The organism is Stenotrophomonas sp. YJH_SMC_127, from assembly GCF_059372445.1.
Genome location: NZ_JCAFVO010000001.1, coordinates 1 through 56,388, shown reverse-complemented (window position 1 = coordinate 56,388; position 56,388 = coordinate 1). Strand labels below are relative to the sequence as shown.

Annotated in this window: 53 protein-coding genes (1 of these 53 only partly in view); 33 read left to right on the top strand and 20 right to left on the bottom strand. The window is 67.0% G+C overall.

The features are described 5' to 3' along the window. From kynU to asnS, 7 genes are all read right to left on the bottom strand, one after another. Positions 1 to 935, bottom strand: partial view of a kynureninase gene (gene kynU, locus AC5QAB_RS00265; protein WP_100450312.1) — the 5' portion only. 340 nt of this gene lie to the left of the window's left edge; 935 of the gene's 1,275 nt are visible here — the first part of the coding sequence; it begins with the start codon at positions 933 to 935; the stop codon falls past the left edge of the window. A 205-nt stretch (positions 936 to 1,140) separates the two neighbouring features. After that, on the bottom strand, positions 1,141 to 1,662 hold the full coding sequence (locus AC5QAB_RS00260) for a 3-hydroxyanthranilate 3,4-dioxygenase (protein ID WP_041864228.1): 522 nt from the start codon (positions 1,660 to 1,662) through the stop codon (positions 1,141 to 1,143). 19 nt (positions 1,663 to 1,681) lie between these two features. After that, on the bottom strand, positions 1,682 to 2,344 hold the full coding sequence (gene can, locus AC5QAB_RS00255; RefSeq protein WP_010480460.1) for a carbonate dehydratase: 663 nt from the start codon (positions 2,342 to 2,344) through the stop codon (positions 1,682 to 1,684). 72 nt (positions 2,345 to 2,416) lie between these two features. Then, positions 2,417 to 3,055, bottom strand: a complete 639-nt coding sequence (locus AC5QAB_RS00250) for an FMN-binding negative transcriptional regulator (protein ID WP_049419404.1) — start codon at positions 3,053 to 3,055, stop codon at positions 2,417 to 2,419. Between the two features lie 7 nt (positions 3,056 to 3,062). Then, positions 3,063 to 3,377, bottom strand: coding sequence for a hypothetical protein (locus AC5QAB_RS00245; protein WP_006453002.1), 315 nt, complete (start codon positions 3,375 to 3,377; stop codon positions 3,063 to 3,065). A gap of 7 nt (positions 3,378 to 3,384) precedes the next feature. Then, positions 3,385 to 3,684: a hypothetical protein gene (locus AC5QAB_RS00240; RefSeq protein WP_005410232.1), complete on the bottom strand. Its 300-nt coding sequence runs from the start codon at positions 3,682 to 3,684 to the stop codon at positions 3,385 to 3,387. A 30-nt stretch (positions 3,685 to 3,714) separates the two neighbouring features. Then, positions 3,715 to 5,109, bottom strand: a complete 1,395-nt coding sequence (gene asnS, locus AC5QAB_RS00235) for an asparagine--tRNA ligase (RefSeq protein ID WP_197561571.1) — start codon at positions 5,107 to 5,109, stop codon at positions 3,715 to 3,717. Positions 5,110 to 5,237: 128 nt separating this feature from the next. On the opposite strand from asnS, the gene AC5QAB_RS00230 reads away from it, so the two are divergent. The 7 genes from AC5QAB_RS00230 to zipA all read left to right on the top strand — a co-directional run bounded on the left by AC5QAB_RS00230 (position 5,238) and on the right by zipA (position 12,181). After that, positions 5,238 to 5,576, top strand: a complete 339-nt coding sequence (locus AC5QAB_RS00230; protein ID WP_046431542.1) for a HesB/IscA family protein — start codon at positions 5,238 to 5,240, stop codon at positions 5,574 to 5,576. A 94-nt stretch (positions 5,577 to 5,670) separates the two neighbouring features. After that, entirely contained in the window at positions 5,671 to 6,213 is a 543-nt protein-coding gene (locus tag AC5QAB_RS00225) for a CbrC family protein (RefSeq protein ID WP_049408585.1), read from the top strand. A gap of 186 nt (positions 6,214 to 6,399) precedes the next feature. Next, complete coding sequence (gene rpsF / locus AC5QAB_RS00220; RefSeq protein ID WP_006452997.1) at positions 6,400 to 6,837, top strand: 30S ribosomal protein S6; 438 nt, start codon at positions 6,400 to 6,402, stop codon at positions 6,835 to 6,837. Between the two features lie 11 nt (positions 6,838 to 6,848). Further along, positions 6,849 to 7,079 carry a 30S ribosomal protein S18 gene (gene rpsR, locus AC5QAB_RS00215; protein WP_002804494.1) on the top strand — a complete coding sequence of 77 codons (231 nt, stop codon included), beginning with the start codon at positions 6,849 to 6,851 and terminating at the stop codon, positions 7,077 to 7,079. A 105-nt stretch (positions 7,080 to 7,184) separates the two neighbouring features. Then, positions 7,185 to 7,634 carry a 50S ribosomal protein L9 gene (gene rplI, locus AC5QAB_RS00210; protein ID WP_014647660.1) on the top strand — a complete coding sequence of 150 codons (450 nt, stop codon included), beginning with the start codon at positions 7,185 to 7,187 and terminating at the stop codon, positions 7,632 to 7,634. Between the two features lie 259 nt (positions 7,635 to 7,893). Next, on the top strand, positions 7,894 to 11,397 hold the full coding sequence (gene smc / locus AC5QAB_RS00205) for a chromosome segregation protein SMC (RefSeq protein WP_049408591.1): 3,504 nt from the start codon (positions 7,894 to 7,896) through the stop codon (positions 11,395 to 11,397). Positions 11,398 to 11,443: 46 nt separating this feature from the next. Continuing rightward, entirely contained in the window at positions 11,444 to 12,181 is a 738-nt protein-coding gene (zipA, locus tag AC5QAB_RS00200) for a cell division protein ZipA (RefSeq protein ID WP_014647658.1), read from the top strand. Between the two features lie 113 nt (positions 12,182 to 12,294). Here zipA and AC5QAB_RS00195 read toward each other — a convergent pair whose 3' ends face one another. Further along, positions 12,295 to 13,419 carry a pyridoxal phosphate-dependent aminotransferase gene (locus AC5QAB_RS00195; protein WP_197561570.1) on the bottom strand — a complete coding sequence of 375 codons (1,125 nt, stop codon included), beginning with the start codon at positions 13,417 to 13,419 and terminating at the stop codon, positions 12,295 to 12,297. A gap of 241 nt (positions 13,420 to 13,660) precedes the next feature. On the opposite strand from AC5QAB_RS00195, the gene ligA reads away from it, so the two are divergent. The 10 genes from ligA (at position 13,661) to AC5QAB_RS00145 (ending at position 28,149) form a co-directional block, all read left to right on the top strand. Continuing rightward, entirely contained in the window at positions 13,661 to 16,132 is a 2,472-nt protein-coding gene (ligA, locus tag AC5QAB_RS00190; protein WP_172412079.1) for an NAD-dependent DNA ligase LigA, read from the top strand. 48 nt (positions 16,133 to 16,180) lie between these two features. Further along, positions 16,181 to 16,666, top strand: a complete 486-nt coding sequence (locus AC5QAB_RS00185; protein ID WP_197561569.1) for a GNAT family N-acetyltransferase — start codon at positions 16,181 to 16,183, stop codon at positions 16,664 to 16,666. Next, positions 16,663 to 17,619, top strand: a complete 957-nt coding sequence (gene epmA, locus AC5QAB_RS00180; protein WP_014647654.1) for an EF-P lysine aminoacylase EpmA — start codon at positions 16,663 to 16,665, stop codon at positions 17,617 to 17,619. Before AC5QAB_RS00185 ends, epmA begins: the two co-directional genes overlap by 4 nt. Positions 17,620 to 17,757: 138 nt before the next feature. After that, positions 17,758 to 18,489, top strand: a complete 732-nt coding sequence (locus tag AC5QAB_RS00175) for a DUF3011 domain-containing protein (protein ID WP_014647653.1) — start codon at positions 17,758 to 17,760, stop codon at positions 18,487 to 18,489. A gap of 47 nt (positions 18,490 to 18,536) precedes the next feature. Continuing rightward, a complete protein-coding gene (gene mtnA / locus AC5QAB_RS00170; RefSeq protein WP_014647652.1) occupies positions 18,537 to 19,601 on the top strand; it encodes an S-methyl-5-thioribose-1-phosphate isomerase in 1,065 nt (354 codons plus the stop codon). Between the two features lie 297 nt (positions 19,602 to 19,898). After that, on the top strand, positions 19,899 to 22,598 hold the full coding sequence (gene gyrA / locus AC5QAB_RS00165) for a DNA gyrase subunit A (RefSeq protein ID WP_197561568.1): 2,700 nt from the start codon (positions 19,899 to 19,901) through the stop codon (positions 22,596 to 22,598). A gap of 131 nt (positions 22,599 to 22,729) precedes the next feature. Then, positions 22,730 to 25,258, top strand: a complete 2,529-nt coding sequence (locus tag AC5QAB_RS00160; RefSeq protein WP_069118332.1) for a membrane-bound PQQ-dependent dehydrogenase, glucose/quinate/shikimate family — start codon at positions 22,730 to 22,732, stop codon at positions 25,256 to 25,258. Between the two features lie 123 nt (positions 25,259 to 25,381). Further along, the gene (locus AC5QAB_RS00155; RefSeq protein WP_197561905.1) at positions 25,382 to 26,470 is read left to right on the top strand and encodes a lysozyme inhibitor LprI family protein; all 1,089 of its coding nucleotides are present in this window, start codon (positions 25,382 to 25,384) and stop codon (positions 26,468 to 26,470) included. Positions 26,471 to 26,517: 47 nt separating this feature from the next. Further along, entirely contained in the window at positions 26,518 to 27,750 is a 1,233-nt protein-coding gene (locus AC5QAB_RS00150) for a peptidoglycan-binding domain-containing protein (protein ID WP_495233090.1), read from the top strand. A 63-nt stretch (positions 27,751 to 27,813) separates the two neighbouring features. After that, entirely contained in the window at positions 27,814 to 28,149 is a 336-nt protein-coding gene (locus AC5QAB_RS00145) for a hypothetical protein (protein WP_495233089.1), read from the top strand. A 51-nt stretch (positions 28,150 to 28,200) separates the two neighbouring features. Here the strand turns inward: AC5QAB_RS00145 and AC5QAB_RS00140 are convergent, their stop codons facing one another. Next, positions 28,201 to 29,190, bottom strand: coding sequence for a zinc-dependent alcohol dehydrogenase family protein (locus AC5QAB_RS00140; protein ID WP_134966558.1), 990 nt, complete (start codon positions 29,188 to 29,190; stop codon positions 28,201 to 28,203). A 118-nt stretch (positions 29,191 to 29,308) separates the two neighbouring features. Here AC5QAB_RS00140 and AC5QAB_RS00135 point away from each other — a divergent pair, with 118 nt between their 5' ends. The 3 genes from AC5QAB_RS00135 (at position 29,309) to AC5QAB_RS00125 (ending at position 32,266) form a co-directional block, all read left to right on the top strand. Then, positions 29,309 to 30,214, top strand: coding sequence for a LysR family transcriptional regulator (locus tag AC5QAB_RS00135; protein WP_197561906.1), 906 nt, complete (start codon positions 29,309 to 29,311; stop codon positions 30,212 to 30,214). Positions 30,215 to 30,276: 62 nt separating this feature from the next. Then, positions 30,277 to 31,026, top strand: a complete 750-nt coding sequence (locus tag AC5QAB_RS00130) for a DUF4952 domain-containing protein (protein ID WP_262217564.1) — start codon at positions 30,277 to 30,279, stop codon at positions 31,024 to 31,026. Between the two features lie 64 nt (positions 31,027 to 31,090). Continuing rightward, positions 31,091 to 32,266: a serine hydrolase domain-containing protein gene (locus AC5QAB_RS00125; protein WP_262217565.1), complete on the top strand. Its 1,176-nt coding sequence runs from the start codon at positions 31,091 to 31,093 to the stop codon at positions 32,264 to 32,266. A 16-nt stretch (positions 32,267 to 32,282) separates the two neighbouring features. Here AC5QAB_RS00125 and AC5QAB_RS00120 read toward each other — a convergent pair whose 3' ends face one another. Together AC5QAB_RS00120 and AC5QAB_RS00115 are read right to left on the bottom strand one after the other, a co-directional pair. After that, positions 32,283 to 32,675, bottom strand: a complete 393-nt coding sequence (locus tag AC5QAB_RS00120; protein ID WP_014647643.1) for a DUF3037 domain-containing protein — start codon at positions 32,673 to 32,675, stop codon at positions 32,283 to 32,285. Next, positions 32,653 to 33,429, bottom strand: a complete 777-nt coding sequence (locus AC5QAB_RS00115; RefSeq protein ID WP_046431494.1) for a HipA family kinase — start codon at positions 33,427 to 33,429, stop codon at positions 32,653 to 32,655. Before AC5QAB_RS00115 ends, AC5QAB_RS00120 begins: the two co-directional genes overlap by 23 nt. Before the next feature lie 467 nt (positions 33,430 to 33,896). Here AC5QAB_RS00115 and AC5QAB_RS00110 point away from each other — a divergent pair, with 467 nt between their 5' ends. The 3 genes from AC5QAB_RS00110 to AC5QAB_RS00100 all read left to right on the top strand — a co-directional run bounded on the left by AC5QAB_RS00110 (position 33,897) and on the right by AC5QAB_RS00100 (position 37,376). After that, on the top strand, positions 33,897 to 34,226 hold the full coding sequence (locus AC5QAB_RS00110) for a hypothetical protein (protein WP_014647641.1): 330 nt from the start codon (positions 33,897 to 33,899) through the stop codon (positions 34,224 to 34,226). A gap of 168 nt (positions 34,227 to 34,394) precedes the next feature. After that, positions 34,395 to 36,857, top strand: a complete 2,463-nt coding sequence (locus tag AC5QAB_RS00105; protein WP_495233088.1) for a S9 family peptidase — start codon at positions 34,395 to 34,397, stop codon at positions 36,855 to 36,857. A 198-nt stretch (positions 36,858 to 37,055) separates the two neighbouring features. Then, the gene (locus AC5QAB_RS00100) at positions 37,056 to 37,376 is read left to right on the top strand and encodes a hypothetical protein (RefSeq protein ID WP_041863592.1); all 321 of its coding nucleotides are present in this window, start codon (positions 37,056 to 37,058) and stop codon (positions 37,374 to 37,376) included. 13 nt (positions 37,377 to 37,389) lie between these two features. On the opposite strand, the gene AC5QAB_RS00095 is transcribed toward AC5QAB_RS00100, so the two are convergent. After that, entirely contained in the window at positions 37,390 to 38,373 is a 984-nt protein-coding gene (locus AC5QAB_RS00095) for a hypothetical protein (RefSeq protein WP_164166430.1), read from the bottom strand. A gap of 138 nt (positions 38,374 to 38,511) precedes the next feature. Between AC5QAB_RS00095 and AC5QAB_RS00090 the strand changes: the two genes are divergently transcribed. From AC5QAB_RS00090 to AC5QAB_RS00080, 3 genes are all read left to right on the top strand, one after another. Continuing rightward, entirely contained in the window at positions 38,512 to 39,477 is a 966-nt protein-coding gene (locus AC5QAB_RS00090; protein ID WP_495233087.1) for a DUF2268 domain-containing putative Zn-dependent protease, read from the top strand. A 49-nt stretch (positions 39,478 to 39,526) separates the two neighbouring features. Beyond that, positions 39,527 to 40,309 carry an SGNH/GDSL hydrolase family protein gene (locus tag AC5QAB_RS00085; RefSeq protein ID WP_134965993.1) on the top strand — a complete coding sequence of 261 codons (783 nt, stop codon included), beginning with the start codon at positions 39,527 to 39,529 and terminating at the stop codon, positions 40,307 to 40,309. 141 nt (positions 40,310 to 40,450) lie between these two features. After that, positions 40,451 to 41,128, top strand: coding sequence for a hypothetical protein (locus AC5QAB_RS00080; protein ID WP_014647635.1), 678 nt, complete (start codon positions 40,451 to 40,453; stop codon positions 41,126 to 41,128). 3 nt (positions 41,129 to 41,131) lie between these two features. On the opposite strand, the gene AC5QAB_RS00075 is transcribed toward AC5QAB_RS00080, so the two are convergent. Continuing rightward, entirely contained in the window at positions 41,132 to 41,677 is a 546-nt protein-coding gene (locus AC5QAB_RS00075; protein WP_049397600.1) for a thioesterase family protein, read from the bottom strand. Positions 41,678 to 41,746: 69 nt separating this feature from the next. Between AC5QAB_RS00075 and AC5QAB_RS00070 the strand changes: the two genes are divergently transcribed. Continuing rightward, the gene (locus AC5QAB_RS00070; RefSeq protein WP_053495526.1) at positions 41,747 to 42,322 is read left to right on the top strand and encodes a TetR/AcrR family transcriptional regulator; all 576 of its coding nucleotides are present in this window, start codon (positions 41,747 to 41,749) and stop codon (positions 42,320 to 42,322) included. Positions 42,323 to 42,356: 34 nt separating this feature from the next. Here AC5QAB_RS00070 and AC5QAB_RS00065 read toward each other — a convergent pair whose 3' ends face one another. Further along, positions 42,357 to 42,680 (bottom strand): hypothetical protein, encoded by a 324-nt coding sequence (locus tag AC5QAB_RS00065; protein WP_014647632.1) that lies wholly within the window; start codon positions 42,678 to 42,680, stop codon positions 42,357 to 42,359. A gap of 572 nt (positions 42,681 to 43,252) precedes the next feature. Here AC5QAB_RS00065 and AC5QAB_RS00060 point away from each other — a divergent pair. Both AC5QAB_RS00060 and AC5QAB_RS00055 read left to right on the top strand, forming a co-directional pair. Beyond that, the gene (locus AC5QAB_RS00060) at positions 43,253 to 43,426 is read left to right on the top strand and encodes a hypothetical protein (protein WP_495233086.1); all 174 of its coding nucleotides are present in this window, start codon (positions 43,253 to 43,255) and stop codon (positions 43,424 to 43,426) included. A 142-nt stretch (positions 43,427 to 43,568) separates the two neighbouring features. Beyond that, a complete protein-coding gene (locus tag AC5QAB_RS00055) occupies positions 43,569 to 44,087 on the top strand; it encodes a hypothetical protein (protein WP_197562096.1) in 519 nt (172 codons plus the stop codon). 46 nt (positions 44,088 to 44,133) lie between these two features. Here AC5QAB_RS00055 and AC5QAB_RS00050 read toward each other — a convergent pair whose 3' ends face one another. The 6 genes from AC5QAB_RS00050 to hutI form a co-directional block, all read right to left on the bottom strand. Continuing rightward, the gene (locus AC5QAB_RS00050) at positions 44,134 to 46,242 is read right to left on the bottom strand and encodes a TonB-dependent receptor family protein (protein WP_495233085.1); all 2,109 of its coding nucleotides are present in this window, start codon (positions 46,240 to 46,242) and stop codon (positions 44,134 to 44,136) included. A 194-nt stretch (positions 46,243 to 46,436) separates the two neighbouring features. Next, positions 46,437 to 47,873 (bottom strand): serine hydrolase, encoded by a 1,437-nt coding sequence (locus AC5QAB_RS00045; protein WP_197562098.1) that lies wholly within the window; start codon positions 47,871 to 47,873, stop codon positions 46,437 to 46,439. A 148-nt stretch (positions 47,874 to 48,021) separates the two neighbouring features. Beyond that, entirely contained in the window at positions 48,022 to 49,689 is a 1,668-nt protein-coding gene (gene hutU / locus AC5QAB_RS00040) for a urocanate hydratase (protein ID WP_069118309.1), read from the bottom strand. Further along, positions 49,686 to 50,540, bottom strand: coding sequence for an N-formylglutamate deformylase (gene hutG / locus AC5QAB_RS00035; RefSeq protein ID WP_197562110.1), 855 nt, complete (start codon positions 50,538 to 50,540; stop codon positions 49,686 to 49,688). Before hutG ends, hutU begins: the two co-directional genes overlap by 4 nt. Next, a complete protein-coding gene (gene hutH / locus AC5QAB_RS00030; protein ID WP_495233084.1) occupies positions 50,537 to 52,078 on the bottom strand; it encodes a histidine ammonia-lyase in 1,542 nt (513 codons plus the stop codon). Before hutH ends, hutG begins: the two co-directional genes overlap by 4 nt. Continuing rightward, complete coding sequence (hutI, locus tag AC5QAB_RS00025; protein ID WP_049407859.1) at positions 52,075 to 53,298, bottom strand: imidazolonepropionase; 1,224 nt, start codon at positions 53,296 to 53,298, stop codon at positions 52,075 to 52,077. The genes hutH and hutI overlap by 4 nt, the downstream gene beginning before the upstream one ends. A gap of 67 nt (positions 53,299 to 53,365) precedes the next feature. Between hutI and AC5QAB_RS00020 the strand changes: the two genes are divergently transcribed. The 4 genes from AC5QAB_RS00020 to AC5QAB_RS00005 all read left to right on the top strand — a co-directional run bounded on the left by AC5QAB_RS00020 (position 53,366) and on the right by AC5QAB_RS00005 (position 56,171). Continuing rightward, on the top strand, positions 53,366 to 54,736 hold the full coding sequence (locus AC5QAB_RS00020; protein WP_197562109.1) for a formimidoylglutamate deiminase: 1,371 nt from the start codon (positions 53,366 to 53,368) through the stop codon (positions 54,734 to 54,736). 28 nt (positions 54,737 to 54,764) lie between these two features. Continuing rightward, entirely contained in the window at positions 54,765 to 55,493 is a 729-nt protein-coding gene (gene hutC / locus AC5QAB_RS00015; RefSeq protein WP_033835268.1) for a histidine utilization transcriptional repressor HutC, read from the top strand. A 94-nt stretch (positions 55,494 to 55,587) separates the two neighbouring features. Further along, positions 55,588 to 55,770 carry a type II toxin-antitoxin system HicA family toxin gene (locus AC5QAB_RS00010; RefSeq protein WP_080053039.1) on the top strand — a complete coding sequence of 61 codons (183 nt, stop codon included), beginning with the start codon at positions 55,588 to 55,590 and terminating at the stop codon, positions 55,768 to 55,770. Positions 55,771 to 55,778: 8 nt separating this feature from the next. Next, positions 55,779 to 56,171: a type II toxin-antitoxin system HicB family antitoxin gene (locus AC5QAB_RS00005; RefSeq protein ID WP_046431440.1), complete on the top strand. Its 393-nt coding sequence runs from the start codon at positions 55,779 to 55,781 to the stop codon at positions 56,169 to 56,171. Positions 56,172 to 56,388: the final 217 nt, after the last annotated feature.

The following is a 56,388-nucleotide window of genomic DNA, read 5'->3' as shown; positions in this document are numbered from 1 at the left end:
CGCAGCGGTGCCAGGCCGAGGATCGGTGGATTGCTCAGCTGCCAACCCTCGGCGCCGATGGCCGGGGTGAACTGCGGCGCCATCTGGAAGCGGGTGGCTTCCTCATGGCCCCACCAGCCAGCAAAGCGCGGCAGGGTGGTATCGCGGTGGTGGCGCTCGTGCACGAAGGCGCCAGCCACTGCGCCCGGGCCGCTGTTGAGGTACTTGTAATGGCACCACACGGCGAAATCGGGGGCCACGTCATGCAGGCGCAGCGGCAGGTTGCCGACCGAGTGCGCCAGGTCGAAGCCGATGCGTGCGCCCTGCAGGCGGGCGGCGCGGGTGATCGCATCGAGGTCGAAGGCCTGGCCGGTGCGGTACTGCACGCCAGGCCACAGCACGAGCGCCAGGCGCGGGCCGTGTTCGGTCATGGCGCGCTCGATGGCGTTCAGTGAAATCGTGCCGTTGGCTTCGTCCGGCTGCACTTCCACCAGGCACTCGGCCGGGTCGAAGCCATGGAAGCGGATCTGGGCTTCCACTGCGTGGCGATCGGTCGGGAACGCGCCGGCTTCCATCAGGATCACCGGGCGCTGCGTGGTCGGCCGGTAGAAGCTGACCATCATCAGGTGCAGGTTTACGCTCAGCGTGTTCATCGCCACCACTTCGCTGGGCAGCGCGCCAACCACGCGGGCCAGCTGCGCGCTCACCAGGCGGTGGTAGGACAGCCACTGCGTCGGGCCGGTGAAGTGGCCTTCCACCGCCAGTTCGCCCCACTGCTTCATCACTTCCTGCACCGCTGCCTGCGCGCCGCGCGGCTGCAGGCCCAGCGAGTTGCCCACGAAGTAGGTCTGCTCGCCGCCCTCATGGCGCGGAATCAGGAATTCATTGCGCAGCGGGCGCAGCGGATCGGCGGCGTCCAGGGCGATGGCGTGGGTGCGGCTGAGCAGGTCGGACATGGTCGGGCAACAGGCTGCAACGGGACCGCCAGTGTAGCGCCTGGGGCATGGCCCGGTAGCAGCCGGCCCGGCACCAGCGCCGTGTGATCCGGTAGTCGCCAACCTTGGTTGGCGCACGTACAAGAAAGCGCCCACCAAGGTGGGCATCTACCAGGGCGGGAGCGAGCAAGCGCCCACCAAGGTGGGCGACTACCGTTCGAGGGGCTCAGCCCACCGCTGGCACCGGCAGCGGATCCACGTGCCCGCACTGGCTGCAGGTACGCAGCTCCAGGCTGGCGTGGTAGCGCGCAAACACCTTGGGCAGGTCGGTCTCGATGTTCTGCAGCGGGAAGAACTCTTCGTGCAGCTTGTGGTTGCAGCGCTCGCAGTGCCAGATCACGCCGTCCATCTCGTGCGGCAGGCGCTTGCGCTCGACCACCAGGCCGATGCCACCGGGCGGGCGCCGCGGCGAGTGCGGAACCTTTGCCGGCAGCAGGAAGATCTCGCCGGCGCGGATCGGGATGTCGCGCACCGCGCCGTCTTCCTGCACCTTCAGCACCATCTCGCCTTCGAGCTGGTAGAACCACTCGGGGCCTTCGTCGTAGTGATAGTCGGTGCGCGAATTCGGCCCGCCGACCACCATCACGATGAAATCGCCGTTGTCGATCATCTTGTTGCCCACCGGCGGCTTCAGCAGGTGGCGGTTCTCTTCGATCCAGGCGTGCAGGTTGATCGGCGAAGCGAGCATGATGGTCATCCGTAAGGGCTCAGTCGCGCTTGCCCTTGCGCGGGATGTAGGACAGGGCCTTTTCATATGCAGGCTGCAGCTCTTCCTGCGAACCGACGTCGATGCCCATCTCGCGCACGCGTCCGTCCTTCAGGCTGTAGACCCAGCCATGCACCATCAGCTTCTGGCCGCGGGCCCACGCATCCTGCACGATGGTCGAGCGGCACAGGTTGGCCACCTGCTCGATCACGTTCAGTTCGCACAGGCGCGCGTGCTTGAGCTCATCGGTCTCGATCGCATCGAGGATGCCAGTGTGCTTCTGCATCACGTCACCGACGTGGCGCAGCCAGTTGTCGGCCAGGCCGACGCGGGTGTTGTGCAGGCAGGCATGCACACCGCCGCAGCCGTAGTGGCCAACGATCAGGATGTGCTTCACCTTCAGCTGGTCCACCGCGTACTGCACCACGCTCAGGCAGTTCAGGTCGGTGTGCGCGACCACGTTGGCGACGTTGCGGTGCACGAACACTTCGCCCGGGGCCATGCCGATGATCTGGTTGGCCGGCACGCGCGAATCGGAGCAGCCGATCCACAGGTATTCCGGGTGCTGCTGCTTGGCCAGCTGGTGGAAGAACTCGGGGTCTTCCTTCTCGATCCGGTCGGCCCAGTCGCGGTTGTTCTGCAGCAGCTTGTGGATGTCTTTCATGTTCGGGTCCCTGGCGTCGGGTGGGGGCGCGCCGCAGCCGTCCGGCTGCGTCGTCGCGGGAATCTGCGGCGTTCAGTCGCTGCGGGCGGCCTGTTCGCGGTGCCAGCGCATCCACTGCGCCAACTCGGTGGAAGAGGGGGTGTCCAGCTGTTCCAGTGCCGCGATCACGGCGCGCTGGTTCGCGTCGGGATGGTTCTGGCTCAGCTTGAGCTTCATCTGCACATGTTCGACCTGGAAACGGAAGCCGACGATGGCGCGCAGCTCCGGGCCATGTTCGGCACGCGTGGCATCGAACTGCCAGGCCTTGCCGACGCTGGCTTCGAAGCGGTCGCTGATCGCGCCGACCAGCTCCGCCAGCGCACCGGCATCGTCGAAGGTCTGCAGCTGGCCACGCAGCTCGGCAGCAGCGTAGTTCCAGGTCGGTACCCGCGCGGCGGGCTCCTTGTCCGGATACCAGCTGGCGGAGACGTAACCGTGCGGTCCATCGACCAGCACCTTGGCCGCGCCGCTGTGGCGCGACTGCGGGTTGGCGCGGGCCCAGTGGCCGCGCAGTTCGATCTGGTCGCCGTCACGCCGGTACAGCACCGGCATCCGGGTCAGCTCCGGCAGGCCATCGCTGCCGGGGGTGAGCACGGTAACGAACGGGTCGCGCGCCAGCAGGCGGTCCAGCCAGAGCAGGTCGGTCTCGGCGAAGGCGCGCGGGGTGAACATGCAGGGGTCAGGCGCGCCCGCCGAGTGACTGGATCATGCGGCCACGCAGGCCCTCGTCGCTGTCGGCCTGCGGCGGCTGCACTTCGTGCAGGCTGAAGCCGCGCACCAGTGCGTCCTCCTCGTCCAGGCCGTCGTACTCGACGAACTCGGCGTCGAACAACTGCGAACGGGCGGTGTCTTCGCTGTCGTAGCTCAGCGTGTTGCCATCGCTGTCGAGCACTTCGGCAGTGCCGGCCGGGCGAACGCGCAGGCGCGCCCAGATGAGGGTGTTGCCGAGGCTGGCCAGCCACCAGCTGTCGCGCGAGGCGGTGATGTCATTCATGAGCGTATTACCAGAGCGAGGCCAGCCAGAGCAGGGCGGCCATGCCCAGTCCGGCCAGCAGGGTCAGCAGCGATACCCAGGCCGGTGTCGCCAGCCCGGACAGCGAGCGGTCCGGTTGCTGCCGATAGTCGCGTCGCAGCAGCCAGGCCAGGGCATCGGGCTTGAGGAAGGCGCCGCTGCCGAAGCGCGCGGCGAGCGCCGGATGGCGGTCGCGCACGTGCACCAGGGTCAGCGGCCAGAAGATCACGAAGGCACTGAACCCGGCCACTGCAACGCCGACGAAACAGAGGGCGAAGAACAGGGTCATGGGGGCGGTACCTCCGTGGTCGTGTGGGGCTTAGAAGTCCGCGCTGCCCGGCGCGCGCGGGTACGGGATCGCATCGCGGATGTTGGACAGCCCGCAGACGTACACCACCAGGCGTTCGAAGCCCAGGCCGAAGCCGGCGTGCGGCACCGAACCATAGCGGCGGAAATCGCGGTACCAGCTGTAGTGCTCGCGATCCAGGCCGAACTGGGCCATGCGCGCGTCCAGCACGTCCAGGCGCTCTTCGCGCTGGCTGCCGCCGATGATCTCGCCGATGCCCGGGGCCAGCACGTCCATCGCGGCAACGGTCCTGCCGTCGTCGTTCAGGCGCATGTAGAAGGCCTTGATGTGCTCCGGATAGTTGGTCACCACCACCGGGTGGCCGACGTGTTCCTCGGTCAGCCAGCGCTCGTGCTCGGTCTGCAGGTCCAGGCCCCATTCGACCGGGAAGTCGAACTTCCTGCCGGACTTCTGCAGCAGGCTGACCGCGTCGGTGTAGTCGATGCGCTCGAACGGTGCGTTGATGAAGTCTTCCAGCTTGGTGATCGCGTTCTTGTCCACGCGCTCGGCAATGAAGGCCAGGTCGTCGCTGCGTTCGTTCAGCACTGCGCGGAACAGGTACTTCAGGAACTCTTCGGCCAGGCGCGCGTCTTCGGCCAGGTCGGCGAAGGCGATTTCCGGCTCGATCATCCAGAACTCCGCCAGGTGGCGGGTGGTGTGGCTGTTCTCGGCGCGGAAGGTCGGGCCGAAGGTGTAGACCTTGCTCAGCGCCAGGCAGTAAGCCTCGACGTTCAGCTGGCCGGACACGGTCAGGAAGGTTTCCTTGCCGAAGAAGTCGCGGCTGAAATCGATCGCGCCCTTCTCGTCACGCGGCAGGTTCACCATGTCCAGGGTGGACACACGGAACATCTGCCCGGCGCCTTCGGCGTCGGAGGTGGTGATGATCGGGGTGCTGATCCAGTTGAAGCCGTTCTCGTGGAAGAAGCGGTGCACGGCCTGGGCCAGGCAGTTGCGGATGCGGGTGACCGCGCCGAACAGGTTGGTGCGCGGACGCAGGTGCGCCACTTCGCGCAGGAACTCCGGCGACATCGGCTTGGGCTGGATCGGGTAGGTGAGCGGGTCTTCGACCCAGCCGACCACGTCCAGCGTGCTGGCCTGGATCTCGAACGACTGGCCCTTGCCCTGCGACTTCACCAGCGTGCCGGTGGCGATGACCGAGCAGCCGCTGGTCAGGCGCTTGATCTCATCGAAGTTGGCCAGGCTGTCGCCGGCCACGACCTGGATCGGGGCGAAGCAGGAGCCGTCGCTCACATTCACGAAGGCCAGATTCGCTGAACCGCGCACCGTGCGCACCCATCCGCGTACCGTGACTTCGCCGCCTTCCGGGATCTTCCCGGCAAGCGCATGTTCAACGCTGACCACCGTCATGACTTGAATCCTCTGCTGATCGACTCGATCTGTGAACACGGGAGTTTACCGGTTGCAGCGTTCTGCTTGCGAGGCATTTTTCGTGGCAACGGCTCCTTATAATGTCCCCGTACCTCTGGAGTAGCCCCATGGCCGTCAGCCTGACCCCCATTGCCTTCGAGCGCGTGCAGCGCTTCGTCGCCCAGACCCCCGGCGCGCTGGGCCTGCGTTTCGGCGTGACCAAGACCGGCTGCTCCGGCTGGGGCCACGTGACCGACCTGGCCCGCGAAGAGCGCGAGGGCGACACGGTGTTCGAGCAGGAGGGCGTGAAGATCTACGTCGACGCCAAGAGCCTGGCGCTGGTGGACGGCACCGTGATCGACTTCGGCAAGCATGGCCTGAGCGAGACCTTCACGTTCAGCAACCCGAACGCCACCGCCGAGTGTGGCTGCGGCGAGAGCTTCACCACCGACGCCGACAAGGCCTGAGGGCCGGCCACCGGGCATGGCCCGGCGCTGACCAGGCGTGCTCTGGTGGGCGCCGACCTTGGTCGGCACGCTGGGCTCGGCAGGGACCCCACGGATGGAACGACCGCTTTTCACCTATCACCCCAACGCCTACGACCTCTCCTTCGAAGAGGTCGAGGGGATCTGCGACTGCTGCGGCCAGGCGCGCGCACTGCGCTATCGCGGACCGTTCTATACCCGCCTGCGCCCGGATTACCTGTGCCCCTGGTGTATCGCCAATGGCAGGGCTGCGGCCAGTTACGAGGGCGAGTTCACCGGCTGGAGCGATATCGAGGGGGTATCCCCGGATCCGGCTGATCCGCCGCCGACCATCGCCCGTGAGCTGCTGCTGGAGATCTGCGAGCGCACCCCGGGCTACTCCTCCTGGCAGCAATCGGTCTGGTTGAGCCATTGCGAACGGCCCTGCGCCTTCCTCGGCTACGCCGGCAGCGACGATCTGCTGCCGATCCTCGACCAGGTCCGGCCGGACGTGGCGGCGGTCAATCCGCGCGACGCCGACTGGGTGCTGGAGCATCTGAGCCGGGACGGGATGATGGTCGGCTGCCTGTTCCAATGCCTGGAATGCGGCCAGCATCGTCTTCACGTCGATCTGGAATGAGCACGTGCCGGACATGGGCCGGCGCTCCCGTTCAGGTTGCCCGGTTTGCGCCCGGTTGCCCGGTGGCGCCGCTTGCCGCATAATGCGCGGCTTCCTGCCTTCCCGGCGGGAATCCTTGCCCCACCGCGGTCTCAACGGCGGGGGGCTGTCCGGCCGCAAGGCCACATCCGAAAGGTAGAAAAAAACATGAGTCGTCATTACGAAATCGTGTTCATGGTCCACCCGGACCAGAGCGAGCAGGTCCCGGCCATGATCGAGCGCTACAAGTCGCTGGTCGAGAACGGCAACGGCACCATCCACCGTCTGGAAGACTGGGGCCGCCGCCAGCTGGCGTACCCGATCCAGAACCTGGTGAAGGCCCACTACGTGCTGATGAACATCGAAGCCGACCAGGCCGTTCTGAACGAACTGACCGAAAGCTTCCGCTTCAACGACGCCGTGCTGCGCAACCTGGTCATCAAGCGTGACGAGGCTGACACCGAGCAGTCGCTGATCATGAAGAGCAAGGACGAGAAGGGTGACAAGCCGGAGCGCGGTGAGCGCCGTCGTCGTGACGACGAAGAAGGCGAGTCCACCACCACCGCTGACAACGAAGCCGGCGACGACGCCGCTTCCGCCGCCTAAGGAGCCTTCCCATGTCCAAGTTCTTCCGTCGCCGCAAGTTCTGCAAGTTCACGGCTGAAGGTGTGAAGGAGATCGACTACAAGGATCTCAACACCCTGCGCCAGTACCTGACCGAGAACGGCAAGATCGTGCCGAGCCGCGTCACCGGTACCAAGTCGAAGTACCAGCGCCAGCTGGCGACCGCCGTCAAGCGCGCCCGCTTCCTGGCCCTGATCCCGTACACCGACAACCACGACGTCTGATGCCCGGCGGGGCGGCCTGGTGCCGCCCCCGCTGTGCCAGCTATTCGGACAGCCTTTGTTGCGGGGCATCGCCTCGCTAACGAATAACTCATCTGGAGCAATACCATGCAGCTGATCCTCCTGCAGAAAGTCACCAACCTCGGCAACCTGGGCGACCTGGTCGACGTGAAGCCGGGCTACGGCCGTAACTTCCTCGTGCCGCAGGGCAAGGCCGTGCCGGCCACCGAGAGCAACAAGGCCGAGTTCGAAGCCAAGCGCGCCGAATACGAAGCCAAGGCCCAGGCCATCCACGCCGACGCTGACGCCCGCAAGGCCAAGCTGGACGGCGCGAGCGTGACCATCCCGGCCAACGCTTCGACCGAAGGCAAGCTGTACGGCTCGGTCGGCGCCCGCGAAATCGCCGATGCCTTCACCGCTGCCGGCCTGCCGGTCAGCAAGAGCGAAGTCATCCTGGGCGAAGGCGCCTTCCGCAACATCGGCGAGTACGACGTGCTGATCCACCTGCACGCCGACGTCGAGACCACCGTCAAGGTCGTCGTCGTCGCCGAAGCCTGATCCCACGCCGCAAGGCCTGGCATCACCGCAGAACGGGCGCCCGCAAGGGTGCCCGTTTTGTTTTATGGCTCCGTTTCGTGGCGTGCGGCCACGTCCGGCCGACGGGGTGGGGCTGGACAATGTTCCACGCCCATTCGTAGAACACGGCCACATCGGTATACTCAGGGCGTCACACCCGTTCCACGGGCATCGATCCCAGCAGGATCAATGACTTGGAGGGTAAACGCAGGCCGCTTGCCGGCCCCAGTCCGGAACCCCTATGCGTCTTTCCACGATCAAGCTGTCCGGCTTCAAGTCGTTCGTCGATCCGACCACCCTGCACCTGCCGACCAACATGACCGGCGTGGTGGGCCCCAATGGCTGCGGCAAGTCGAACATCATCGATGCCGTGCGCTGGGTCATGGGCGAGAGTTCGGCCAGCCGCCTGCGTGGCGACTCGCTGACCGACGTGATCTTCTCCGGGTCCAATGCCCGCAAGCCGGTCTCGCAGGCTACCGTCGAGCTGATCTTCGACAACTCCGACCACACGATCTCCGGCGAATACGCCTCGTTCAACGAAATCTCGGTCAAGCGCACGGTCAGCCGCGACGGCACCAGCAACTATTACCTGAACGGCACCAAGTGCCGCCGTCGCGACATCACCGACCTGTTCCTCGGCACCGGCCTGGGCCCGCGCAGCTACTCGATCATCGAGCAGGGCATGATCAGCCAGATCATCGAGGCGCGCCCGGAAGACCTGCGCGTGTACCTGGAAGAGGCAGCCGGCATCTCCAAGTACAAGGAGCGCCGCAAGGAGACCGAGACCCGCATCCGCCACACCCGCGAGAACCTGGACCGGCTGGGCGACCTGCGCGACGAGATCAGCAAGCAGCTCGAACACCTCAAGCGCCAGGCCAGGCAGGCCGAGCAGTACCAGGCCCTGCAGGAAGAGCGCCGGGTCAAGGATGCCGAGTGGAAGGCGCTGGAATTCCGTGGTCTCGACGGTCGCCTGTCGAAGCTGCGCGAAGGCCTGTCGCAGGAAGAGACCAAGCTGCAGCAGCTGATCGCCGACCAGCGTGATGCCGAGGCCCGCATCGAGACCTCGCGCGCGCGGCGCGAAGAGGCCGCCGACGCGCTCAACACCGCGCAGGCCGCGGTCTACCAGGTCGGCAGCACGCTGGCGCGCCTGGAACAGCAGATCCAGCACCAGCGCGAGCTGTCGCAGCGCCTGCACAAGGCGCGCGATGAAACCCAGCAGGCCCTGGCCGAACTGGGCCAGCACATCAGCGGCGACGAGGCCAAACTGAGGGTGCTGCGCGAGGCAGTGGAGGCCGCCACCCCGCAGCTGGAGGCGCTGCAGGAAGAGAACGAGATCAAGCAGGAAAGCCTGCGCGAGGCCGAAGACCGGCTGGCCAGTTGGCAGCAGCGCTGGGAGCAGCACACCTCGCAGAGTTCGGAGGCGTCGCGCGCCGGTGATGTCGAGCGCACGCGTGTGGACTACCTGGACAAGCAGATCCTCGACGCCGACCGGCGTCGCGAGGCCCTGGCCGCCGAGCGCGCCGGGCTGGACGTGGACGCGCTGGAAGAAGCCTTCGAGCAGCTGCACCTGCAGCACGACACGCAGAAGGCCGCGCTGGATGAACTGAGCGAAGACGTCGAGCTGCGCAAGCAGGGCGTGGCGGCCGTGCAGGAACAGCAGCGCAATGGCCAGAACGAACTGGCCGAACTGCGCAAGCAGGCCAACGGCCTGCGCGGTCGCCTGGCCTCGCTGGAAACCCTGCAGCAGGCCGCGCTGGGCCAGGAGCAGGGCGCGGCCGTCGCGTGGCTGAAGGCGCGCGGGCTGGATTCGGCGGCACGTGTCGGCGAACGCCTGGACGTCGATGCCGGTTGGGAAAACGCGGTGGAAAGTGCGCTCGGCCAGCTGATCGAAGGCGTGCTGGTCGATGACCCGGGCAGCCTGGTCAACGCCCTCGGCGAACTCGGCGACGGCCACATTGCGCTGGTCGCCAGCGCGGATGCCGAGGTCAAGGCTGCACCGACGTCGCTGGCCGCACGCGTGCGTGGCCCGGCGGCGATCCGTCGCCTGCTGGCGCACCTGCATGGTGCCAAGGACCTGTCCGAGGCGAAGGCCCTGCAGGCCAGCCTTCCGGAAGGCGATTCGATCATCACCCAGAGCGGCGAGCGCCTGGGCCAGGGCTGGCTGCGCGTGTCGCGCTCCGGTGCAGCCCAGCAGGGCGCGCTGCTGCGCGAACGCGAGATCAACGAGCTGCGCGAGCAGATCGAGCAGCTGCAGGACCGCGAGGCCGAGCTGGAAGAACAGCTGGCCGGTTTCCGTGAGCAACTGCAGGCCGCCGAACAGCAGCGCGAGGACGCGCAGCGCGCGCTGTACCAGGCCCACCGCGCGGTGTCCGAGCTGGCCGGCCAGCTGCAGGGGCAGCAGGGCAAGGTAGAGGCTGCACGCACGCGCATCGACCGCATCGAAGGCGAGCTGAAGCAACTGCAGGAAACGATTGAAGCCAACAACGCGCAGGCGCGCGAAGCGCGCTCGCGGTTGGAGAACGCGGTCAGCAGCATGGGTGACCTGGAGTCGACCCGGCAGCGGCTGGAGGGCGAGCGCCGCCAGCTGACCGAGGCGCGCGACCTGGCCCGCGATGCTGCCCGTGCAGTGCGCGAGCGCTCGCATTCGCTGGCCCTGACCCTGGAATCGCAGCGTGCGCAGCTGGCCTCGTTGAGCCAGGCGCTTGAGCGCATGGGCACCCAGCGTGGGCAGTTGGATTCGCGACTGGGCGAGCTGCACTCGCAGCTGGACGAAGGTGATTCGCCGGTCGAAGCGCTGCAGGCCGAACACCAGAACGCGCTGGAAGAGCGCGTGCGCGCCGATCGCGTGCTGACCGAGGCGCGGACGCTGCTGGACGGCATCGACGCCGAGCTGCGCAATTACGAGCAGACCCGTCACCAGCGTGACGAACAGGCGCTGGCCCAGCGCGAGCGTATTTCGCAGCGCAAGCTGGACCAGCAGGCACTGGTGCTCAGCGCGGACACCCTGCAGGCGGCGGTGGAAAAGGCCGGCTTCGTGCTGCAGGACGTGCTCAACGCACTCCCCGAGGATGCGCGCCTGGGCGACTGGGAGCAGGCCGTGCATCAGATCGACGCACGCATGCGCCGGCTGGAGCCGGTCAACCTTGCGGCCATCCACGAGTACGGCGAGGCTTCGCAGCGCTCGGATTACCTGGATTCGCAGCACACCGACCTGACTACGGCGCTGGAAACCCTCGAGGATGCCATCCGCAAGATCGACCGCGAGACCCGCGGCCGTTTCAAGGACACCTTCGACCGCGTCAATGCTGGCGTGCAGGCGCTGTACCCGCGCCTGTTCGGTGGCGGCCACGCCTACCTGGAGCTGACCGGTGAAGACCTGCTCGACACCGGTGTGACCATCATGGCGCGCCCGCCGGGCAAGCGCGTGTCCAGCATCTCGCTGCTGTCCGGCGGCGAGAAGGCGATGACGGCAGTGGCGCTGGTGTTCGCCATCTTCCAGCTGAACCCCGCGCCATTCTGCCTGCTGGACGAGGTGGACGCGCCGCTGGACGAAGCCAACGTCGGCCGGCTGGCCAACATGGTCAAGGAAATGAGCGAGAAGGTGCAGTTCCTGTTCGTCAGCCACAACAAGGCGACGATGGAGGCCGCGCACCAGCTCTCGGGCGTGACCATGCGCGAACCGGGCGTCAGCCGCCTGGTCAGCGTGGACCTGGAAGAAGCCGCGCGATTGGCGGGCGCGGCCTGACGTGCCATCCTAGTTACCTGAATGAACTAGCCGGAGAACCTATCGAATGTCCGACACGGCACTGTTGCGCATCGGCATCCTGGCCGCCGGCCTGCTGTTGATCGCCGCGATCTTCCTGTTTGGCCGTCCGAAGAAGAAGCCCCAGGGACGCCGCGTGGAAAGCGCGGAACCGGCCAGCGGCGAGCGCCGCGAACCGGTATTGGGCGAGGACGGCGTTGTCGTGGCCGATGGCCGCGTCGAACCGGGCATGGGCACGGAAGGCGAACAGGCCGAACTCGGCCTGGGCGATACCGACCCGGGCGCCAGCGATCTCGGCAAGCGAGCCACCCAGGATTTCGACAAGATCGTTTCGCTGTTCGTGGCCGCCCGTGCCGGTGAGCAGCTGCGCGGCGAAGACATCGTGGTAGCCGCGGAGAAGACCGGCCTGGTGTTCGGCCACATGAACGTGTTCCACCGTCTGGTGGAAGGCCATCCCGAGCGCGGGCCGATCTTCTCGATGGCCAGCATCATGAAGCCAGGCAGCTTCGACATGGCCAACATCCGTGCCATGGAAACCCCGGCCATCGCCTTCTTCCTGACCCTGCCGGCGCCGCTGACCGCGCTGGATGCCTGGGAGAAGATGCTGCCGACGGTGCAGCGCATGGCCGAACTGCTGGATGGCGTGGTGCTGGATGACAGCCGCAACGCCCTGGGTCGCCAGCGCATCGCGCACATCCGTGACGAGCTGCGCGCCTACGACCGCCAGCACCAGGCGCCGCCGCTGACCAAGACCCCGCGCTGGTGAGCGCCATGGCGTGCCGACCAACGGTCGGCACCCACCCCGACCAACGGTCGGCACCCACCCCGACCAACAGTCGGCACCCACAACAGTAGATCCACGCCATGCGTGGATGGGGGCTACGCCGGTACGCCGGCCACCTTGGCAAACGCGCGGCGGAACGCGGCCATCTCGTCCTCGCTGCCGACGGTCACGCGCACGTGCTGCGGCCAGATAGGCCAGCTGCGCCCGATCACCACACCGTTGTCGGCCATCGCCTTGGCGAACGTGCTGCCGTCGCGTTGCACGTCGACCACGAAGCAGTTCGCTTCCGACGGCAGGCAGCTGAAACCACGCTTGCCCAGCCATGCGATGGTGGCCTGGCGCACCTTGGCGTTCTGCAGGCGACGCTGCGGAATCAGCTGCGGATCCTGCAGGCTGGCCAGCGCCGCCGCCAGCGCGGGCACCGGTAGCGGGTTGTCGCCGGGGCTGGCCAGCTCGCGCAGACGCTCGGGATGTGCGGCCACCAGGCCCAGGCGCAGGCCGGCCATGCCGTACAGCTTGGAGAAGGTACGCAGCACGATCAGATCGTCGCGCTGCGCCACCTGCGCGATCAGGCTGGGCTGCTCGCTGTATTGCAGGTAGGCCTCGTCGACCAGCACGCGGGTGGAGGCAGGCTTGTGGGCCAGCAGCCAGGCGAGCTCATCCGGTGGGCTGATCGAACCGGTCGGGTTGTTCGGATTGCACACGTACAGCAGCCCGGTCGGGCGCGCATGCGCGGCTGCGACCATCGCACGCAGGTCATGTGCGCCGTCATTGCGCAGCGGCACCTTCTGCACGTGTGCACCATGTGCGGCAGCGACCTCGCCCAGGGTCTCGAAGGTGGGGTCGGCCACCACCAGTCCCGCCTGCGGGCCGGTCCACAACGTGGCGGCGCGGTTCAACGGTTCGCTGGAGCCCGGATAGAGGCGCACATGGTCGGCCGGGATATGGGCCTGCTCGATGAAGGCATCGCGCACCTGTGCCGCCAGGGCGAAGCGGTAGCGGCCGCAGCTGGCGATGCTGTCGCGCGCCGCCTGCTGGGCAGCGGGGGAGGGGCCGTAGGGGCATTCGTTGAAGTTCAGTAGTACCGCGCCTTCGGCGGGGGCCGCACCGATGGCGGCCGCGGATTGGGCCTGGCCACGCAGGGGCAGGCCGCTGCCGGCGACGGCAAGGCTGGCACCGGCCAGCTGCAGGAAGCGTCTACGGGAGGCAGGCAGGGTCATGGGCAGGATTCCGATGGGGGCCGTCGCACGCTAGCGCCGGCGTGGGCGGGCGGCAAGCTGCTTTTTGTGGCGTCGAGCCATGCAGATGTGCCAACCAAGGTTGGCACCTACCGGAATGAGAGAGAAGGTTGGCACCGGAGCGGGGAGCGCCCGTCGAGCACGCTCGACGCTGCAAAGGAGGGGCGTTACAGGGCCTGACGGCCGGGCGCGGTAGAATCCCCGGCCATCCCAGAACCACCGGATCCCGATGAGCCCCAGCCCCGCCGAACGCGCCGAAGATCTCCGCCGGCAGATCGCCCAGGCCAACCGCGCCTACCACGAGCTGGACGCGCCGGAGATCCCCGACGTCGACTACGACCGGATGGTGCGCGAGCTGGAAGCGTTGGAGCGCGAGCACCCGGAACTGGCCCGTGCCGACAGCCCGACCCAACAGGTCGGTGCACGCCCGTCCGGCCGCTTCCCCGAAGTGCGCCATGCGGTGCCGATGCTGTCGCTGTCCAATGCCTTCAGCGATGAGGAAGTGGCCGACTTCGTGCGCCGCATCGATGAGCGCCTGGGCCGCCGCAGCCTGCAGTTCTCGGCCGAACCGAAGATGGATGGCCTGGCGATCAGCCTGCGCTACGAGGACGGTCATTTCGTACTCGGCGCAACCCGCGGTGATGGCAGTACCGGCGAGGACGTGACCGCCAACCTGCGTGAAATCGGCGATGTTCCCAAGCGCCTGCACGGCAAGGACTGGCCGGACGTGCTGGAGGTGCGTGGCGAGGTGTACATGGCCCGCGCCGACTTCGAGGCCTACAACGAACGTGCGCGCCAGCAGGGCGGCAAGGTGCTGGCCAACCCGCGCAACGCGGCAGCGGGTTCACTGCGCCAGCTCGATCCGAAGATCAGTGCGCAGCGCCGGCTGAGTTTCTTCGCCTACGGCACCGGTGAAGTGCAGGGCGGCGAGCTGCCGGACACCCATTCGGGCACGCTGGCCCAGCTCGGCGCCTGGGGCTTCCCGGTCAGCGGGTTGTGCAAGGTGGTGCAAGGCGCCGACGGCCTGCTCGGCTACTACCGTGACATCGGCGAGCGTCGCGATGGCCTGCCGTTCGACATCGATGGGGTGGTCTACAAGCTGGATGACCGCGCCGGCCAGCAGGCCATGGGTTTTGTCTCGCGTGCGCCGCGCTGGGCCATCGCGCACAAGTTCCCGGCACAGGAACAGAGCACCACGGTGGAGGCGATCGAGATCCAGATCGGCCGCACCGGTGCCGCCACGCCGGTCGCGCGGCTGGCACCGGTGGCTGTGGCCGGCGTGATCGTGTCCAATGCCACGTTGCACAATGCCGATCAGATCGCGCGTCTCGATGTGCGTGTCGGTGACAGCGTGATCGTGCGGCGTGCTGGCGACGTGATTCCGGAAGTGGTCAGCGTCATCCTCGACCGCCGTCCACAGGGCACCTCGCCCTGGCAGATGCCGACGCGCTGCCCGGTGTGCGGCTCGGAAATCGTGCGCGAGGAAGGTGCAGCTGCGTGGCGCTGTTCGGGCGAACTGTCCTGCCCTGCGCAGCGCAAGGAGGCCATTGCCCATTTCGCTTCGCGCCGTGCGATGGATATCGACGGCCTCGGCGACAAGTACATCGAAACCCTGGTCGACGCCGGCATCGTCAGGAGCGTGGCCGATCTGTACCGGCTCAACCGTGACCAGCTGTTGCACCTGAAGCTGGTGCTGGATGCCGAGGACCCTTCCGCACTGGCCGCCGCGCTGAAGCTGCACCTGCCGGCAGAAGGCAGCGGCGCGGTGCTCAATGCGGTGCTCAAGCTGGATGGCAACGATCCGGCGTGGCGCGCGCAGGCGCTGGCACAGCCGGCCAGCTTCGAATGGAACACGAAGAAGATCGCCACCAAATGGGCCGACAACCTGATCGCGGCAATCGACGCCAGTCGCGCAGCCACGCTGGAGCGCCTGCTGTTCGCGCTTGGCATCGAGCACGTCGGCGAGAGCACGGCCAAGGCGCTGGCGCAGTGGTTCGGTGACCTGGAACTGATCCGCCACCTGCCATGGCCGTTGTTCAAGCGCGTGCCGGACATCGGTGGCGAAGTGGCGCGTTCTCTCGGCCATTTCTTCGAGCAGCAGGGCAACCAGCAGGCCATCGACGACCTGCTGCAGGTCGGGCAGGTGCGCATCAGTGATGTGCACGCGCCCAGTGCCAAGCTGCGCGAAGGCCTGGATCTGGCGCAACTGCTGGTCGAATCGGAAATCCCCGGCATCACCCGCCTGCGTGCGGAGAAGCTGGTGGCTGCCTTGCCGGGTGCCCAGGCGGTGCTGGATGCCGAGCATGGCCAGTTCGTCAACGCCGGCCTGCCGGACGACACTGCGCGCGGTCTGGCCGACTGGCTCGATGCCGATGGCCATGGCGCGATGCTGCTGGCAGCCGAGAAGGCGATGCAGCAGATCCTGGCCAAGGCGCCGGCGCTGGCCGAGATCGTGGCCGGCCCGCTGGATGGGCAGACCGTGGTGCTGACCGGCACCCTGGCCCAGCTCACCCGCGATGCCGCCAAGGAACGCCTGGAAGCGCTGGGTGCCAAGGTCTCCGGCAGTGTGTCGAAGAAGACCAGCTTCGTGGTCGCCGGTACCGAGGCCGGCTCCAAGCTGGACAAGGCGCAATCGCTGGGCGTGCCGGTGTGGGACGAAGACCGCCTGCTGGCCTACCTCGCCGAACACGAATGATGACCCGCCGGGTGCCTGGCGCCCGGCATGAAAGACAAAGGAACACCGATGCAGACCGCCCCGCTGGATTTCCGCCTGGCCACCCGTGCCGACGAAGAACTGTTGATCGCGTTGATGCGCGAGTTCTACGCCGAAGACAGGATCGACTTCGATGACGCGCGCGTGCGTCGCGGCGTGGACGCGCTGCTGGCCGATCCGCGCAATGGCGAAGTGCTGCTGTGGCTGGACGAGGCGGGCGAGGTGGTCGGCTACGCGGTGATCGCGATGGGCTTCAGCCTGGAGCAGGGCGGCCACTTCATGCTGCTGGACGAGCTGTACCTGAGTCATCGCGGGCGCGGTCGTGGTCGCGGCAAGCAGGCGCTGGCCATCTGTGAACAGCGCGCTCGCGGGCGTGGTGTCAGCCGCCTGCGCCTGGAGGTGAACCACCACAACGAACTGGCCCGCCGCCTGTACCTGGCCAGCGGCTACATCGACGACACCCGCGATCTGCTGACCCTGCCGCTCGACCATCCGCGCCCGGAGGGCATCCTGTGAGCGAGGCCCTGCTGCGCGCGCTGCAGCAGCGCGCCACGCTCAATGCGCTGGTGCGCCGCTTCTTCGCCGAGCGCGATGTGCTGGAGGTGGAAACGCCGATCCTGTCGGTGGCAGGCAACACCGAGCCGAACATCGACAGCTTCCATACCGATTTCACCGGCCATGTCGATGCCGGTGGCCGTCGTCGCTGGCTGCGCACTTCGCCGGAATATCCGCTCAAGCGCCTGCTGGCGGCCGGTGTGGGCGACTGCTACGAACTGGGCCGGGTGTTTCGCAACGGCGAGGCCGGCGGCCGCCACAACCCGGAATTCACCATGCTGGAGTGGTATCGGGTCGGCTGGGACCACCACCGGTTGATGGAGGAAACCGCCGAGTTGGTCGGCCAGGCGCTGGCCCTGGTCGGACGCCGTGCAACGCTGCGTGTGTTGAGTTACCGCGAGCTGTTCCAGCAGCACGTGGGCCTGGATCCGTTCGAGGCCGATGAAGCCGCGCTGCGTGTTGCACTTGGCGACGTGCACATCGACCCGGTCGGGTTGACCCGTGATGACTGGCTGGACCTGTTGATGACCCACCACATCCAGCCGCAGTTCGATGACGCGGTGATGACCGTGGTGCATGACTGGCCGGCCAGCCAGGCCGCGCTGGCCCGCATCCGTCCGGGCACGCCGCCGCTGGCCGAGCGTTTCGAGCTGTACCTGGGTGCAGTGGAGCTGGCCAACGGCTATCACGAACTGAACGACGCCCACGAGCAGCGCGCTCGGTTCCAGCGGGACCAGCAGCGCCGCCACGAACGTGGACAGGTGCAGCCGGCCGTGGACGAGGCACTGTTGTCGGCGTTGCCGTCGATGCCTGCCTGTGCCGGCGTGGCGGTGGGTGTCGATCGCCTGTTGATGGCGATGAACCGCACGCCACGCATCGCCGATGTGCTGGCCTACGACTTCGCCCACGCGTGATCCCCGCGTGTTGCTGAACATCGCAGGCTGAACGAAACGCGGGTTCGGTGCGCTTGCGTCGGTAAGCACGATGATGCTCTTATCACGGCCAATGCCGGACACTGGCATCCAGTTCATCCATTCCTGCTGGGGAAGGCTTTGGTCAAGTGGTTCGCGGTTGTCGCTGCACCGGTGTACTCCATTGCGCTCTGGGGTGCCTGGCTGCCGTCGCCGGCGTCGGCCCAGCAGGTGGGCTACGACGATGAAGTGGTGACCTGCGAATCACGCGACATGGGTTGGGTGCACTGCGATATCGAGGTTGCCAACGGCGTCGACCTGGTGCGCCAGCTGTCCAGCAACAGCTGCATCCGCGGCAGCGAGTGGGGCACTGACCGCAGTGGTGTGTGGGTCACCCTGGGCTGCCGTGCCGAGTTCCGCGCCCGGCGCGCAGCGGGCGCGGCGCCGCCGGCTGACAGCTCGGGCAAGCGCCTGGTGCGCCGTGTGGTGCGCTGCGAGTCCAATGGCCGTCCGCAGAGTTGCCCGGTACGACTCGATGGCGCGCCGGTGCGCCTGCTGCGCCAGTTGTCGGTGTTGCCGTGCCGCGAAGGGCAGGGCTGGGGCTACAAGCGCAATGAAGTCTGGACCAGCCGTGGCTGCCAGGGTGACTTCGAAGTGGCCGATGACGATGGCCGCTTCGTCGACATGCCGCGCCGCCTGACCTGCGAATCGAAGTCGAAGAAGCGGCGTTTCTGCGGTGCCAGCATCTCGGTTGGCGCCGTGGTCTCCGAGCAGCTGTCCAGCACGCCCTGCGAGGAAGGCAGCACCTGGGGCTGGAGCCGCAACGGGATCTGGGTGGACGGCGGCTGCCGCGCCGAATTCTCGGTGAATTGAGCCCGGGCAGGCTCCAACCCTGCGGGGCGTGGCCCTACAATGGGCCCATGAACACTGCCTCTGACATCGACTACGCCCGTTACGACCACATCCGCCCGATCCTGTGGACCGGCGATGCCCTGCAACTGCTGGACCAGCGCAAGCTGCCGTTCGTGGTCGAGCACGTGGTCTGCCATGACAGCGACGAGGTTGCCAGCGCGATCCACGCATTGACCGTGCGTGGCGCGCCGGCGATCGGCATTGCCGCTGCCTGGGGTGTCGTGCTGGCTGCACGCGAGGTGCAGGCCGCCGATGGTGCGCACGCCCTGCAGCAGCTGGAACCGGCCCTGCAGCGCCTCAATGCATCGCGCCCGACTGCGGTCAACCTGGCCTGGGCGCTGGCGCGCATGCGCCGTTGCCTGAACGCCGCCGGCGCCGACTGGAAGGCGTTGCTGGAATCGGAAGCGCAGGCCATCGCCGAGGAAGACCTGGCCGCCAACCGCCACATGGGTGCACTGGGCGCGGGCCTGATCGAGGCTGGCAGCGGCGTGCTGACCCACTGCAATACCGGCTCGCTGGCCACTGCGGGGTTCGGTACCGCGCTGGGCGTGATCCGCGCCGGCATGGCCCAGCACCGCATCGCCCGCGTGTTCGCCGGCGAAACCCGGCCGTGGCTGCAGGGGGCACGCCTGACCGTGTGGGAACTGCAGCAGGACGGCATCGATGCCACCCTGATCGCCGATTCGGCTGCCTCGCACCTGATGAAGACCGGCGCCGTGCAATGGGTGATCGTGGGCGCGGACCGCATCTGCGCCAATGGCGATACCGCCAACAAGATCGGCACCTACCAGCTGGCCATCGCCGCCCGCCACCACGGCGTCAAGTTCATGGTGGTCGCACCGTCCTCGACCGTGGACATGGAGACCGTGGACGGCAGCCAGATCGAGATCGAGCAGCGCGACCCGGGTGAGCTGTACGGCGTGGGGGGTACCCGTACCGTCGCCGAGGGCATTGCTGCCTGGAACCCGGTGTTCGACGTCACCCCGGGCGAGCTGATCGACGCCATCGTGACCGAGCGCGGGGTCATCCTGAACCCGACCGCCGGGAACATGCGCACCGCCTTCGGCGGCTGAGGCGGGCAGGAAGGTCCCGGGGTCGGATCCCTTTTCGCAGGAAAGGGCTCTGACCCCAGGCAGGCCTCATCCACGCACGGCGTGGATCTACTGATTTCGCGCAGCCGAGCATGGGCTCGGCTCTACAGGGGCGGTATGGGGCCCTAAGTTCCTGATTTGTGCCGGTAAAATCCCCGTAAAGGGAGGCGGAAAACGGCCTGTTGTGGTAGTATCCACAGGTTGAATCGAGGTTCCGGCGCGACCCCCTCCCGCAGAGGGCTGCGCCGGACTGGACCGCTACCAGACAACGGAACCCGAATGGCAGAAACCGCCAAGGAAATCATCCAGGTCAACCTGGAAGACGAGATGCGCAAGAGCTACCTCGATTACGCCATGAGCGTGATCGTGGGCCGCGCGCTGCCGGATGCGCGCGACGGCCTCAAGCCGGTGCATCGCCGCGTGCTGTACGCGATGAACGAACTCAACGCGCACAGCAACAAGCCCTACTTCAAGTCGGCGCGTATCGTCGGTGACGTCATCGGTAAGTACCACCCGCATGGCGATCAGTCGGTGTACGACACGCTGGTGCGCTTGGCACAGCCGTTCTCGCTGCGCTACATGCTGGTCGACGGCCAGGGTAACTTCGGTTCGATCGACGGCGACTCCGCTGCAGCAATGCGATACACCGAGGCGCGCATGTCGCGCCTGGCGCATGAGCTGATGGCGGACATCGACAAGGAAACCGTCGATTTCCAGCCCAACTACGATGAGAAGGAACTGGAGCCGACGGTCATGCCGACCCGGTTCCCGAACCTGCTGGTCAATGGTTCGGCTGGCATCGCGGTGGGCATGGCGACCAACATTCCGCCGCACAACCTGAGCGAATCGATCAACGCCTGCATCGCGCTGATCGACAACCCGGACATCGATGTCGACGGCCTGATGGAATACATCCCGGGCCCGGATTTCCCGACTGCCGGCATCATCAACGGCACTGCCGGCATCGTCGCCGGCTACCGCACCGGCCGTGGCCGCGTGCGCATCCGTGCCAAGGCCGATATCGAAGTGGCCGACAACGGCCGCGAATCGATCATCGTCACTGAAATTCCTTACCAGGTGAACAAGGCGCGTCTGATCGAGAAGATCGCCGAGCTGGTCAAGGAAAAGAAGATCGAAGGCATCAGCGAGCTGCGCGATGAGTCCGACAAGGACGGCATGCGCATCTACATCGAGATCAAGCGCGGTGAATCTGCCGAGGTTGTGCTGAACAACCTGTACCAGCAGACGCAGATGGAATCGGTGTTCGGCATCAACATGGTGGCGCTGGTCGATGGCCGCCCGCAGTTGATGAACCTCAAGCAGATGCTGGAGGCGTTCGTCCGCCACCGTCGCGAAGTGGTCACCCGCCGCACCGTGTTCGAGCTGCGCAAGGCGCGCGCCCGTGCCCACGTGCTGGAAGGCCTGACCGTTGCGTTGGCCAACATCGACGAGATGATCGAACTGATCAAGACCTCGCCGAACCCGAACGAAGCCCGCGAGCGCATGCTGGCCCGCGTGTGGGAGCCGGGCCTGGTCGGTGCGATGCTGGGTGCGGCCGGTGCCGAGGCCTCCCGTCCGGAAGACCTGCCCAAGGGCGTGGGCCTGATCGAGGGCGGCTACCAGCTGACCGAGATCCAGGCCACGCAGATCCTGGAGATGCGGCTGCACCGCCTGACCGGGCTGGAGCAGGACCGCCTGACCGACGAGTACAAGCAGCTGCTGGAAGTGATCGCCGGGCTGATCCACATCCTGGAAGATCCCGACCGCCTGCTGCAGGTGATCCGCGAGGAGCTGGTCAACGTCAAGGCCGAATTCGGCGACGAACGTCGTACCGAAATCCGCCACAGCGAAGAGGACCTGGACATCCTCGACCTGATCGCGCCGGAAGACGTGGTGGTTACCGTGTCGCATGCCGGTTACGTGAAGCGGCAGCCGGTGAGCGTGTACCGCGCACAGCGCCGTGGTGGCCGTGGCCGCAGCGCGGCGGCGACCAAGGAAGAGGATTTCATCGAACAGCTGTGGCTGGTCAACACGCACGACACGCTGCTGACCTTCACCAGCTCGGGCAAGGTGTTCTGGCTGCCGGTCTACCAGCTGCCCGAAGCCGGTTCCAACGCCCGCGGCCGTCCGATCATCAACTGGATCCCGCTGGAGCCGGGCGAACGCGTGCAGGCCGTGCTGCCGGTGCGCGAGTACGCCGATGGCCAGTTCGTGTTCTTCGCCACCAAGAACGGTACGGTCAAGAAGACCCCGCTGAGCGAGTTCGCCTTCCGCCTCGCCCGCGGCAAGATCGCGATCAACCTGGACGAGGGCGATGCGCTGGTCGGTGTCGGCCTGACCGATGGCGAGCGTGACATCCTGCTGTTCGCCTCCAACGGCAAGACCGTGCGCTTCGGTGAGGACAAGGTCCGCTCGATGGGCCGTACTGCCACCGGCGTGCGCGGCATCAAGATGCCGGCCGGCGAGGAAGTGGTCAGCCTGATCGTGGCCGAAAGTGCCGGTGGCAGCGAGGACGAGAACGAGGACGACAGCGGTGTCGAGGAAGCCGCTGCCAATGGCGACGCGGTGATCGACGGCGCCGACGACGCCAGCGTTCAGTACATCCTTACCGCCACCGAGAACGGCTACGGCAAGCGCACCCCGCTGCCGGACTACCCGCGCAAGGGCCGTGGTACGCAGGGCGTGATCGGCATCCAGACCACCGAGCGCAACGGCAAGCTGGTCGCCGCAGTGCTGATGGGCTCCAGCGACGAAGTCCTGCTGATCTCCGATGGTGGCACCCTGGTGCGTACGCGTGGCTCGGAAATCAGCCGCGTCGGCCGCAACACCCAGGGCGTGACCCTGATCCGCCTGTCCAAGGACGAGAAGCTGCAGGCGGTGGAGCGCATGGATGCCTCGATCGACGAGGACGAGGATGAGGTGGCAGTGCCTGCCTCTGCCCCGGCGGCTTCCAGCAGCGAGGACGCCGCACAGGAGTGATCCTGCCGCAAGGTTGAGCTACGCGACGACGCCGGCCCTGTGCCGGCGTCGTCGTATCCGGATGCCGCACATACGCGCGCGCTTCACGTCGGCGGTGGGATAACGGCGCATGCTGCCCCCGGAGATCGACGATGTCCGCCACGCCGCCGTCCGCTCCTGCTCCCGTCCGCGCCTCCCGGCATCCTCTCGTTACCGTGCTGTCGCTGCTGCTGGTCCTGCTCGGCCTGGTCATCGGCGGGCTCGGCGCATGGCTGCTCAGCCTGGGCGGCTCGGCGTACTACGCCATCGCCGGGGCCGGCCTGCTGGCCAGTGGCCTCCTGTTGTTCGGCAATCGCCGCAGCGGCGCGCTGCTGTATGCGCTGGTGTTCGCCGGTACGCTGTTGTGGACCTGGTGGGAGTCGGGCAGCGACTACTGGCGCTGGGTACCGCGGCTCGGCCTGGTGACCGCGCTTGGCATCGTGCTGGCGCTGCTGGCGCCCACCCTCCACCAACCGGTTTCCAGGCGCCTGTCGCGCAGCGTGGCCGGCGTGCTGATGCTGGTGTTCGTCGCTGCCTTCGGATTGGCGTTCGCGCCGCACGGCGAAGTGGACGGGCACCAGCCGTTCCCGGAAGGCGCGGCCAGCGTCGGGCTGGAACCGACCCGCGACACCACCGGTCTGCAGCCGGCCGACCAGCCTGCCGAAGGGGACTGGCCGGCGTGGGGGCGCAGCAATGCCGCCACCCGCTATTCGCCGCTGCAGCAGATCACCCCGGCCAACGTGGCCACGCTGCAGCTGGCCTGGCAGTTCCGCACCGGCGATATGCCGAAGAAGCGCTGGGGTGCGGAAACCACGCCACTGAAGATCGGCGACCGTCTGTACCTGTGCACCGCCCGCAACCGCCTGATCGCACTGGATGCGGCCAGCGGCAAGGAAGTGTGGCGGTTCGATCCGAAGGTAAAGGACGCTTCGATTCCATACACCGCCGCCTGCCGTGGCGTGAGTTATTACGAGCAACCGGCCACGCCGATCCTCGCCGATGCCGCATTGGCCGATGCCGCTGCTGATCTGGCGTTGCCGGAACCGCCGCCCAGTGCCACCCGCAGCGCTGCACCGGGCAGTCGTCCGGCATGCTGGGCGCGCATCATCGAGGGCACGCTGGACGGGCGCATCATCGCGGTGGATGCCGACAGTGGCCGCCCCTGTGCGAATTTCGGCAACAACGGCCAGGTCGACATCACTCTGGGCATGGGCGAGGTGCCACCGGGCTATGTGTCGATCACCTCGCCACCGGCCATCGTGCGCGGGGTGATCGTCACCGGCCACCAGGTGCTGGATGGTCAGCGCCGCGACGCGCCATCGGGGGTGATCCAGGCCTACGATGCGATCACCGGCAAGCTGCGCTGGGCGTGGGACATGGACCAGCCCGAACGCAGCGGCCTGCCGCCGCATGAGCAGACCTACACGCGCGGCACGCCGAACATGTGGACCACCGCGACCGGTGATGAGGCGCTGGGGCTGGTCTATCTGCCGCTGGGCAATTCCGCTGGCGATTACTGGAGTGGCTCACGCACGGAAAACCAGAACCGCTATGCGACGTCGCTGGTGGCGATCGATGTGGCCACCGGCAAGCCGGCCTGGCATTTCCAGGCGGTGCGCAAGGATGTGTGGGACTACGACCTGGGTTCGCAGGCCAGCCTGATCGATTACCCGACGGCGGCTGGCAAGGTGCCGGCGCTCCTGCTGCCGACCAAGCAGGGTGATCTCTACATCCTTGACCGCCGCAACGGCCAGCTGCTGACCGCCGCCGAAGAGCGCAGGGTGCCGGTCGGCGGTGTCGAACCGGAACAACGCTCACCCACGCAGCTGTTCTCGCTGTATCACACGCTGCGCCGGCAGCATGACCTGACCGAGCGCGACATGTGGGGCATCACCCCGGTCGACCAGCTGATCTGCCGCATCCAGTTCCGCAAGGCGTACTACGAAGGCTTCTACACCCCGCCGAGCAGTGATCGCCATTCCATCGAATATCCCGGCTACAACGGCGGTTCGGATTGGGGAAGTGTGTCCATCGATACACGCCGCGGCGTGATCGTGGCCAACTACAACGACATGCCCAACTACAACCGGCTGGTGCCACGCGCCGAGGCCGACAGGCTGGGCTGGCTGCCACGCGAGAAGGTCCGGTTCGACAAGGGCGGCGCCGAAGGCGCGGGCGACCCACAGGTGGGCACGCCCTACGCCATCCAGGTAAACGCCGGTTGGCGCCTGCCGTTCACTGGTCTGCTGTGCAAGCAGCCACCCTATGGCGGCATCCGGGCCATCGACCTGCGCACCGGCAAGCTGCTGTGGGACCGTCCGTTCGGCAGTGCGCGCGGCAACGGACCATTCGGCATCCGTTCCGGCCTGCCCATCGAGATCGGCACGCCGAACAATGGCGGTTCGGTAGTCACCGCCAGCGGCCTGATCTTCATCGCCGCCGCCACCGACGACCTGCTGCGCGCCATCGACCTGAAGACCGGCAAGGAGCTGTGGCATGCCAAGCTGCCCGCGGGTGGCCAGGCCAATCCGATGGTGTACGCGCAGGGCGGGCGCCAGTACGTGGTGATCATGGCTGGCGGCCACCATTTCATGGAAACCCCGAACGGCGATTACGTGATGGCCTACGCGCTGCCGAAATAGCGCTGCCGGCCTGAATGCGACCTGCGGGCTGTGACCGCTGTCGCTGAAGTTGCGCTGGCGACCGGGCAGCATCCATCATCGGAACAGGACGGGGCCGGCCAACGCCCCCAGGGAAGGAAACGCATGCTGAACTCCGAACGCCTGCCGGGGCGTGCCACCCGGCTGCTGGCAGGACTGCTTCTGCTTGGCCCTTGCCTGTGGGCAAGCGCGCAGGCGTCGCCCCAGCCCGCCGCACGCAAGGTGCCCAGCGGTGCCGAACTGATCGCAGGCGATGCGCGCTCTCTGAGCCCCGCTCATGCGCCTTGCATGGCGGCCGCAGGCACCGCGCTGGACGCCCGTCGCCGTTGTGCCGACGCTGAACTCAAGGTGCACGACGATGCACTCAATGCCGCCTACAGCGCGGCGCGCTCCACACTGACCGCCAGTGATCAGCAGGTGCTGCGCGATCTGCAGCGGCAATGGCTGCGCCAGCGCGACAACCGGTGCCCGGAAGGCAGCACGGCCGTTGCCCAGCTGGATTCACAGCAGTGCCGCACGCACATGACCCTGCTGCGTGCCCGCCAGTTGCAGGGCGGCGGTGCGGCGGCGCTGGTGGCGGAAGCCAAGGCGGCCCCGGCGCCGGCGCAGGCCGCTGTGCATGCCGCCGATGCCGCGCCCGACAAGCAGGGCAGGATCGTCCTGCGGCCCGGCGAGGGCAGGCTCACACCGGCACTGCAGGTGGTCTTCCAGGTGACCGATTGCAGCGGCACCGACAACGTGACGACCTGCCAGGTGCGGAGCATGGGCGTGACCCGTGGTGGGCGCAACGTCGTGGTCACGGACGTGCAGCCGCGCCTGACCCGCGCCGGCACCGGTGCCCAGGGTGCGACCGCCGTGCTGCTGACCGTTTCGGATTTCAATGGTGATGGCGTGCCGGACCTGCAGGTGTGGCAGGACAACAGCGGTGTCTACAACGTTCCGGTGCATGCGTTCTACCTGTTCGATGCCAAGCGCAACCGCTATGTGCGTGCCAAGGCGTTGGAAGCGGCCATCGGTGGGCGCGACATCGACCATATCGACAATGGGCGGTTCGTGCTGCGCGCGAAGGTCAGCCCGTGCGAGCGCGAGGACAAGGTCATCCAGCTGCGCGGAACCGACACGCGCACGCTGCTGCAGCGCCGCTATGACACCTGCAGGGGCGAGGCCCCGACTGAACCGGACCTGCTGAAGTAGGTCTTCCCCCGACGAATGGATGCGTTCCGGAACTGGAGAGCTGAAGGATGAGCGAAGGCTATGGAAAAGGTGGGTCGGGCTTCGGCCTGACCCGGGACCAGTCGGTCGAGATGATCGTGCGTACCTGCATCGACAACGGCATTACCGACCATCGGCAGATTGCCTATGTGCTGGCCACGGCGCAGCACGAATCGCGTGATTTCGCCGCGCCGGAGGAAGACTGGGGCAGGAAGCAGGCGGTGGACCTGCGCTACTTCGGCGGCGAGGAGTATTTCGGCCGGGGCTTTGCCCACCTCACCCACGTCAACAACTACGAGCGGCTGGGCGAGGCGCTGGGGATGGGCCGCGAGCTGGTCGAGCATCCGGAACGGGCTGCCCGGGCAGACATCGCCACCAAGGTGCTGGTGGTGGGGATGCGCGACGGCCTGTTCGGTGCGCGGCTGTCCGACAACGTCAACGCCAACCATGCCGACTACCGGCAGGCGCGGGCCTCGGTCAATGGCGGTGAGCTGAACAACGGCAGTCCCTATCCAGACGCCATCGCCGCACGGGCCACTGAATGGGAATCCCAGGTTGCCGGCGTGGTCCAGCGTGTGCAGCAACCAGGCTTCCAGATGCCGGTGCCGACCCCCCAGGCGCCCGGCGGGGCGATGGACCTGCACCGGGGTGACGCCAACCAGCACGTGCTGGAAGCGCAGCAGTACCTGCAGCGCTTGGACGTCCGCAACAACGCCAATGCCGCGATCAAGCCCGACGGTGATTTCGGCGCCTCCACCGAGCAGGCCGTGCGCCGCTTCCAGACCGAGCGGGGTATCAGCCCGGCCAATGGCCGCATCGACGCTGCGCTGCTGGAACGCATGCGCAGCGACACGCTGGCGGTCGATCCGGACTTCAGGCGCCGGACGGTGACCGACCTGACCGGCCCGCTGGCCGACGGCAACCTGGGCCCCGGTGAGAAGGGCGAGCCGGTGTTCGAAATGCGCCGGCAGCTGGAGGCGTTGGGGTACCTGACCGAACCGAACCCACGTGCCGAGCGCGATGCGCGCACGTTTGATGCCGGCATGCAGGCGGCCATGCGCAACTTCCAGCAGGACTATGGCCTGCCGCTGCGCCCCGGCGGCGTCATCGACACGGATGCGCGCCGGCAGTTGAACGATGCCGCCGTCGCTCGCGAGCATGCGCCGACCACCGAGTTCGACCGCGCGGAGAACTGGCCGCCGCAGCGTCCGCCCTATACGCGGGCGGAGTTCCAGCCGGAGCAGGTGCAGGCGCGGCAGTAGGCAGCGGCGAATGCACCGGTCGCTGGTCCGGCCGCGCCGGAGCCCGCACCGCAGCCCAATGGCATGGAATCGCTGTCGCCCAGGGACGCCGCGCTGTTCGAGCGCATCCGCCAGGGGGTACCTGGCACCATCGGCGACGAGCACGTCATGCAGGCAGTGCTGGAGTCCAAGCGCAACGGCATCGATGATGCCGCGCGCGTCGACCGGGTGATGATGGCCGGAGATCGCCTGTGGGTTGCCGGGTTGATTCCCGGTGAGCGCGCCAGTGTGGATACGGCACAACCCGCGCGCTCGATGGAGGAAACGGTGAATGATCTGGCCGGTGACAACCGGCAGCGCGAGCACCAGCTCACCCTCGAAAGCCGCCAGCATGAGAACCGCGGGCCTTCAATGGCCTGAGCCTGCGGCAGCGACGTGCCCGCAGTGGGTCCGTCGCTGCCGGCAGGGTGTTTACAGCGTCACCACCACTTTGCCGATCTGTTCGTTCGATTCCAGGTAGCGGTGGGCGTCCTGGATCTGTGCGAAGGGGAACACCTTCGCGATCTTCGGCGCCAGCGTGCCCTTGTCCAGGCCATCGACGATGAACGCCTTGGCACGTGCCAGCGCGGCATCGTCGGAGACGATTTCCGAGTACAGGTAGCCCTTCAGCGTCAGCGACTTGCCCAGCACGTTGAACAACGGGAACGGGGTGGGTTCGCTGCTCAGCGCGCCGTATTCCAGCAGGATGCCGCCACGGGCCATTGCCTCGGTCAGCGGCACGAACTGCGGGCCACCGATCGGGTCGAACACCACGCGGGCGCCGGCACCGCCGGTGATGCGCGCCACTTCGGCTGCCAGGTCCTGTTCCTGGGTGGCGATGACATGGGCGGCACCGGCATCGAGCAAGGCCTGGCGCTTGCCCGGGCCACGGGTCACCGCAATCGGCGTGGCACCCACTGCATTGGCGATCTGGATCGCGGCCAGGCCGACGCTGCTGCTGGCAGCGGTGATGATGACGGAATCCCCGGCGGCCAGCTGCGCCTGCTCCAACAGTGCGCCCCAGGCGGTGACGTACTGCATCCACACCGCAGCCGCCGTTTCGAAGCCCAGCGCCTGCGGGTGCTTGACCACCAGTCGCGCCGGCACGTTGGCCAGCTCGCCGTAGGTGCCCCAGCGGGCGATGTCCAGCGGCGGCACCACGCTCACCGCATCGCCAGCAGCGAATCCGCTCACCGCACTGCCGACCGCCTCGACCATGCCGGCCGCTTCATAGCCCAGCCGGCTGGGGAACTGCGCCTCCTGCAGATAGGCGCCGTTGCGGAACATCACCTCGGCACGGTTCAGGCCGATGGCCTTGACCCGGATCTGGACCTCGTCGGCGGCGGGGGCGGGAACATCAATGTCGTCGATGCGCAGCACATCGGCGCTGCCATATTCGTGGATGCGGACAACCTGGCTCATGGGGGACTCCTGGGCAAGGCCGGCGCAGGGCCGGCGGAAAGGTGGAGGCTACTGTGCGCGTGGCCTGCCTCCAGAATAAGGGGTAATCTGGCGTTTCATTGAAAACCAATTGTTTGCAATGGACCTGATCGCTCCCCTGCGGACCTTCGTCAAAGTGGCCGAGGTTGGCTCCTTCGCCGCTGCCGCCGACGCGCTGGACCTGTCGCCGCAGCTGGTCGGCAAACACGTGCAGTCGCTGGAACAACACCTGGGCGTGCGCCTGCTCAACCGCACCACGCGCAAGCAGAGCCTGACCGACTTCGGCCAGGCCTATCTGGCCCGTGCGCGGGTGATCCTGGAGGAGGTGGAAGGCGCCGAGCAGCTGGCCGAAGTGGCGCGCGGGCGGCCGATGGGGCGCCTGCGCGTCAGCGCACCGGTCACCTTCGGCGTGCATGCACTGGGGCCGGCGGTGGTGGCCTACCTGCAGCAGTACGCGGACGTGCAGGTTGATCTGAACCTGTCCAACAGCCTGGTGGACATCGTCGAGGACGGCTTTGATCTGGTGTTCCGCACCGGTGATCTGGCCGACAGTGGGCTGGTGGCGCGACGGCTGGGGCCGTATCCGCTGGTGCTGTGTGCATCGCCGGCGTACCTCGCATCGCGCCCGGCCATTGTCCATCCGGCCGATCTGAGTCGGCACGAGTGCCTGGGCTTCGCCCATTCGATCATCCGCACGCGCTGGAGCTTCCACGATGCTGACGGCAGCGTGCTGACCGTGCCGGTGTCCAGCCGCTTCATGGTCAACCAGGCCGAGCCGCTGCTGACCGCGGCAGTCGGAGGGCTGGGGTTGATCCTGCAGCCCTATGAAATGCTTGCTGCCGCGCTGGCGCGTGGTGAACTGGTGGAAGTGCTGCCGGACTACGTGCCGGTGTCGACGTGGATCAACCTGGTGTACCCGCGCGACCGCCAGCTGACGCCCAAGCTGCGCAGTTTCCTGGACTTCTGCGTGGCACGCTTCAGCGAGCAGACGATGGCACGGCGATAGCACGGCATCGGTTGGCATTCCTGTGACTGCCTGCGAAGGATCGCCCTGAGACGATTGGCCGGTTGCCGCTGCGTAGCGCGCGCTTGCTGCTGGGGCTGGCGGCATTGCTGTTCGCCGCCAACGTGCTTGCGCAACAGACGCCTGCGCTGGCGTTGGTCGAGTGGGAGGTGCAGGGACGCGCGGATGGCCTGGCGCGACCGGATATCGAATGCCAGGATTTCCTGCAGGCGATGGGCCGGAAGCCCGCGGGACTTGAATATGGCGGCTGCAGCCAGGACGACGCGTCCTGCATCAAACCCATGCAGGCCCACTACCGCGTTCCAGGTGCCCAGGCAGTGAAGGTGGAAGCCTATCTGCGCGAGACCTTTGGCATGCCTGCATTGCGCTACGCCTGTTGCGGCTGGAGCAATGGCGCGCCGTACTACTGGCGCGACGTCCCGGATGCGGTGAGGTACCAGATCGGCATGGGCGTGGAATCGCTGCCGCATGAGCGGGGCGATTGGCATCGCATCGAGGCGTTCATCGTCACGGTTGAGGTGCTGCGGCAGGGTCCCTGGCATGGATGCAGCGGGCGGTTCCATGATCTAGGATGCGCCCAGGGATACCCGCAAAGGAACTGCCATGAAGGCTGTTGGATGCCTGCTGCTCTGCAAAGTACTGGCCTGTTCGGTGCTGATGACGCTTTGGGCTGTTCCGGCAGTGGGCGCCCCCTCCAGCGTGCGTGCACATCCGCGTGCGCAGGACGCCATCGGAGACTGGCTTGCGGCCTTCAATGCGGGCAGCCTCGAGGGGTTGCAGGCATTCGCCGATAGATACGCGAAGAAGCAAGGCAGTGGTCCCAAGGACTATCTCGAATTCCGCGAAAGCACAGGCCCCTTGCGCGTACTCGAATCAACCGAGAGTGCGCCCGGCCAAGCGAAGCTGCTGGTGATGGGCCAGATGAACGAACGCGCGATGTGGGTGACCGCCGTCATGGACCCGGCCAATCCGTCGCACCTGATGCAGTTCCAGATCGAGGGCACTGAAACGCCGGACAAGCACAAGCCGGCACGGGTTGCATTGCCGGCCCTGATGGCCGACGTCACAGCAAGGCTGGAGGCGCTGCGGGCACAGGACGCGCTGTCGGGCGCGTTGCAGGTGGCACAGAATGGGAAGGTGCTGCTGGACTGGCGCGGTGGTGATGCCGATCGCAGCACTGGAATTGCAGTGGGCGTGGAGACGCAGTTCCGCCTTGCGTCCTCCAACAAGATGTTCACCGCCGTGGCCATCCTGCAGCTGGTGCAGGATGGCAGGCTCAGTCTCGATGACACGATCGGCAAGCACTTGTCGGACTATCCGAACAAGGCTGTCGCCAGCAGCGTGACCGTGCGCGAGTTGCTGTCACACACCAGTGGCCTGGGGGACTTCTTTGGCGATGGTTTCGAACAGTATTCCGCGTCCCTGAAGACGCTGGATGACTACGTGCAGCGGTTCGCCAGGGATGCGCCGCGTTTCACGCCCGGCAGCCAGGACAGCTACTCCAACTATGGCTTCATCGTATTGGGACGCATCATCGAGGCGGTATCGGGGCAGTCGTACTACGCATATGTGGAGGAGCACATCCTGCACCCGGTGGGCATGACCGGCACCGGCTTCGAGCCGGAAACAGCGAGCGTTCCAAAGCGTGCCGTCGCTTACACGAAGCACGATGGGCAATGGGTCCGTGAAACGAAGTCGCTGCCCTGGCGCGGCATGTCGGCCGGTGGTGGCTACAGCACAGTGGCCGATATGGTGAAATTCGCCGAGGCACTGCAAGGCGGGAAGCTGGTTTCACCTGCATTGCTGCAGCAGGCCACTACGGCGCAGAACCACAAGGGCTGGTATGGCTTTGGTTTCGTGGTGCAGGGCGAGGGCAGGGAGCATCAGTACGGCCACGAAGGCGGTGCGCCCGGATCGAACAGTGCCATCGTGGTGCTGCCGGCGCAGGGCTATGTGATCGTTGGCCTGGCCAATGTCGATCCGGATGCGATCGGTAATGTGGTCAACTACATCGCGCGAAGGTTGCCACTGTGAACGCGGCAGGTGCCGTTCATTCCGGTACCCGCACCATCTTCGTCATCAAGTGTTCCACCACACCCGCCGGGTCCGCAGTGCGGCCGACATGCGTGCTCGACATCTGTACAACCGAGCTGCGCTTGGCGGTGAGGAAATGAAAGCGGGCGCGCGCGGGCAGCTTTGCGATGGGTCCGGCGCTGGCGTCGCCACGGCAGATGGCCACGATTGCATCCAGCCATGGCTGCAGCGCGTCCTGGTCCAGCGCCGGTGCGAAGGCACGCAGGCGCTCAGGATCGATTTCGATGGCCGCCTCCAGATGGCGCGCGCCCGGGCAGGAGACGATCACCCCGACGTTGATGAATTCCTCGCGTTCCACCCGCGGCACGACGCGGATGACCGCATAGTCATACGTGTGCAGCGTGGGCACGGATGGCCTCCTGCACGAACACTGCACGCACTTTCAGGCGGTGCTTGAGATAGTCGATATAGCCCTGGCGATAGGCCTGTGGGCTGTCGAACGCCGGTTCGTCCACCAGCCAGCTGTCCGGCACCAAGCCAACGATGCGCTCGATTTCGGCATCGGTCAGGCACGCAGCCAGTTCTGCGTCCACCTCGGCAATGCGGCTGGCGAACGACAGCAGCACGTGGTCGCGGATCAGCACGAACGGCTTCTCGCAGGCATCGCCGGCGCTGGCCCAGTCGTGGTGGAAGTACATGGCCGCACCGTGGTCGATCAGGTACAGCTTGCGATGCCATACCATCAGGTTGGGGTTGCGGGTGGTGCGATCGACGTTGCTGGTGAATGCATCGAACCAGACGATGCGCGAGGCCAGCTCGGCATCCACCGGCATCGCGGCCGGGTCGTAATTGATCGCACCGGGCAGATAGTCCAGGCCCAGGTTCAGGCCCTCGCTGGCGCGGATCAGCTCCTGGATCTCCGGGTCGGGCTCGGTGCGGGCGAACTCGCGGTCCAGCTCGACGAACAGGATTTCCGGAATCGGCAGGCCCAGCGTGCGTGCCATCTCGCCGGCGATCAGCTCGGCGATCAACGCCTTCGGGCCTTGGCCGGCTCCACGGAATTTCAGCACGGCCATGCCGTCGTCGTCGGTCTCGACCACGGCGGGCAGGGAGCCGCCTTCCCGTAACGGGGTGATGTAGCGGAGGGCATGTACGGTGCGCATGGAGGCATTCTAGCGTCCTGCCAGGGCAGGCGTGCCGCAGCAGAGCGGGGCGCCAGCTTAATGAACGGGTACCGCGCGAACCGCTTGTCGCAGGTCGCCTGCAATCTTCACTTGTTCCTTCCGCGTGGAGTGGCAGCATTCGTTCCAACGGAGCAACGCACCCGCGTGTGACCTTCAACAGGAGGCGCTCATGCCGCTACAGTGCAGCTGTCACGCTTCACCGTGTATGCAACGCAACGCGTGGTGTTGATCTTGACCTGACACGGTCACGCCATCGGCGCAGATGGCCATCCGCCGCAGTTCCAGCCAAGTTCCAGACACCTTTCACCCATCGCACCCCCGCGTTGCCCGGTCGGGCCTGCGATCCAGCTACTTGCGCCCCGAGAGAGATTCCTGCGTTGCCGTCGACGCTGGCAGCGTGGGACCGCCGAACCCACGCTATCCCCACAGGCTTTGGAGGTGCACCGATGAACGACGAATTCAATGCCATGCTGCCCCCACTGGATGATGCCAAGGCCGAGGAAATGATCGGCAAGGTCGTGCTGGTGGGTGTCACCCGCTATGGTGGCGACGGCCAAGTGCAGGGTCTGGAGCAGTACGCGGGCACCGTGCTGCGCATCAGCGCCGACGAAGGCGTGGTGCTGGCCGACGAAGACGATGGCCATGAGCGCTACCTGCCGCCCATGCTCGACCAGTACCAGCGGGCCGAGCCAGGCGAATACCGCATGCGGAACAGTGGCATGATCGTGGTCGACCCCGATTACCTGACCGCCTGGGACCTGCACGCCCAGCAGTGACGACAGACCACGCCTGGCAGATGCCGGTCCATCGCCAGCCTCTCCGGGCGTGTCCCACTTTGCCCCATCCGGCCTCTAGCCCTTCCGGCCCATTCACCCCATCCCCTGCGGTGCTAGATTCGGGTCCATGCCCGATTCCGGGTACCCATTCACACCCAGGGGATAAGGATGCTGATCCGTCGAACCTCTCTGGCGGCGGCTGTTGCCGTTGCCACCGTCGGCCTGTTGGCCGCTGGCCCGGCCTTGGCCGACTACGCCAAGCCGCCGGAACACCTGCTCAAGGTGCTGAAGGCACCGCCACCGCCGGCGCCGAACGTGGCCCCGGGCGGCCAGCGCCTGCTGCTGACCACCGCGCAGACCTACCCCTCGATCAGCCGCGTGGCCCAGCCCTACCTGAAGCTGGCCGGCGTGCGGCTGGAGCCGAAGAACCGCAGCCGCCATGACACGCCGGGTGGCTACGGCATTCCGGCCTGCGTGGCCGACTTCACCCTGGTCGACATCGGCAGTGGCAAGGAGACCAAGGTCAACCTGCCGCAGGGCTGCGCCACCGGCGCGCTGTGGTCGGCCGATGGCAGCCACTTCGCCTTCCAGAATGCGGTCGATACCAGCGTGCAGCTGTGGGTGGGCGATGCGTCCACCGGCCAGGTGAAGCAGGTGCCGAACGTGCAGTTGAACCCCATCTTCGGCAACACCGTGCAGTGGCTGGGCGGCAGCCAGAACCTGCTGGTGAAGCTGGTCCCGGCCAACCAGGGCCCGGCGCCGTCCAACGGTGGCGTGCCGACCGGCCCGGATGCGCAGGAGTCGCTGGGCAGCAGTGGCGAGAGCAGCACCTATGAGGCCCGCGACACGCTGACCAGCGTGCACGACGAAAAGCTGTTCGCTTACTACGGTGCCTCGCAGTTGGCCGTGGTAGATACCGCCGCAGGCAGCGTGCGCCCGGTCGGGCAGCCGGCACTGTTCAACGAAGTCAGCGCCGCGCCCGATGGCGTGCACGTGCTGACTGAATCGATCAAGGCACCGTATTCGCACGCGGTGACCTACCAGCGTTTCGCCAACGACGTGGCCGTGCTGGATATCAGCAGTGGCCGCAGCACGCCGATCGCCAGCCTGCCGCTGGCCGACCGCGTGCCGGTGCACGGCGTGCCGGAAGGCCCGCGCGGTTTCGACTGGCGCGCCACCGATCCGGCTACCCTGGTCTACGCCGAAGCGCTGGACAAGGGCGACTGGAAGGTCAACGTGCCGCATCGCGATCGCGTGCTGATGCTGAAGGCGCCGTTCAACGGCAAGCCGACCGAAATCACCCGCACCGCGCAGCGCTTCGAAGGCTTCGCGTGGACCACCGATCCGGCCGTGGCCTTCCAGTACGAGAACGACGAGAATCGTCACTGGATGCAGACCCGCATCGTGGATGTGGACCAGCCGAAGAAGGAAGGCCGCCTGCTGTGGGACATGTCCAGCGATGAGCTGTACGGCAACCCTGGCAATCTGGTCTTCACCCGCCTGCCGAATGGCGCGCAGGTGGTGCGCCGTGAGGGCAACCATGTGTTCCTCAGCGGCCGCGGTGCCTCGCCGCAGGGCGACCGTCCGTTCCTCGACCGCCTCGACCTGGCCACGTTGAAGAGCGAGCGCCTGTTCCGCAGCAGTGCAGACGCCTACGAACAGTTCCTCGGTTTCAGCAACACGCCGGGCCGCTACCTGACATGGCATCAGTCGGTGATCGATCCGCCGAATGCCTTCGTCCGCCAGCAGGGTGAGGCGGTGGCTGATGCGAAGGCCGGCGAGGCGCAGTTCGCGTCCACCGCGACCGCACTGACCAAGCTGGTCGACCCGACACCGGAAGTGCGCCAGATCAAGAAGCAGCTGGTGACCTACAAGCGCGCCGACGGCGTGGACCTGTCGTTCACCCTGTACACGCCGCCGGGCTACAAGGAAGGCCAGCGCGTGCCGGCGATCCTGTACGCCTATCCGGCCGACTTCGCCAACGCCGCGCAGGCGGGGCAGGTGTCCGGTTCGCAGCAGACCTTCACCCGCCTGCAGCCGTACCGCCTGATGCTGCTGGCCGGCTACGCGATCATCGACAACGCCTCGTTCCCGATCGTGGGCGATCCGAAGAACGCCTACGACACCTACCTGGAGCAGCTGGAAGCCGACGCCAAGGCGGCGGTGGACAAGGCCGTGGACATGGGCGTGGTTGACCGCAACCGCATCGGCGTGACCGGCCACAGCCACGGCGGCCTGATGACCGCCAACCTGATCGCGCACACCAAGCTGTTCAAGGCCGGTGTGGCGACCAGCGGTTCGTACAACAAGACCTTTACCCCGTTCGGCTTCCAGAACGAGCGTCGCTCGGTGTGGCAGGCGCAGGACGTGTACCTGAAGGCCTCGCCGTTCTTCTATGCCGACAAGATCAAGCTGCCGCTGCTGCTGGTCCACGGCGAGGACGACGCCAACCCGGGCACCGAGCCGTTCCAGTCGCGCAAGCTGTACCAGGCGATCCGCGGTAACGGCGGCACCACCCGGCTGGTGATGCTGCCGAACGAGCCGCACTGGTACACCGCGCTGGAATCGAACGAACAGTTGGTGGCGGAAATGCTGAACTGGTTCGATACCTACGTGAAGAACGCCAAGTGAAGGAACAGGAAGGCCGCCTCAGAGCGGCCTTCCTGCATCCTGTAGAGCCGAGCCCATGCTCGGCTGCCGCTGGCCTGTAAACAGATTGAGGTGCTCTGCAATCAACTGTGGAGACACGGTAACGGCGTGTTACCGGCACATTCGCACGCCACGCAAATGATCTAGGCTGAACCTGATAGCTTGTTTCAGGTCACTGCGATGAAAGCCATTCTCCTTGCTGCAACGTTGTCGTTGGCCCTGGTTTCAACGGCCCATGCCCAGTCGTTTCCTGCTGAGCTGACGCAATTGGGCATCGTCGCCGGCATGCCCTATGCCAAGGCCAAGCGCCTGCTGGATGCGGCAGGCTGGCAGGCGAGTCCGGCACAGGGCGCCCCCGAGTCACTTGAGGGCTTTCCTGAAGTCGGGTGCCAGAAGGGCGGAAAGCAGTGCGCGACAACCTTCGAGAAGGGCGGGCAGCAGATCGCGGTGCAGTTGGGCACTACCTTGGCAGGGCAGCCGTTCGTGCAGGGCGCTGATTGAGCGTCTGCCACTCTCACGCCAGCGGTAGGCGATCCTGCGCGCGTGACAGCCGGTCATGCAGGTCACGCACATGCTCGGCCTTGGCATGCACCCGGGTGGTATCACCGAAGCTGCGCAGGTAGGCGCAGGCGGCGAAGCCGGCACTCTTCTTTTCGTAATCGGCAATCCAGGCCAACCGGTCCGGGTTGTTGGCCTGTTCGGCTGACCACGCAGCCACCGGTGGCCTGATGCGATAACGCAGACCGACGCGCCACGGCTTCGGTGTCAGTCGCGCACGGAAGCAATGCTGCAGCCGGCACATGCGCGCGTACAGGGTGTCGGTGCCCAGTGCCTTGAAGAATGCCTGGAGCTGCTCGTCCTCGGGTGAGAACGTGGCATGCATCGCCAGCACGCGCAGCCCCGCCGGGGTGCGGTAGACGCGCAGATGCCAATCGGGATGCTGCTCGCTGAAGGCGTCCACGCGCTTCAGCGCAAGCCCTTCAGCACCGCCGGCAGCGGCCAGGCGCTGCTTCCGCCGCATCAGCAGTGCCGCGTTGACCAGCAGCACTGCCGCCACGCCCAGTACCAGGCCCACCAGCCAATGCCAGAGCAGGGTGCCGATGACGGCGCCGGCAAGCAGCACGACCGCCGCGACGATGGCCGGTATCACACATCCAGCCGGTGGCTGCGCATGGTCGATGTCGGCGAACAGCACGTCGGGGCTGTTGAGGCACAGCGCGCCATAGCTGTTGCGGGTGATGATGACATCGCCATCGCGCTGTACGATCTGCTCGCGGATCGGCACGCCCTCCACACCGTAGTTGCTGCGCACTTCGCGACGCGGCAGCACCTGCCCGGCGATGATGGCGTTGAGGGCTTCATGGGCACGTGCGTCGGCGTGGGCCTGGGCTTGGGCAGGCCCCTCGTCGGACCAGCCGAAGCGGCGCACGACCATCGGCCGGCCACGGAAACGGGCCTGCAGGCGGGCTTCGGCCCAGTACGCGGGAACGATCATCATCGTGCGGTGCTCCATCATCCATGGCAGGTGCCTGAGTGAGTCTGGCACAGCCCCGAAGGGCCTGCATGTGCCCGCTGCGGTGGCCGGGGCGGAGTGGTAGATTGCGCGCTTCGCATGCACTCCACCAAGGACGGAGCGATGTCCAGTTTCCTGCGTTGCCTGCTTGCCCTGGCCTGTGCCGGGGCGGTCGGCGTGGCGTCGGCGGGAACCCCGCCGGGGTCGCAGATCCTCACCACCGATGCCAGCCGCTTCTACGCGCTCTACGACAGCACCGGCGGCAAGCCCAGCATCGCCCAGCTGGCCGGTTACCTGGCCGAAGGCAGTCCGGGCCTGGGTGAACTGGCGAAGGCGCGCCGGGTCACGCCCGAGCGTATGGCCGAGGCCATTGCCAGCCAGCCCGGGGTGTATGCGCAGGGACGCGGTTGCCTTGCAGAGCTGCCGGCGGTGAAGCAGCGCCTGGTGCAGGTGTTCGGCAACCTGCAGGCGATCTATCCGCAGGCCGCGTTTCCGCCGGTGACCATCGCGGTCGGCCGCGGCCGACCGGTCGGGTTGACCTCCAAGAGCGGGGTGATCATCGGCCTGGAAGCGCTGTGCGCAGCCGATTTCATGAATCCCAATGTGCAGGACCGCTTCGTGCACGTGATCGCGCACGAGTACGTGCACATCCAGCAGACCGGCCTGACCGACGTCGAGCCGGGCGACCCGCATGCGACGGTGCTGCGTGTTTCACTGGGCGAAGGCATCGCCGAGTTCATCGGCGAGCTGATTTCCGGCAATGTCGGCAACGGTCGCCACGCGGCCTGGACCCGTGGCCGGGAAGTGCATATCGAAAGCGCCTTCGCACTGGATGTGGACAGCACCGATCTGTCGCCGTGGCTGTACAACTACAAGCCCGGTTCGCAGGAACCCTATGATCTGGGCTACTGGGTGGGCTATCGCATCGGCAAGGCCTATTACCTGCAGGCCAAGGACAAGCGTGACGCGGTGCGTGCGCTGATCCAGCAGGACAACCCGAAGGCGATCCTGGCCGCCAGTGGCTGGACGCCAGGCATGTGGATGCCGGCCAAGGTGACCGGCGTGGCGGCGCGGTCGGCGGCACGCTGAGCGCGGGGCCGCGCGCTAGACTGGCGCAGACATTCAACGGAGAGACCCCATGCGTTCCTTGTCCGCTGGCCTGGCCGCGGTTGCCCTCGGTAGCGCGATGAGCGCCCATGGGATGGCGGCCGACGTGCCCGCCATCAACCCGTTGTTGGTGGAACCTGTCGAGCGACTGCGCCCGGACGAGGTGCGCTTCATGCAGCAGCGCCTGGCCGATTGGCCGGAACTGCAGCGTTACCGCGATGCCAACGCGCGACTGCCTGCCGCCGTACCGGGGCAACCACGCGTGGTGCTCTTCGGTGACTCGATCACCGAAGGCTGGGGCGGGGAGGGCAGCGCGACGTTCTTTCCCGGCAAGGGTTGGCTCAATCGCGGGATCAGCGGCCAGACCACGGCGCAGATGCTGGTGCGTTTCCCGCAGGACGTGCTGGCACTCAAGCCGCAGGTGGTGGTGATCCTGGCTGGCACCAACGACATCGCCGGCAACACCGGCCCGTCCACGCAGGCGATGATCGAAGACAACCTGCACGCGATGGTGGACCTGGCTCGTGCACATGGCATTGCCGTGGTGCTGGCATCGGTGCTGCCGGTCAGCGATTACCCGTGGTTGCCGGGCACGGCACCTGCGCCCAAGGTGCGCGCATTGAACGCGGCATTGAAGCGCTATGCCGATGCGAAGCAGCTGGTCTATCTGGACTACTACACGCCGATGGCCAATGCCGCCGGAGGGCTGGATCCGCAGCTGGCCGACGACGGCGTGCATCCCACCGCGAAGGGCTATGCGGTGATGGCGCCGTTGGCCGAGGCGGCGGTCAAGCGCGCAATGGCGCTGGAGTAGGCACAGTACCCGCACTGCACAGGATCCAGCCCGCCAAGGTACAGTGGCGCCGAAGCTGGCCACGCCGCGTGGCCGCCAGGGACGATGGGGTGGGAGATGCGGAAGGGAATCCAGGGATGGCTTTGCCGCAGTGGCGCAACGATGGCCTTGCTGCTGGCCGCCGTGCCGGCGTTCAGTGCAGACACGGCGGTGCCTTCGCCGCTGACGCGTGAACCGGTGGGCGGCGTTTCATTGGCCGAATGGACCGCCCGCTGGTGGCGCTGGGCCGACGGCCAGGGCGGCGCGCCCTATCTCGACCCGGATGGCCGTGTGTGTGATCTGGGCCAGGAAGGTCCGGTCTGGAACCTGGCCGGCACCAATGGCCGTTTCCGGCCACATCGCGAATGCGTGGTGCCGGCTGGCAAGTACCTGTTGCTGCCGATCATCAACATGGCGCACTACCAGGTGGATGAGGCTGTGTCCTGCAAGGAGCTGCAGGCGGGGGCGGCGGTCAACAACGATTACCTGATCAGCGCGGTGGTGCTGCTGGACGGCCAGCCACTGGGCGACATGCGCAGGCATCGGGTCCGCAGCGAAGGCTGCTTCCGCATGGATGCCGACGACGAACACTCTCGGCTGGCCGCCGCCGACGGCTACTGGGTAATGCTCAAGCCGTTGCCGCCGGGCCGGCATACCCTCAGCGTGGGTGCCAACTACGGCGTGCCGGATGGCGGCGCATACAGCCGCATGCGGCAGTCCTTCGAGTACGTGCTGCACGTGGGAGGGCGCACCCAGGTCGTGTCGCGCGAACCGCACGCGGTGCCGGTGGCGGCCCCCTGAAGCTCAGGCGTCGTCCTGCTTCAACGCCGCATCGGCGGCCAGCAACGCTTCGGCGGCCGCACTGAGCGGCGGCGACGGCGGGGCGACCACGCCGATCGCTTCCATCATCTTCGGCATGCCCAGGAACTGCCGCGCACGCCGGTCGTAGATGCCGGTGACCAGCAGCGCGCGCGTGGCGATCTTCTGCTCGGGCCCGATCAGCACGCGTTGCTCCATGATGCCGCGCGAGCCGACCCAGCCCACCAGGCGCGTTTCCAAGGTGAAGCGCTGGAACGGCTTCAGCTCGCGACGGAACTGGATGGTGCCGGCGCCGACGATCGGTGCCCACTTCTCGCGCAGCGCCACCCGGCCCAGGCCCATGCGCAGGATCAGGTCCAGCCGGCCCAGGTCGAAGATGTTCCAGTAGCGACCGTTGGTCATGTGCAGGTTGCTGTCCAGATCGTTGGGCAGTACCCGGAACTGCAGCCGCGAGACCCCGAACGGCGCCTCCAGCTTTGGCCGGAACAGGCTGCACAGCAGCAGGTGGAGCAGGCGGAACCAGAGATTCATGGCTATGACGACTGTTATAGAATCGCCGGTACGCTAATCTATCACGACTGTCTTAGCAAGGAGCTCACCGTGAGCCCGCGTCCCTCTGATGCGCCACAACGCGTGATTGATGCTGCGGCACAGATGCTGGCGCGCGTGGGTCTCAATGCCACCAGCATCCGTGAGGTGACCAAGCTGGCCGAGGCACCGCTGGGCTCCACCTATCACCACTTTCCCGGCGGCAAGCAGGAGTTGCTGGCGCGCGCCACCCACATGGCTGGCGACAAGGTAGAAACGCTGCTGGTGGAGCTGCTGAAGGGGGGGGCGGTGCAGGGCCTGCAGCAGTTCCTGGCGATGTGGCGTGAGCGCTTGCTGCGTTCCGGGTTCCGCGCGGGCTGTCCGGTGCTGGCCGCGGCAGTGGAAGAGCCGGTGGAGGCCGTGCCCAGCCAGGCACGCGTTGCCGCTGCCGAAGTGTTCGCGCGCTGGCAGGGGCATCTCGCCGCAGCCTTCATTGCCGACGGCCACGAACAGTCGGCTGCGAACGAGCTGGCCAGCCTGGTGATCGCGAGTGTGGAGGGTGCGGTTGCGATGTGCCGCGCACTGCAGGACATCGCCCCGTTCGACCAGGTGGCAGCGCAGTTGCTGAAGGCGGCCGCGCGTCCTTGATCCGGCTATCCGCGTGCGTGAGACGCGCAGCAGGTCATCGGAAGATCATCAGATAGCCCCAGCCGAGCCCGATGGGCAGGAAGGCAGCGATGGCCGACGCGCCCAACCAACGCAGGTAGCTGCGGGAGGCGGGGGATCCCTGCCGCTTGAGGGCCCAGGCATGCGTCGGGAGCACCAGCAACGCCTGCACCGCAAAGGTGGCCACGGCGGCAAGCCATGCCACCAGGACGCCGAGGCAGCCATCGCTGATGCAGCGGCTACCAAACCACGAACCCCAACCGGCGAGGCCAATCATTGGAACGAACATCACGAGGGCGGTGGAGCGGGTGAGCTGGGAGACGTGCATGCCGTAGAGCATACTTTTTCGTAGCGGAAAGTCATGATCCAGCCGCCGGCGCGCGGGTACAAGGCCGGCGCCAGTGCGGCCTGTGGGTGATGGACCCACGGCCCATCGCGCTGGAATCCGTCCACCACCGCCTACGCGTGCCCGGCAAGGATGTCCGCATGCAGTATCAGGTTCCCGAGGTCCCTTGCCGCGCTGCCTCCCGCCCCCTCGCGGCGGCATGAAGCGCTCGCGCCATTTTTCACGCAGTCCACTGAAATTGCCCGTAAACCACGGCAGCGAAGTCGTGCGTGCGCGCCGGTACCTGCAGCAGCGGGGTTGGCCACGCCTGCAGATGGCGCTGATCGTCGTCCTGACCGGTGCGGCCGGTTTCCTTGCCTCGAACCTGTTGCGCCTGGCCGGCATCGACGCGATGCTGCTTCGCTGCCCGATGGCTGTAGTGCTGGCCTATGGCGTGTTCCTGCTGCTGGTGTGGATCTGGATCCGCTGGCGCTGGGCAACGTACTGGAGGGACTGTCGCCGGATGTGGGCAGTGGCAGCCCATCGCCTCGTATGCAGGGCATGCAGGAACAGGGATGGTGGCGGGTATGCGTGTCGCATACGATTGGCCGCTGCTCGGCCTGCTGCTGTTTTTCGCCGTACTGGGCTGGCTCGCGCAGGAACGCGTGCCGGGTGCGAGCCATCTGCTGCAGGTCATCCAGGGGGGAGTGCGGTTGGCTCCTTCATATCGCCTGGACCCCCCCCGTTTTCAGCTGCACTGAACAGTGGGCTATGATCGCGGTCGGCCGGGATTCGTGTCCCGGCGGTGTCACCTATCGGGAGCTTGTCGTACTGCATCTGAAACAGGGGCGCTGGATGGTCGGACGCCCACTGGGACACACAACCACTGACGAGGAAGAGCGCATGGATGTCGCTGCACGCAGGAACAGGACGTTGTTTCGTTGGATCATGGTGACGCTGCTGGCGGTGTTGTTGCCGTTTGCAGCACTGGCGCTGCCCGCAGCCGGGCAGGCCGATGGCGCCGAAGCCGCCACCGCCGCGGAAGAGGCGCAGTGCCGCGCCTGTACCTATGAGCGCATTGGAACCAAGGTCGATATCGGCCTGGTGGCACTGGTGTCGCTGCTGGTGGTGGGCCTGCTGACCGCGGCGTCACGGGAATGGGGCACTACCTCGCAGCGCTGGACCTGCCGCACGCTGGCCCTGCTGCTGGTGGGTGTCGGTCTGGCGTTGCTGTGGTGGGCTGGCAGCGTCGTCTACCTGGGCTACAACCCGTGGCAGGAAATGGCCGCCCCCGCCGATGGCTCGCTCACCTCGACACTGCTCAGTACCTCGCCGAAGTGGTTGGCGGCACTGGTGCTGATCGGCTTGGCGCCTTCCATCTGGAAGCGCAGCGAGCGCCTGCCGGCCTGGCGTATCGGCTGACACTGGAACGGCGGCGCTGGATCACACCCGGCGCCGCCTGCGGCAATCAGTCAAAGCGCCAGCGCATGCCCGCATAGACGCCACGACCTTCGCCCGGGGTCGAGCGCGCGACATCCTTGCCGGCGTCGTCGTAACCCGGCGTGACCGTAGCGGCGTAGTGGCGGTTGCCGATGTTGCGCATCTCCACCCAGGCCTGCCAGCGGCCACCGGGTGCGTCGTAGCCGATGCGGCTGCCGAAGATCACATGGCTGTCGGCCCAGTAGCTGTTGGCGTAGTCGACGGCGATGCGCGAGGCGTATTCGGTATTGAGCGCGGCGTACAGGCCGGATGCATGATCGAAGCGCAGCTCGGCCTGGTAGGCGTGGCGCGGTAGGCCGGGCAGGCGGTTGCTGCCGAAACGCGCGTCGTGGCGGTAGCGGAAATCGCTGAAGGTATAGGCCTGGCGAAGCGACAGCCGGCCCGGTGCAGCCTGCCACAGCGTGCTGTCCAATCCGGCCTCGATGCCGCGGTGAACGGTGGGGCTGGCGTTGTTCTCGGCGATGAACAGGTTCGGCACCGGTTGCAGTTCAACGCTCAGCAGTTCGTGGTTCACGTGCGCGTAGTAGCCGGTCAGTTCCCAGCGGCCCAGCGCCGCGTCACCGCGCGCGCCCAGTTCCAGCGTGGTGGCGGTCTGGTTCTGCATCGGCACCGGCGCGCGCTGGCGGCCGGTAGACGGGCCATTGCCTGGCCCGAAGTACTGGTTCGAGCCCCAGATCATCGACCACGGGTGCGGCGCCTCCACCGAGCGGCTGAGGTTGCCGAACCACTGGGTCTGGGCGCTGTGCTGCCAGGTGAAGCCCAGTCGCGGCGCATAGTCCCAGTCGTGGTCGCGCAGGCGGCCACCGCTGCTCGGCCAGGTCACCTGCACATCGCGACGGGTGTTGATCAGCGCCAGCCCGGCCTGCATGCGCAGGCGGTCATTGAAGGCGAGGGTATTGCTGACGTGCAGCGTGCTGTCGGTGCCGTGGTGGCGGAAGTCACGCGTGCGCGTGCCGGCAGCGAAGCCGTTGCTGGCAAAGCGCAGCGACTCGCGCACATCGGCGTCCAGATCGTGGGTGGCGCGCAGGCCGACCGTGGTTTCGCTGTCCAGGCCGAACAGCCGGTGGCGGCGGCGGTAGTCCAGCGTGGCGTTGAGGTTGGCGTAGTCCAGCTGCTGCCGGTACAGGCTCTCGTTCAAGTCCATCGGGTACGTGTGATAGACCAGCCCGGCCTGCAACGAGGAGTCCTCATCGATCTGCAGCGTGGTGACGTTGCCCACCCAGGTGCTGCCCGGCTGCGGGCGACGCGCATCGATGGCCAGGTTGGCCGCATTCGCGGCACGCGGATAGTTACGGATCTGATCGCGGGTCAGGCGACCGGGCGTTTCATGATTGGTTTCGCGGTAGCGCACGAAGAAACGCGTCTGCAGGTCGGGCGTGATCTGCCAGCCGATGTTGGCCATCGCGCCCTTGCCGTCGCCGCGCGCATGACGCTGGTAACCGTCGAATTCGGTGTCGGTGTAGGCCAGGAAGTAGTCGACATCACCACTGACGCCGCCCCAGCTGATGCCGCGCTTCTGGTAGCCACGGCTGCCGGCTTCGTAGTGCAGCTGCACGCCCGCCGAATCGCGACCGCTGCGGCTGACGTAGTCGATGGCACCGCCCAGCGCCAGCGCGCCGCGCTCGAGACCGTTGGCGCCACGCAGGACTTCCACGCGCGACAGCCACAGTGGTTCCAGCAGTTCGTAGGGCGTGCCACCCGGGCCGGTCAGTGGCAGGCCGTCGATCGACACGGCGATGCCCGAGGCGTGCGCGCCCGGGCCACGATTGATGCCCGAGCCACGGATCGAGATCCTGGTGCCCTCATTACCCGGCGACTGCGCGCTGATACCCGGCTGATAGGCCAGCACATCCGCACTGGTGGATAGGCGGCTGTCGGCCTTGGCCACGTCGATGACGCTACTGGCGCCCGGCACGCGCTTCAGCGCTTCGCGCGCCTGCGCGTTGGCACCGGCGGCGGTGACCTGTACGGCGTCCAGCGTGGTGGCCTGTGGGGCGGCGGCGGCGGTGGAAGCCAGGGCGAGGGAAACAGCCAGGAACAGCAGCGACGGGTGAGGGCGGTACGACGGAAGCGACATGCGGGAATGCTGTAAACCACGAAAGTGGCGCGCAAGTTAACAGGTCGGCAGCGCCGCGTCACCCGCCGGCGGCGTATGGCCGCCCGCCGTGTTCCTGTAGAGCCGAGCCCACGCTCGGCTAATCGCGCGCAGCGCGGGTTGTCTGCCATCGCGGCGAAGATCAGCCGAGCACGGGCTCGGCTCTACAGCAGGGTTTATGGCGAGGGCTTCGCCAGCTTCTTGGCCTTCGCGTACAGCCGATCAGCCGCTTCCCTCTCCCCCAATGCAGCGTGGCACTCGGCCAGGCTGTCCCACGTGTTGGCGGACTGCGGATACAGCTCGGTGTTCAGCGCGAACACCTTCAGCGCCTTGCGTGCACCGAGGCTTTCGCGGATGGCATAGCCATCACTGTTGATCGCACGTTCCAGTTCGCCGTTGGGAACGCCATTGCTGTCGCGCAGCCAGCTACGCATCTGCGGTCTCGCATCGGTGCTGTCATCCAGCGCATAGCCGATCAGCCGCTCGGACAACACCGCATGCGGAAACTCCCCGGGCGCAACCACCGCCATCGTGCTCTCCACCAGCGTGCTGGACCAGACATTGCGGGCGCTGCCATTGGTCAGGTACACGAACACCCAGTAGCCGCTGGCCAGCGTGCCCTTGTAGGCCAACCGCGCACGAACGCGGGTGCCGCCATCATGACCGACCTGGGTGTAGCCATCGCTGCGGGTGGTATCCCAACCGGTGGAGAAGAAATTGCTGCCGCCACCGCTCAGCTTCTGCGGCTGCCAGAGTTTTTCCAGGGTCGCCGTGCGCACCAGCTTGCCGGTCGCCAGCGCCTGCAGGAAACGGTTCATGTCGCCCACGGTGGTCTGCAGGTCGGCATGCCCCCAGCCGTAGTTGGGCCAGGGATCTTCATTGGCCGGTTGCAACGCGCCATCCTTGCCGATGTACGGCACCGCCGCGCGCTCGACCGGCACGTTGGCGATGCCCCATGACGTGCTGGTCATCTTCAATGGCTGCAGGATGCGTTCGCGCGCGATGGCCGGGTAGGGCGTGCGGTAGTGTGCTTCCAGCAGCGCTGTCAGCACCAGGTAGTTGGCCTGGGTGTACTGCACGCGGCTGCCGGTGGCGAACTGCATCGGTGCCGCGCCGGCGACTTTCAGCGCAGCGGCAAGGTCAGGCGCTACACCGGGGTAGCCCTTGCTCACCCAGCGGTTATCCACCCGGTCGTAGTACTCGCCGATGCCGGAGCTGTGGTTGAGGAAATCACGCACGTGGATCGCCTGCCATGCAATCGGCAGGCCCGGCACGTAGCGGCTGGCCGGCGCATCCAGATCCACCTTGCCCTGATCGACCAGTTGCATCACCAGCGTGCTGGTCAGCAGCTTGGCCATCGACTGCGCGGCGAAGATGGTCTCGACGGTGGCAGGGGCATGGGCAGCGGGATCACGTTCACCGCTGGCGCCCTGGTAGAGCACCTGGCCGTTGTGTGTGACCAGTACCGCCTGGCCGGCAATGCCGTAGCGCTCGCGGTTGCTCTGCAGTTGGGCGTCGAGCTGAGTGGAGAGAGTGGTGGGGACGTCACGCGCCGAAGCGGGCGGGATCGCAAACAGCGTGCAGAGCAGTGCGGCAGCGAGCGTGCGGTACATCGCGGTGATCCATCAGCGGTGATGGCGCATGTTGGTCACGACCGACGAGCGGGTCAAGGCCGCCGATTCCCGCATCGGGGAGAGCCGGCCAGCGGCCGGCACTACCACACGTTTCGGTAGTGCCGGCCGCTGGCCGGCACCTCCGTGATCAGCCGAGGATTCCCGGCAGATCCAGTCCCTTTTCCTTCGCGCAGTCGATCGCGATTTCATACCCCGCATCGGCATGGCGCATCACGCCAGTGGCCGGGTCGTTCCACAGCACGCGACCGATGCGCTTGGCGGCCGCCTCGGTGCCGTCGCAGACGATCACCATACCGGCGTGCTGCGAGAAGCCCATGCCGACGCCACCACCGTGATGCAGCGACACCCAGGTCGCGCCGCTGGCGGTGTTGAGCAGGGCGTTCAGCAGCGGCCAGTCGGACACCGCATCGGAGCCGTCGGCCATCGCTTCGGTTTCGCGGTTCGGCGAGGCGACGCTGCCGCTGTCCAGATGGTCACGACCGATCACCACCGGTGCCTTCAGTTCGCCGTTGGCCACCATTTCATTGAAGGCCAGGCCGAGGCGATCACGATCACCCAGGCCGACCCAGCAGATGCGTGCCGGCAGGCCCTGGAACTTGATCTTCTCGGCGGCCATGTCCAGCCAGCGGTGCAGGTGCGGGTTGTCCGGAATCAGTTCCTTCACCTTTGCATCGGTCTTGGCGATGTCTTCCGGATCACCGCTCAGTGCGGCCCAGCGGAACGGGCCGATGCCGCGGCAGAACAGTGGACGGATATAGGCCGGCACGAACCCCGGGAAATCGAAGGCATTGGCCACGCCTTCTTCCAGTGCCATCTGCCGCAGGTTGTTGCCGTAGTCCACGGTCGGCACGCCCAGCGCGTGGAAGCCGAGCATGGCGCGGATGTGGTTGGCCATCGATGCACGCGCGGCCTTCTCCACTTCCTTGGGGGCGGAAGCGCGCTTCTCATCCCACTGTTCGACCGTCCAGCCCTGCGGCAGGTAGCCGTTCACCGGGTCGTGCGCGGAGGTCTGGTCGGTCAGCAGGTCCGGCTTCACGCCACGCTTGAGCAGTTCGGCCAGCACGTCAGCCACATTGCCGAGCAGGCCCACCGACTTCGGCGTGCCGGCCTTGCACGACTCGTCGATCAGGCGCAGCGCTTCGTCCAGATTATCGGTCCAGGTGTCGAGGTAGCCGGTGCGCAGGCGCATGTCGATGCTGCTCTTGCGGCACTCGACGGCCAGGCAGGAGGCGCCGGCCATCACCGCGGCCAGCGGCTGTGCGCCACCCATGCCGCCGAGGCCGCCGGTGAACAGCCACTTGCCGCTCAGGTTGCCACCGAAATGCTGGCGCCCCATCTCCACGAAGGTCTCGTAGGTGCCCTGCACGATGCCCTGCGCGCCGATGTAGATCCAGCTGCCGGCGGTCATCTGGCCGTACATGGCCAGGCCCTTCTTATCCAGCTCGTTGAAGTGGTCCCAGTTGGCCCAGCGCGGCACCAGGTTGGAATTGGCGATCAGCACGCGCGGTGCATCGGCGTGGGTGCGGAACACGCCCACCGGCTTGCCCGATTGCACCAGCAGGGTCTGGTCATCGTCCAGGCGCTTGAGCGTTTCGACGATGGCATCGAAGCTTTCCCAGTCGCGCGCGGCGCGGCCGATGCCGCCGTACACCACCAGTTCCTGCGGGCGCTCGGCCACGTCCGGGTGCAGGTTGTTCATCAGCATGCGCAGCGGTGCTTCGGTCAGCCAGCTCTTGGCATTGAGCGTGGTGCCGGTCGGCGCGGCGACGGTGCGGGACGGGTCGTTGCGGGTCATGCGGCGCTCCGGTTCGTAGCGAATTCAAGGCAGGCGTTGAGCACCTGCGCCAGGGTGTGGCGCAGTGGTGCGGCGAGGTCGGGGTCGAGCGGGGTGGGCCAGCTGTGTTCGTCCACCTGGTCCGGCAGGGGCTCGTGCATGTAGCCGCGGCAGGCAAGTTCCATCTGCAGGCTATGCACGCCGCCCGGGATGTTGCTGTAGTGGCGGGTGATCCAGCCGCCCTTGAAGCGGCCGTTGCGCACCTGGCTCATGCCACTGAGCGCCAGCAGGTTCTCCACCACATCGCTCAAGGCGTTGTCGCAGGAGGTGTCCGGTGCACCGGAGGGGCCGGCGGTACCCAGGTTGAACTGCGGCAGCTCGCCTTCGAACAGGTGCGGGATGTGTGAGCGGATCGAGTGCGCGTCGTACACCACCACGGTAGCGTGGCGTGCGCGCAGGCGCGTGATCTGCGCCGCCAGCGCATCGTGGTAAGGCAGGAAATACGTGTCGCGGCGACGGGCGATTTCCGCTTCGTCCGGTTCGCGCCCGGCATGGTACAGCGGCTGGTTGTCGAAGGTGGTCAGCGGGCACAGGCCGGTGGTGTTCTGGCCTGGGTACAGCGAGACGCCGCTGGGATCGCGGTTGAGGTCGATTACCGAACGCGAAATCGCCGAGCGCACCGTGGTCGCGCCCATGCCACGCACGAAGTCGTACAGTTCGTGTACCCACCAGTCTGCGTCGCGGCGGGCCAGCCACGGTGAGTGGTAGTCGCCGAACAGGTCGTGCGGCAGCTCGCTGCCGGTATGCGGAAAGCTGACGATGAGGGGGGCGTCGCCTTCGTGCACCGTCAGCCATTCGGGTTGGGTATTCATGCCTGCGGTTCCACGGTTGGCAGCAGGTCGGTCAGGCCCTGCGCCAGCGCGCCACTGCGCACCAGATTCGTGGCGGTCACCATGTCCGGATGGAAGTAGCGGTCTTCTTCCAGCGTCGGCACCTGCGCACGCAGGGTGGCGCGCACGGCTTCCAGCGCGGCGCTGGAGCGCAGCGGGGCGTGGAAGTCGCAGCCCTGCGCAGCGGCCAGCAGCTCGATGCCGATCACGTTGGCCGCGTTCTCGGCCATCTGCATCAGCCGGCGCGCGCCGTGCGCGGCCATCGACACATGGTCTTCCTGATTGGCCGAGGTCGGGATCGAGTCAACGCTGGCGGGGTAGGCGCGCTGCTTGTTTTCCGAGACCAGCGCCGCGGCAGTCACCTGCGGAATCATGAAACCGGAATTCAAACCGGGGCGCGGGGTCAGGAAGGCGGGCAGGCCGGACAGCGCCGGGTCCACCAGCATCGCCAGGCGGCGCTCGCTGATCGAACCGATCTCGCACACCGCCATCGCCAGCATGTCGGCCGCGAAGGCCACCGGCTCTGCGTGGAAGTTGCCACCGGACAACGCTTCGCCGGTATCGGTGAACACCAGCGGATTGTCAGAGACGCCGTTGGCTTCGATTTCCAGCGTGGTAGCGGCCTGGCGCAGGATGTCCAGCGCCGCGCCCATCACCTGCGGCTGGCAGCGCAGGCAGTAGGGATCCTGCACGCGCACGTCGTTGTCACGGTGCGATTCACGGATGTCCGAGCCCTGCATCAGCGTGCGCAGGGTGGCGGCGGTGGCGATCTGCCCGCGCTGGCCGCGGATGGCGTGGATGCGGGGGTCGAAGGGCGTGTCGGAACCCTTGGCCGCTTCCACCGACAGCGCGCCGGTGACCAGCGCGGCCTGGAACACGGTCTCGATCTCGAACAGGCCCGCCAGCGCATAGGCGGTGGAGAACTGCGTGCCGTTGAGCAGCGCCAGGCCTTCCTTCGCGCCCAGTTCGATCGGCTGCAGGCCGGCACGTGCCAGTGCGTCGGCTGCCGGTAGGCGCTCGTCACCGATGAAGGCTTCGCCTACGCCCAGCATCACGCTGGCCAGGTGCGAGAGCGGCGCCAGGTCACCCGAGGCACCCACCGAGCCCTGTGCGGGCACCACCGGCAGCACGCCCTTGACCAGCATCGCTTCCAGCAGCAGCAGGGTCTTCTCGCGAATGCCTGACGCACCCTGCGCCAGGCTGACCAGCTTCAGCGCCATCATCAGGCGCACCACGCTGGCCGGCATCGGCTCGCCCACGCCGGCGGCATGCGAGAGCACGATGTTCCGCTGCAGGGTGGCCAGGTCTTCGCGCTCGATGCGCACGCTGGCCAGCTTGCCGAAGCCGGTATTGATGCCATACACCGGCGCGCCCTTGGCGACGATGGCGGCCACCGCCGCCGCACTGGCGCGCACCACCGGCAGCGCGGCCGGGTCCAGTGCGAGCGGCGCACCGCGATAGACCTGCCGCCACTGGGCGAGAGTGACATGGCCGGGGCGAAGAACCAGGGTGTTGCTCATGTGTTGCTCCAGGAGGCAGGCAGGTCGGGCTGTCCGCGCACCACGCGCGCGTGCAGCGGGTTGAATCCAATGCGATAGACCAGGTCGGCGGGGGCATCGATGTCCCAGATCGCCAGGTCGCAGTCCATGCCCACCGCCAGGCGGCCGATGCGCTCGCCATGGCCCAGTGCGCGCGCCGCTTCACGGGTGAAGCCGGCGATGCACTCGTCCACGGTCAGGCGGAACAGGGTGGCGCCCATGTTCATCGCCAGCAGTGGGCTGGTCAGCGGCGAAGTGCCCGGGTTGCTGTCGGTGGCCAGCGCCAGCGGTACGCCGGCCGCACGCAGCGCGGCGATCGGCGGCAGGGTGGTATCGCGGGTGAAATAGAAGGCACCGGGCAGCAGCACGGCGACGGTACCGGCAGCGGCCATCGCGGCGATGCCGGCATCGTCCAGATGTTCGATATGGTCGGCCGACAGTGCCCCGAAGCGGGCCGCCAGTTCGGCGCCATGCTGGTTGCTCAGCTGCTCGGCGTGGATCTTCACCGACAGCCCGTTGGCGCGCGCCGCTTCAAAGACCTGGCGCGCCTGCGCCGGCGAGAAGGCGATGTTCTCGCAGAACACATCCACCGCTTCGGCCAGGCCTTCGGCGGCGATGGCCGGAATCATCACGTTGCACACCTCGTCGGTGTATTCCTGTGCTTCGCGGCCTGGCGGAACCGCGTGTGCGCCGAGGAAGGTGGTCACCACGTTGACCCGGCATTCCTCGCCCAGCGCGCGTGCGACCTGCAGCTGCTTGCGTTCGTCGGGCAGGGTCAGGCCGTAGCCGGACTTGATCTCGATCGTGGTCACGCCTTCGGCACGCATCGCCAGCAGGCGCGGCCGGCTTTCGCTGGCCAGCTGTTCCGGGGTGGCAGCACGGGTGGCGCGCACGGTGGAGACGATGCCGCCGCCGGCACGGGCGATCTCGGCATAACTGACGCCCTGCAGGCGCTGCTCGAATTCATTGGCGCGGTTGCCGGCGTAGACCAGGTGGGTGTGGCAGTCGATCAGGCCGGGCGAGATCCAGCGGCCTTCGCCGTCGATGCGGGTGGTCGGCTGCAGGTGGGCATCGCTGCCGGCCGCGCCGACGTGGACGATGCGGCCGTCGGCGCAGGCCAGGACGCCATCGCGGATGACACCCAGCCCTTCGCCATCAAGGGTGATCAGGTGGACGTTGGACCAGAGGGTATCGACGTGCATGGCATCCACAACGCGGCTGTGCTTATATGTCTATACAATATAGGCGTCCATTTCGGGTTGTCCAGCCATGTCCGATTCGCGTTCCCCGCACAGTTTCCATGCCGCCCACGCCCTGCTGGCCGAGGGTTGGGTCCGCGATGTCCGCCTGCAGGTGCAGAACGGTCGCATCGCGGCCATCAGCACGGGGCAGGGCGCGCAGGCGGGCGACACCCGGGTCGGCATCCTGGTGCCGGGCCTGCCCAACCTGCACAGCCATGCCTTCCAGCGCGGCATGGCCGGGCTGACCGAGATCGGCGGCGTCGACGGTGACAGCTTCTGGAGCTGGCGCGAGCTGATGTACCGTTTCCTGGCCCACCTGCGCCCAGACGCGGTGCAGGCCATTGCCGCCCAGGCCTACATGGAAATGCTGGAAAGCGGCTTCACCCGCGTCGGCGAATTCCATTACCTGCACCACGATGCCGACGGCCGGCCGTATACCAACCGCGCCGAGATGAGTGCGGGGATCGCCGCCGCCGCCGACCAGACCGGCATTGGCTTGACCCTGCTGCCGGTGTTCTATGCACATGCCGATTTCGGCGGGGCGGCGCCGAATCCAGCGCAGCGGCGCCTGATCCACGACGTGGACGGCTTCGCGCAGCTGCTGGAGGCCGCCAAGCCGGCCTTGGCCGCGCTGCCCGACGCGGTGCTCGGCATCGCACCGCACAGCCTGCGTGCGGTCACCGGCGAGGAACTGAGTGCGTTGCTGCCGCTGACCGACGGCCCGGTGCACATCCATATCGCCGAGCAGGTGCGCGAAGTGGAGGCCTGCCTGGCCTGGAGCGGCCAGCGCCCGGTGCAGTGGCTGTACAACCATGCGCCGGTGGATGCGCGCTGGTGCCTGGTGCATGCCACCCATATCACTGATGACGAGCGCGCGGCCATCGTCGCCAGCCAGGCCGTGGCCGGCCTGTGCCCGATCACCGAGGCCAACCTGGGCGACGGCCTGTTCCCGATGCAGGCGTTCGCGCGCGAAGGCGGGCGCTTCGGCGTCGGCTCCGATTCCAATGTGCTGATCGACGCGGCCGAAGAACTGCGCCTGCTCGAGTACGGCCAGCGGCTTACCCTGCGCGGGCGCAACGTGCTGGCGCCGGATGCCACCCGCAGCAGCGGTCGTTTCCTGTTTGAAGGTGCACTGCACGGTGGCGCACAGGCGCTGGGCGTGGCCGCCGGCCTGCAGGTCGGCGCCAGTGCCGACCTGGTTGAACTGGACGCCGCACACCCGGCGCTGCAGGCGCGACAGGATGACGCATGGCTTGACAGCTGGGTGTTCGCCGCACGTAATGGCGCGCTGCGATCGGTCTGGCGCCATGGCCGCCAATGCGTGGCCGAGGGCCGCCACCTGCAGCGCGAGGCGATCACCACCGCCTTTACCGCCGCCCTGCGTGGCGTGCTGGGCTGATCGCCTCCCGCCACCGAGACCCCATTACGTGAAGGCCAGCAAGTCCGCCACGCTCAACCAGCGTATCCGCAGCGATCTGGAAAGCCGCATCCTCAGCGGAGAATGGGCGCCGGGCTTTCGTATTCCGTACGAACACGAGCTGATGGAGCAGTACGGCTGCTCGCGGATGACGGTGAACAAGGTGCTGACCGCGCTGGCCGAGAGCGGCATGATCGAGCGTCGCCGCCGTGCCGGTTCGTTCGTCGCGCGGCAGCCCCCGCACCTGGAGCAGGTGGCGCTGGAGATTCCCGATATCGCGATGGAGGTTGGCTCGCGCGGCCACCAGTACGCCTATCGCCTGCTGCAGCGCGACCTGCGCCTTGCCGATGCCGGCAATGCCGGTGAAGTCGAGCTGGCCGGACAGGAAAACCTGCTGGCGATGCGCTGCCTGCACCTGGCCGATGGTCGACCGCTGGCACTGGAGCATCGCCTGATCAGCCCGGTGGGCGTACCCGAGGTACTGGAGGTCGACTTCAGCACCACCGCCCCGGGCAGCTGGCTGCTGCAGAACGTGTCGTGGACCCGTGCCCAGCATCGCATCAGTGCCTGGGGGGCAGATACCGCCACCGCCAGGCTGCTGGATGTGAAGCCCGGTACCGCCTGCCTGGTGATCGAACGCCTGACCTGGCGTGGCGAACAGCCGATCACCCGCGTTCGCCAGGTGTTCCTGGGGGATGCCTGGGACCTGGTGGCGCGCTTCGCGCCGGGCGCGCGATAGGGATTCCATCCACGCATGGCGTGGATCTACTCTGCCGAAACGACTGTCGCCTTGAACTCTGTCGGGGCGTGTGTACGATGTGTATCGTCCCTGCATGAAGAGCAGGGACCTCATCCGGGAACTGGAAGCGGCAGGTTGGATCTGTCGTCGGATCCGCGGATCCCATCATGTATTCGTGCACTCGCAGCACCCTCACATCATCACCGTTCCTCACCCAAGGAAGGATCTGGGGAAAGGGCTGGTGCAGGCGTTGCGGAAGCTCGCAGGACTGACGTAGGAGGGCCCATGCGATATCCAGTCTTGATCGAGGCAGGCGATGAGCGCACCGCGTGGGGTGTGGTCGTTCCAGATCTGCCGGGGTGCTTCTCAGCGGCCGACACGCTTGATGATGCGCTCACTGCGGCGGAAGAGGCGGCGCTCGCCTGGATTGATGTGGCCCTGGATGAGGGGCGCTCGATTCCGACACCTTCCGCGCCGCAGAAGATCGCCGCCGAGGCATCCAAGGACATCTGTTGGATTCTTGCGTACATCTGCATTGATCCGGCTCTGCTGGACGACACCATCGAGCGGGTCAATATCAGCCTGCCACGCCGGATCCTGGCGAGGCTGGATGCGCAGGCCAGAGCGGCGGGTGAATCGCGCTCCAGTTACATCGCCCATCTCGCGGCATTGGGCTGAGCAGGCGCCATGTGGAGCCGAGCCCATGCTCGGCTGCTGTTCGCGCGTGGCTCAACTCTGCAAAGGCATCCACGCGTGGCGTGGATCTTATCTCTTGCCGATCTGGCACCTTGGGGGCCGAGAGCCCGGCGTGGGCGACCGTGTGGATCCAGGTCTTGCGACCGAGAAGTAGCTTGGGTCCCCACGCCGGATTCTCCCTGAACCGCCCGAACAGTTG

Coding starts and splice junctions, on each gene's coding strand:
- AC5QAB_RS00260 (WP_041864228.1), bottom strand. CDS start 1,662: ATGCTCGCTTCGCCGATCAACCTGCACGCCTGGATCGAAGAGAACCGC.
- can (WP_010480460.1), bottom strand. CDS start 2,344: ATGAAAGACATCCACAAGCTGCTGCAGAACAACCGCGACTGGGCCGAC.
- AC5QAB_RS00250 (WP_049419404.1), bottom strand. CDS start 3,055: ATGTTCACCCCGCGCGCCTTCGCCGAGACCGACCTGCTCTGGCTGGAC.
- AC5QAB_RS00245 (WP_006453002.1), bottom strand. CDS start 3,377: ATGAATGACATCACCGCCTCGCGCGACAGCTGGTGGCTGGCCAGCCTC.
- AC5QAB_RS00240 (WP_005410232.1), bottom strand. CDS start 3,684: ATGACCCTGTTCTTCGCCCTCTGTTTCGTCGGCGTTGCAGTGGCCGGG.
- asnS (WP_197561571.1), bottom strand. CDS start 5,109: ATGACGGTGGTCAGCGTTGAACATGCGCTTGCCGGGAAGATCCCGGAA.
- AC5QAB_RS00230 (WP_046431542.1), top strand. CDS start 5,238: ATGGCCGTCAGCCTGACCCCCATTGCCTTCGAGCGCGTGCAGCGCTTC.
- AC5QAB_RS00225 (WP_049408585.1), top strand. CDS start 5,671: ATGGAACGACCGCTTTTCACCTATCACCCCAACGCCTACGACCTCTCC.
- rpsF (WP_006452997.1), top strand. CDS start 6,400: ATGAGTCGTCATTACGAAATCGTGTTCATGGTCCACCCGGACCAGAGC.
- rpsR (WP_002804494.1), top strand. CDS start 6,849: ATGTCCAAGTTCTTCCGTCGCCGCAAGTTCTGCAAGTTCACGGCTGAA.
- rplI (WP_014647660.1), top strand. CDS start 7,185: ATGCAGCTGATCCTCCTGCAGAAAGTCACCAACCTCGGCAACCTGGGC.
- smc (WP_049408591.1), top strand. CDS start 7,894: ATGCGTCTTTCCACGATCAAGCTGTCCGGCTTCAAGTCGTTCGTCGAT.
- zipA (WP_014647658.1), top strand. CDS start 11,444: ATGTCCGACACGGCACTGTTGCGCATCGGCATCCTGGCCGCCGGCCTG.
- AC5QAB_RS00195 (WP_197561570.1), bottom strand. CDS start 13,419: ATGACCCTGCCTGCCTCCCGTAGACGCTTCCTGCAGCTGGCCGGTGCC.
- AC5QAB_RS00185 (WP_197561569.1), top strand. CDS start 16,181: ATGCAGACCGCCCCGCTGGATTTCCGCCTGGCCACCCGTGCCGACGAA.
- mtnA (WP_014647652.1), top strand. CDS start 18,537: ATGAACACTGCCTCTGACATCGACTACGCCCGTTACGACCACATCCGC.
- gyrA (WP_197561568.1), top strand. CDS start 19,899: ATGGCAGAAACCGCCAAGGAAATCATCCAGGTCAACCTGGAAGACGAG.
- AC5QAB_RS00160 (WP_069118332.1), top strand. CDS start 22,730: ATGTCCGCCACGCCGCCGTCCGCTCCTGCTCCCGTCCGCGCCTCCCGG.
- AC5QAB_RS00155 (WP_197561905.1), top strand. CDS start 25,382: ATGCTGAACTCCGAACGCCTGCCGGGGCGTGCCACCCGGCTGCTGGCA.
- AC5QAB_RS00150 (WP_495233090.1), top strand. CDS start 26,518: ATGAGCGAAGGCTATGGAAAAGGTGGGTCGGGCTTCGGCCTGACCCGG.
- AC5QAB_RS00145 (WP_495233089.1), top strand. CDS start 27,814: ATGGAATCGCTGTCGCCCAGGGACGCCGCGCTGTTCGAGCGCATCCGC.
- AC5QAB_RS00140 (WP_134966558.1), bottom strand. CDS start 29,190: ATGAGCCAGGTTGTCCGCATCCACGAATATGGCAGCGCCGATGTGCTG.
- AC5QAB_RS00135 (WP_197561906.1), top strand. CDS start 29,309: ATGGACCTGATCGCTCCCCTGCGGACCTTCGTCAAAGTGGCCGAGGTT.
- AC5QAB_RS00115 (WP_046431494.1), bottom strand. CDS start 33,429: ATGCGCACCGTACATGCCCTCCGCTACATCACCCCGTTACGGGAAGGC.
- AC5QAB_RS00110 (WP_014647641.1), top strand. CDS start 33,897: ATGAACGACGAATTCAATGCCATGCTGCCCCCACTGGATGATGCCAAG.
- AC5QAB_RS00105 (WP_495233088.1), top strand. CDS start 34,395: ATGCTGATCCGTCGAACCTCTCTGGCGGCGGCTGTTGCCGTTGCCACC.
- AC5QAB_RS00100 (WP_041863592.1), top strand. CDS start 37,056: ATGAAAGCCATTCTCCTTGCTGCAACGTTGTCGTTGGCCCTGGTTTCA.
- AC5QAB_RS00095 (WP_164166430.1), bottom strand. CDS start 38,373: ATGATGATCGTTCCCGCGTACTGGGCCGAAGCCCGCCTGCAGGCCCGT.
- AC5QAB_RS00090 (WP_495233087.1), top strand. CDS start 38,512: ATGTCCAGTTTCCTGCGTTGCCTGCTTGCCCTGGCCTGTGCCGGGGCG.
- AC5QAB_RS00085 (WP_134965993.1), top strand. CDS start 39,527: ATGCGTTCCTTGTCCGCTGGCCTGGCCGCGGTTGCCCTCGGTAGCGCG.
- AC5QAB_RS00080 (WP_014647635.1), top strand. CDS start 40,451: ATGGCCTTGCTGCTGGCCGCCGTGCCGGCGTTCAGTGCAGACACGGCG.
- AC5QAB_RS00075 (WP_049397600.1), bottom strand. CDS start 41,677: ATGAATCTCTGGTTCCGCCTGCTCCACCTGCTGCTGTGCAGCCTGTTC.
- AC5QAB_RS00065 (WP_014647632.1), bottom strand. CDS start 42,680: ATGCTCTACGGCATGCACGTCTCCCAGCTCACCCGCTCCACCGCCCTC.
- AC5QAB_RS00060 (WP_495233086.1), top strand. CDS start 43,253: ATGCGTGTCGCATACGATTGGCCGCTGCTCGGCCTGCTGCTGTTTTTC.
- AC5QAB_RS00055 (WP_197562096.1), top strand. CDS start 43,569: ATGGATGTCGCTGCACGCAGGAACAGGACGTTGTTTCGTTGGATCATG.
- AC5QAB_RS00050 (WP_495233085.1), bottom strand. CDS start 46,242: ATGTCGCTTCCGTCGTACCGCCCTCACCCGTCGCTGCTGTTCCTGGCT.
- AC5QAB_RS00045 (WP_197562098.1), bottom strand. CDS start 47,873: ATGTACCGCACGCTCGCTGCCGCACTGCTCTGCACGCTGTTTGCGATC.
- hutU (WP_069118309.1), bottom strand. CDS start 49,689: ATGACCCGCAACGACCCGTCCCGCACCGTCGCCGCGCCGACCGGCACC.
- hutG (WP_197562110.1), bottom strand. CDS start 50,540: ATGAATACCCAACCCGAATGGCTGACGGTGCACGAAGGCGACGCCCCC.
- hutH (WP_495233084.1), bottom strand. CDS start 52,078: ATGAGCAACACCCTGGTTCTTCGCCCCGGCCATGTCACTCTCGCCCAG.
- hutI (WP_049407859.1), bottom strand. CDS start 53,298: ATGCACGTCGATACCCTCTGGTCCAACGTCCACCTGATCACCCTTGAT.
- AC5QAB_RS00020 (WP_197562109.1), top strand. CDS start 53,366: ATGTCCGATTCGCGTTCCCCGCACAGTTTCCATGCCGCCCACGCCCTG.
- AC5QAB_RS00010 (WP_080053039.1), top strand. CDS start 55,588: ATGAAGAGCAGGGACCTCATCCGGGAACTGGAAGCGGCAGGTTGGATC.
- AC5QAB_RS00005 (WP_046431440.1), top strand. CDS start 55,779: ATGCGATATCCAGTCTTGATCGAGGCAGGCGATGAGCGCACCGCGTGG.